The organism is Paenibacillus sp. PK3_47 (assembly GCF_023520895.1).
GTDB lineage: Bacteria > Bacillota > Bacilli > Paenibacillales > Paenibacillaceae > Paenibacillus_AQ.
On record NZ_CP026029.1, the window covers coordinates 6,226,078 to 6,283,748 of the forward strand.

Below are 57,671 nucleotides of genomic sequence, written 5' to 3' on the forward strand. Positions count from 1 at the left end.
ACCGATTCCTTGAAGTTATTGAAACCAACAGGAAAAATGCGCAGTGGTAATTCAGATGCAAAAAGGGCCGGCTCTTGTTCTGTAACGGAACAGGAGCCAGGCTCTTTTTTGATGCGGCGGTAAAAACAGCGCTCTACAAACTGCTGAACACGATATTACGGAGTTTGCGGGTAATTGGCAGGGTGCCGGCGTCTTTTTTCTGAATCATAAAGAGGATGGTCAGCCGGTCCTGCGGACTGTTTGTAAAATAAGCCCCGAGCCAGCCGTCCCAGCCGTATTCGCCGCTACTGCCGATCATTCCGGCTTCGCCGCTATCCGTCATGATCCGCATCTGGTTGCCGTAGCTGAAACCGCGTAACGTATGCCATGTATCAAAGCCTTTTTGCTGCCAATCCGTCAGAGCCGCAGATGTCATATACTGAACCGTTTTAGGCTTCAAAATTTGATTCCCGTTATAGCTGCCTTGGTTCATCAGCATGGTTGTGAATTTGGCGGCATCGTCAATAGTTGAAGACAGGCCGGCACCGCCCGATTCAAAAGCAGGATCACGGTCCATCTGATGAACAACGCCGAGATGACTGTCTGCATACAGCTTCAAGCCGCCTTGGCCGTCATCCTGATAGGTTTTGACCAGACGTTCTCGCTTAGAGTCAGGGACCCAGAACCCGGTATCGGCCATTCCCAGCGGCTCAAAGATCTCCTGCTTCAAAAACTCACCGAATCGGATACCGCTAACCGCTTCGACAACCGCTCCCAGAACGTCCGCCGAGGTGCCGTACTGCCAGTTGGATCCCGGCTCAAATGAGAGGGGGCCTTGGCCCAGCCTGTTAGCGAACTCCAGCGTACTCATCGCATTGTCACCATGCAGACGGCTGCCGAGCTCCTGGAATAAAGCCTCTGTGTGCTGCCCGGCCTTGTCGGTTCCCCCGTACACCAGTCCAGACGTCATGTTCAGCAGATCATGAATGTTAACCTCCCGTGCGGGAGGTACAAGCTCTCCGTTATTCTCGACCAGCTGATGATGAAAACCGGGAACATACCGGCTGACAGGGTCGAACAAATCGATTTGCCCGCGTTCCAGCAGCATCATCACGGCAGCAGCGGTAACAGGCTTGCTCATGGAATACAAACGGAAAATCGAATCCCTCGCAACCGCACGTCCCGATTCCAGATCGGCCAGGCCGTCTTCATGATAAAAAACTTCGCTGCCGTCCTTAAGCACCATAAAGTTGGCACCCGCGATTTCCTTATTGTCGATGCTTGCTTTCAATGTTGATTGTAAACGGTTACGTATGCTTTGCTCCAGCATGTCTTAAAAGTCGCCTTCTTTCGGATAAGTTCTTCAAACCTATAGAGATGTTGACTAATCACTATAGGAAAATAGTAATTGCTATCGGACAGGTTGTATAGTGCGGTTTACAGATTCTTTTGCCAATAGTAAATACGGCTGTGTTATATGTACTGAAACCGGCATAATTCTAGATTATAAAGGTCCTGTTAAGGGTAAACATTGTTAACCAAAAACCAAAATCCATTAACGGAGGCTGAATTGATGACAATACAGAACAGGAATAACGGGGCAGCGATTCTGGGAATGGGAACAGCCCTGCCGCTCTACTCAATCGCACAGTCAGACGTAGCAGAATTAATCGCTTCTTCGCTGCAGGACAAACCGGATCTGGCACGCTTCGCCAGAAGAGTCTTCAAATCCTGCGGAGTTGAAACCCGTTACACCTGTGATGACAGTTACCTGGGAACAGCTGAAACCTGCCGTTATTTGCCTTCCGGAGCTCAGGACAGCATTCCTACAACGGAAGAACGGATGAAGAAATATCAGCAGGAGGCACTGCCGCTGGCACTTGAGGCTGCGAAGAGAGCGCTTATTGATGCCGGGGATTCAGCCAAAGACATCACTCACCTCATTACCGTCAGCTGTACAGGACAGTATCTGCCGGGAGTGGATGTTATGCTCATGAGAGAGCTGGGCATGCTGCCGCGTGTGAACAGGCTTCCGCTGATTTTTCAGGGATGTGCGGCCGGTTTAAAAGCCATCCAGATGGCCCGCGATGTCGTCTTGGGGGCTCCCGGCTCCAGAGTGCTGGTAGTCTGTGTGGAGCTGTGTACACTTCATTTTCAGCCTGCGAAGGAAAGAGAAGCCTTGTTTGCAGCCTCCTTTTTTGGCGACGGGGCTTCAGCTTGTGTAATTGCTGCTCCTGAGGCAAGCCATAAGCATTATCTGAATCTCGGTACAGGTTATTCCGTGCTGCTGCCGGACACGACAGAGGATATGACATGGGAAGTGGGCAACATCGGATTTGACCTGTATCTGTCTCCTCGGATTCCAAACCTGCTCGGTACTCATCTGGAGGCAGAGCTGGAAATCCTGTTTGGAAAAGATGAGCTGCCGGAGCTGTGGGCGATACATCCGGGCGGACGCGGAATCGTTGATTCTGTGCAGGAAGTGATGCAGCTGAGCGATGAGCAGACGCATTACAGCAGGGAAATCCTGAGAACGGCCGGCAATCTCTCTTCCGTAACGATCATGTTCGTCCTTGAATCCATGCGCCAGGACATGATCGCCCAGGACAATGGAGCCAAGGAAGGAGTAGCCATGGCTTTCGGTCCGGGTCTGACCGCCGAGCTGATGCGCTTCAATTACGTTCCGGCCTATTCGCCGTCTGTTCAGGAGCAGGACCATGCCGTTCTTTAGATCCTTGTCGGTCCGGGCGAAGGAAGATGAGCTGATGGATGATTTCTCCATGGGCGGCGAAGAGCTCAGTGAAGCGCTGAAGCATCTGAGGCGCCTGAACCGGATCTTCGCTGCTCCCGGTCCGACCAAAGACGGCGTAGAAGAGCTGTGGCAAATCATCGGACGGCCTCAGACGCTCAGCATTCTGGATGTAGGCGCAGGCTCCGGTGATGTCAACCGCAAGCTGCTGCAGTGGGCCGATCAGAAGGGGATTCAGCTGGAGATTACGCTGGTCGATATGACAGAGGAAGCTTGTGAAGAGGCCCGGCAGCTGTTCCGCGGCGAGCCGAGGGTGAAGGTCATGCGTGCGGATCTTCAGGAGCTGAAGGACGGTTCAGCGGATATTGTTACCGGCTCCCAGTTCGTCCATCATTTTGACGGCCAGCAGCTTGTAGACATGGTTAGTCATATGCGGAGAGCCTCCAGATACGGCGTGGTGATCAATGATATCCACCGTCATCCGGTATCGTATACCGCGGTGTGGGTCGTTACAAGAATGATCTCGCGCAACCGGTATATCCGGCATGACGGGCCGCTGTCGGTAGCCAAAGGCTTTAAGGACAGGGATTGGCAGGAGCTGAAGGCTAAGCTGCAATCCGATACCATGACTTATAAATGGAAACCGCTGTTCCGTTATTCAGTGGTTATCCCGAAGCAGGTGAGTTCCTAATGCTGAAGCAAGTGGACGCTATTGTGATAGGCGCCGGGATTGCCGGCAGCAGCACGGCCATGCAGCTTGCACGCCAGGGTCACCGCACGGTTCTCCTGGACCGGCAGGAGTTTCCGCGTCATAAGACCTGCGGGGAGTTCATGTCCCCGGAGACGAAGGAAATGCTGGAGGTTCTGGGCATCAATCTGCTGGGGTCCAGGGTTAAGCCCGGGATTATGAATAAAGCGCGGATCATTTTGCCGCATGGAGGAGAGATTGAAGCTCCGCTTCCCGGGCATGCCGTCGGCATCAGCCGTTATGAGCTGGACCGGATCCTCCATCAGAAGGCACAGAACGCAGGAGTGGAGATCGTAACGAAAACCAGAGTGAAGGGTATCCGCAAGCTGGATAATCAGGTGTACGAAGTGGACACCAAAGAGGGAGACCGTGAAGTTATCTATCAGGCCCGTGCTGTGATTGGCGCATTTGGAACGAAGAAGCCCCGCGGGATTGCAACCGCTTCAGAGGAGACCAGAGATGAGACCGTCTACATTGGCATAAAATCTCACTTCAGCGGGATTGATGTCCCTGACCAGGTAGAGCTCTATTTCTGCAATGGAGGATACATCGGCATTTCTCCAATTGAAGAGGGGAAGACAAATGTGGCTGCTCTGCTGACACTGGATGCTGTGCAGGGAAGCGGGAAGTCCGTGGATGAGATATTGCGGAGTGCTGCCCAAAGTAACAGTACAGCCGCGGAAAGGCTGGCAGCGGGGACACCCGTGCCGGGTACGCAGGTATCCATTGCGCCGCTCCGTCTGTCCGACGTACCGGAGCCATGGTCTGAATTCCCCCATGTCGGTGATGCCATGCTGATGATTCCGCCGCTGTGCGGGGACGGTATGTCGATTGCGCTGCGCTCCTCGCTGCTGTGCGCCGGCTGGACCGATAAGTATCTCAAGGGAATCCTTAGCTATGACCAGTGGCAAAGAGGATATACGGATGCCGCCAATGCCGAATTCACCCGGCTGCTGAAGCGGGCTCGGCGCATCCAGAAGCTGGCTTTTGCCAAAACCAACCGGCTGTATCCCGGACTTGCGCGCATTTTCCCGGGCTTGGCCAAGTATGTCGTAAAAGCAACACGATTGTCGGAGACGGGGATGGCGCGGTGAGCAGGGTACGTAAAAAGTCGCCTTTGGGGCGGCTTTTTGTTGTTTCTGAACTTTTACTGGTCCGGCCGGGAGGATGAGCTTGTTGCATTTTCAGATGATCACACAGTTGAGCCGAATGAAGGGTATAAGTACCTTTGATTTCTAGGATAGCGTACAGTTGAGCCGAATGAAGGGTATAAGTACCTTTGATTTCTAGGAAATCGTTCAGATGAGCCGAATGAAGGGTATAAGTACCTTTGATTTCTAGGAAATCGTGCAGATGAGCCAAACGAAGGGTATAAGTACCTTTGATTTCTTGAAAATCACGCAGTTGAGCCGAATGAAGGGTATAAGTACCTTTGATTTCTTGAAAATCACTCGGTTGAGCCGAATGAAGGGTATAAATACCTTTGATTTCTTGAAAATCACTCAGTTGAGCCAATTGAAGGGTATAAGTACCTTTGATTATGTTAAAAACCGGCATGGGAATCATAATGTTGGTTAAGCAAGGCAAGGTTCAAACTCCATAATGTATCATATGCTTCTGTTCTTCCATTGCCTGATTAATTTTTGAAGCCAGCTCACCAAGCTCAGCAGAATTTTTGTAGCAAAGTGACGAAGTAACTGCATTATAGAATAAGGACAGAGATTCGGGCGGAATCAGAGTTATTCCATAGTAGGCCAAGCCATGTTCAGGACGATCAAATGAATGAAAGAATGTCCTCATGTTAGATAAATTTCCGGCAATGTTATTAATAATATCGTCATGAACAGCAACACAGTTGTATCTCTGAGGGTTATACTCGTTGTAATATCCTATACTGCCTAATACTCCTATAATCCCGAATTCATGTACGCAAGGCACTGTAATCACCTATCGCCTTTAAAGTGAAGTAACGATTATATATGTCCATATGATAATTATAATTATATAGATTGAACTAGTGATTTTTCTATTTGGAATTGTTCAGGACTACAGAGAATGTTTGGACTTCCGGCCACTGCCCGCCTGCAGATTTCTCTTGTTTATACCGCTGTTCGCGGTTGAAATGCGCAGACAAAGGCGGACGCTAGCGCTCCTACAGTTCCAAACTTCTCCTCCGCCTATCTTTCTTATAGGACTTTTTCATGTTCAATATATATAGAATCTCTTTAAAATATCAAAATCCCTTTAAACAGTCACTTGGATGCAGATCCTTCACTCCCCGACCCAAAATTTGTCCTGCTAATCCACAACAAATGTCCATGGAAGTTCAGTGGCGGGTGGAGCTACAATGATACCAGCAATTGAGAATGGTTATCAACAAAGGAGCGGGGACATGAAGAAAAAGAACATGTATAAAGGAAAAGTGATGATGACGCTAAGCCTGCTGCTTGCTGTTCTGCTGCTTCTGGGCGGATGCGGCAATGGACAAGCCGGGTCGTCAGCGGAGAGCGGAGTTGAAGCAGGTGCGGGAGCCGGGACTGCCCAGACGCCTTCGCCAGTGCCTGTTGCGGAAAATACGGAGGCTAAGGGAAGCGGCACAAGAGTATACACAGACGCCGTCTCCCGGGAAGTAGAGATTCCGGAACATCCGCAGCGGATTATCGCACATTATTTTGCACCGGAAATGCTCGCCATTAAGGCACCGATTATCGGTACCAACTATAATAATGCGAAGCTGTCGTTATCCGATGAGGAGCTCGCAGACATCGAAGATATTGGAGGAGACGGGATTAACCCGAATACCGAGAAGATGCTCTCACTGGAGCCGGATCTTATTTTGCTTCCGGATTTTTTGGAGGCGGAGACGATTGAGCAGGTGGCTCAAATCGCCCCTACCGTTGTAATGAGCTACAGTGAAGAGACCTTTGCAAGGCTCCAAAAGCTGGGCGATGTGGCCGGATTGCCCGGTGCAGCCGATGAATTTATCACTGAATATAACGCCAAAGTAGAGCAGAAACGGGAGGAACTTAAGCCCTTTATAAAAGATGGAGAGACTGCTTCGGCATTTATTCTCCATTCTGACAGAAAGCTGTATGTATATGGGCCGCAGCGTCTGGGGCCTACCATGTATGAAGCGTTTGGCTTCAAGCAGCCGGACAAGCTGGCAGAGCTGACAGCCTCAGCTCCCGATGCTTTATGGACTGAAATTTCATTGGAAGTGCTGCCCGAATATGCCGGTGACCACATTTTCCTGGTTAAACCTTCAGAAAGTGAAGAAGCGCTAAAAATGTCGGAAGAGCTGCAAAATAACCCTGTATGGAAGAACATGCCTGCCGTCAAAAATGGTCAAGCCTATGTGGTAGGTTCCCGTTGGGCGCTTAATGATCCGCTTACTCTGGATTGGCTGCTGGATGAGATGGCAGGTGTCCTGATGCCGTAATAATCAGAAAGGCGATGAATTATCAAGTTAAGTCGAGCATACGATGGAAAACAATGAAGTTCACTTGCCGTGTGTTTACGGTAGGGAGCTTCATTTTTGCGTCCATTTATCATATACTGAAAGCATCTAAATGAGATTCATTATCAATTACGGCAGGAGCGATGAGCGTGAAGCCTGTATCAAGCTGTTCCTTTGCGGCACCGCCTGCATTTCATTTAATGATGCTGGAGAAGTACCGTACTGGTCCTTCACAAAAATCAGCCTGGGAGCTTACAAAGCCAGATACAAGGCATGTATTGTACATAGTAACTCAAGGGACCGCTGTTTTGTACGCAGACAGTAACAGATTCCCCCTGTTTACCGGTTGCTGTCTCTTTTTGTCCCCTGACAACAACATACGGATTAGTGCCCAAGACACAGATATTGAAGCTGTTGAAATTTACAGGCTGCTCTATGAAGCCTCCCCATCTGACTTCATTAGACATGAGCAGATAGAGCTTGAATCCAGCAGTCTGCTAATTCTAAAAGGCCGATTGGAAAAGCTGCTAAGCTCCGGGACGAGTACAGAAAGTCTTTCGCTGCTGGATAACCATATACTGTTTCAACAGATCATGCTGCTTTTGCTGAAGGAGAGCGCCAATATGAAAGAGGAAGGAGACTTATGCAGCCGCGATGAACTCACGGTACAATGGGCTGAGGATGAGCAGTATGAGGCAGAAAAAGCAGTCGAACAATCTATAGCCTATCTTCACACGGCTTACAGTGAACAGATCCAGATCGGGAAGCTGGCTAGAGATGCTCATATGAGCCGCTGGCAATATGGTAATCTGTTCAAAACGTTGACCGGCCGGACACCGATAGAGTATCTTACCGTGCTGCGCATCGGAATATCCAAGCAAATGATGGCGGGAGAACCGGTGCCGCGCCTGCGCGAAATTGCGGGCAGGGTGGGTTTTCAGGATGAATATTATTTCAGCCGCCGGTTCAAACAAACCACTGGCTGTTCGCCAAGTGCTTACCGGGCTGCAGGTTCACTCCCGCCGCGGATGGTCTGTCTCCAGTATTTAGGCGAGTTGTTGGCGCTTGGCATACGTCCTGTTGCGGCAGAGCGGACCATGCTGAAGCTTCTAAGAAACCAGGCATACGGGATAAGCGCATTGGATGAATCCGGACTTACCGAAGCGCTGGTGAAGCTGCAGCCGGAGCTTATAATTTATCCTTCATTTACCTCTCCGCTGTTGGCGAGACAACTACGGCGCATTGCTCCTGCATTGGAGTTGCCCTGGCAGGAGGATGTCTATACCCGTTTGCGGCGGCTCGGCATAATGTTCGGCAGGGAGAAGGCTGCAGAGGATTGGATTAACCGTTACCTCAGCCGCGCTTTCTATTGGCGGAATCGGCTCCAGAACATCATCGGACCACAGGAGAGCGCTTCTGCGTTTGCAGTTCATCACGGGCTGTATGTCTATACAGGGCATCATTTCGGACATACCTTGTATCAGGGGATGCAATTCGCTGTACCGGAAGCTGTAAGAGCCTTGATTGAACGGGAACCGGGACGCAAGTGGAAACGTATTTCCCCGCAGCAGCTGCCTGAATTTGCCGGGGACCGCATATTTCTTGCCTATCCGACAGCCGGACAGGACGCATCCGAAGCCCTTCGTCTGATGAAGATCCCTGAATGGAATGATCTTGCCGCAGTCCGGGAGGCCCGCGCGCACACTATAGAACTGTCTTTGGCTAATTATAATCCGCTAACCTTAGACGCACATTTGGAAGCGGTGGGCGGAATAATTGCGGACAGCTAAAAGACTCCGAAGTATCTTTTGTATCAGCGTTACATAGGAGCTGCCAATCTACTATGAAATATCTTTAAACGGTCCGAGGACATTGTCAGGGAAGCCTTAATTTTGTGTAAGCGTATGGACATTAAAATAATGTAAGTGCTTGCAGAACGGCTGATTATGTGTTAAGTTTTAGATGTCACATGAATCTAAACGTTTAAACTGCTAATGGACAATGGTTCGTATGCTTAGACAGGAGAAGCCTATGAGTACAAGAAAAACCAGCATCAAAGACATTGCACAGAAGGCCAATGTTTCCATTGCTACCGTCTCCTATGTGCTTAATGGAACCCGTAACGTCCGTCCTGAAACGCATAAACGGGTCACAGATGCCATAGAAGAACTGAATTATAAGCCTAATGATATTGCCAAGAGCCTCAAGCGCAACCGGACGAATACGATAGGGGTAATTGCGGAAGATGTTACCGTATTCAACGCACCCGAAATTATTGACGGAATCAATGAATTCGGCGACCGGCATGACCAGCTGATCCTGCTGGTCAATCTGCGTCTGGACAAACGGATTGGCCGTGATTTCAGCAATACGGAGGCTTACCGCAAATATGCCGCTAACGCGGTATCCGAGCTGCTCAGAAAGCAAGTGGACGGAATTATCTATATCGGGGTGCACACCCGCGACTTGACCGGCCTTATTGATGTTGAAGACAAACCCATTGTCTATACATACGGCTATACACAAGATAATCTGTCCATACAATACAATGATGAGCAGGCTTCTTATGAAGCAATGGCATACCTGGTGCGTAAAGGACACAGCCGGATCGCCATCATCAGCGGTCTCATGGATTCCATCCCGTCCAGACAGCGGTTGAAGGGCTATTATAGAGCGGTTACTGAATTCGAACTCCCGTTTGATCCTAATCTCATTAAGATGGGGGATTGGGAGCGGGAATCCGGTTACCGTCTGACAGGGGAACTGCTTGATCTTCCCGAGCCTCCGACAGCCATACTGTCGATGAATGATGTCATGGTAGTCGGTGTACTGGAAATGGCAGGGGAACGCGGAGTCAGTATCCCTGAGCAGCTGTCCGTCATTGGCTTTGATAACCGGGAATTCAGTGATTATCTGCGGCCGAGCATTACTACCATGGACCTGCCGCTGCATGAAATGGGATATCAGGCTATGGAATCACTCTATCATATGATTAACGGGAAAAAGGTACAGGATCTAAAGATGCCGGAATGCCGGTTAATAGAACGGGACTCGGTAAAGCCCCTGCACACAGATGTGGAACAGCAGCAAAAATGATGTTTCACATCATTTTTTAAAATCAATTTAAACGTTTAGATTAATGTAAGGATAAGGAAAGAGGTGATGGCGTGACGGCAATTCTGACCAATGAGAGATATAGGATAGGTCTTAATGAAAGAGGCGCAGTGAATTCTCTTATCTTGCATAAGGATCCCTATGAGATGAACTGGGTTATTGATCCCGGCTACTTGCAGCAGGCAGGATACATACAGGACGAAGATAAGCTTTTCGGTGAGTGGGCCATTCAGCTGAATGGAGAGAGCCTCAGCAGCTGTGATTTTACACCGGTAATTACTCAGACAAATGCATCTAAAGTAGCAATAGAATTTAAGGCCTCCCCAGTTAAGCTGACCATGGTGTATACTTTGGTAGGTGAACAGCTGCGCTGGAAAATTATACTGTGCAATCCTTCAAATGAAGCAGTGAGTATAAAGGGACTGCATGTCTGGTTCTCGCTGGCCTATGTGATGTTCAGGGATAACCATGTGATCCGCAATATGCAGAAATCCTGTGCCGTGTTCCCGCATCTGGGCGGAGATTTCTCCAAATTTGCCGCTGTGCGGCGCAGCAATGAAGGACCGCATCTGGGGATATACGGCATAGAGGGCAGAACTGTGACGGCCGGTTCCTATTGCCGTTATAGTAACCGCTTTCTTGAGCAGATATCGCCATCGCTGGATGGCCTGCTCTTTCACCGGCTGTCTCTAATTGAAGACGGGAGTTCATTAGACCAATCAGCTGAAACTGACTGGATTTATGGAGAAGAATACAGCGCCCTCCAACTTACACCGGGACAGGAGGAAGTGTGGGAGTTTGCGTTTGTTCCTTTTGCAGACATGGATGACTTTTACCGCCGTGGAGCAGCCCTTGGACATCCGCGTTGGAGCTATACGCCTGTGCTGCCTGCAGGCGGGGTCTTTGAGGCAACCCTTCAGCTTCCCGAGGGGCAAAGGATTCGGGAACTGCGGCTGCATAGTGCACCGGGAGACAGCGAGGACATTATTTCCGAGGAGATTACCGGGGAGATTAAAGGACAGGAACTTCCGGTAACAGGTGGAGCCGGAGTCAGCGGCCGGCACCACGTATGCACACTCTCCCTTCAGCGGGAGCAGCCCGGAGAACACAAGCTGGAGCTTATTCTTGAGGATGGACGCCGCGATGTACTGGTCTGGAATGTGCTGGAGCCGGCCGGCAAGCTGCTGAGCAAACGGGCGGAATGGCTCGCCCTCAACAGCTATTCAGGCAATGAAGCGGTTGAACGTCCACATGCGTTCCGGCCGTTATCCAACCAGGGGGAATCACTGGGAAAGCTGGCTTTCCTGCTGATGAATAACAAGATGGCTTCCCCGGTACCCGGGCAGGTAGCCATGGCTGAAAGAGCTGCAGTGCTGGATATGAAGGTTCATTGGTTTACAGACGGTGATTTCCGAAAGCCGCGCCCTTTATACGGAACCTTTTACCGGATTTATGACTTCGACTATATCGGACATGTCTTTTACCTGCTGTCGCAGATGGACGAAAGGCTGCTGAAGCTGAACCCGTCCCGCGTATATTTGCAGTGGGCTGCTGAAGTGATGTGCATGCGGCTGGATCCGGATTGCCATCCCGGTCAACGCGAGAAGGACGAATCCCGGCTGAACGGTGTGTTTATACTCTACATTCAGGAGCTTCTGGCAGATTTAAGGGTGGCTGGATTAACGGATTTGCATGCAAGGCTGCTGCAGCTGTGGGAGGATTTCGGACGGGGCATGGAGATCGGCGTCCAGCAATATGGAGGAGCAGTAACCGAGCATTTTTATGATAACGCCGGCTTTGGCCCGACCTGCCAGGCACTGTGCCGTCTGGGCATTACCGGCGAAGCTGGGCGGTACGGACAGCTTATTCTGGCTAACATCGGCTTCAGCAATGATTACCGGCTGCAGAATCCGGACCGCTGGTGGGAAGCCTTATCCCCGATGATCCACTCATTATGGGGAGGGCTGGTAGCCGCATCTGCACTTGTTGCTTATGAGTACATAGGCGACCCCGCATATCTGGAAGCGGCCTACCGCTCCACGATGGCGGTGTTTAACTGCTATGACTGGAACGTACGCTCCACGCCGCGGCGCCTAGCACCCGGAGAAGGCGCTTCTACGTATAGCGTAGCCGCGCCGAATCTGAATATGCCGGAGCTGTCACGGAACCGTTTTGGACAGTCGGTTTTTGTAGGCTACAGCGATCCGCTCTTCGCCGCGTTGTTTGCGGATGTATCCGGCGATGACTGGGATATGGGCGAGGAGCTGGCTGCATATCTGCCGGGCTTTGGCACAACAGCCTATCTGTACCGTGACTCAAGGGGACAACTGAAATGTGTCAACGGGTTCATCACTGAAGAGCAGGATTCACTGCTGATCACAAGCTATGCTGCCTATCCGTCGAGATATCTGCTCCTTGAAGACAAGCTGGAATTTCGTGCTCCGGCTGGGATTTTGCAGCCCCGCATCCGGCTCCAGGGCGGACAGTTCATCAGCTGATCCTTAGTATTTCATCAACTTATACCGGAGGTCTCCGGCAGCGTTGCTTTCCTGTTTTTAAGTTAAACGATTAAACTCGTTTGGCTTGAAATATATAAGCTTTTATATAAAGGAGGAAAAGAAGATGAAGCATGGCAAGCGTACTCTGGTTCTGTCTCTTGCATTGACTATGGCAATCTCTGCGCTGGCAGGCTGTTCAGGCAATGCCAACAACTCGGGCACCACAAACGCGGCAGCAGAGGGTACGAAGGCACCAGGTAACACCGGAGAGGGCAATAATGCCGCTGCAAAAGACATTACACTTGAACTGCTCTATTGGGGGGATGATGTTCAGAAGAAGCTGGTCGAGGCCGCGACAGAGAAATATACAGCCGATACCGGAATCAAAATCAACGCGCAGGTGCTGCCGGCGGACGGAACGTTCGATACCTTTATCCAGACCCGGCTGCAATCCGGCGAGCTGCCAGACATCAGCTACATGGGCGAAGGGGATATTCAGAAATATAATGAAATGGGCATTCTGGAAGACATCTCGGATCTGCTCACAGACGGAAGCATTCCCGAGAAGCTGCCTGCCATCACTATTCATTCTCCTGAACAGAAAGTTATCGGTGTAGGCCTCTCCAACCAGATGGAGCTGCTGTTCTACAGCAAAGCCAAGTTCGACGAAGCCGGCCTGTCGTATCCCCCAACCAAAGTTGAAGAGGCGTGGGATTGGGATACTTTTGTGGCGAATGCCAAGAAGCTCACCAAAGATACGAAAGGAAAGACAGCGGCTGACGACGGCTTTGATGCGGCACTGACCGAGAATTACGGGCTGGGCTTTACAGCCGGACGTGAATTCCATCATTTCTGGGCAGCAAATGCGAATGGCGGCGGAATTGTTTCCCCTGACGGCAAAGCGTTTCAGTGGGATTCCCCGGAGAGTGTGGAAGGCATTCAACGGCTTGCCGATCTGGTCAACAAGGACAAGGTAGCATCCCCGTTCACCTATACCTGGAGCACAGGGATCGGTTCAGCTGTGGACGCACTCAGCGGCGGTTATGCCATGGCAATAAGCGGCTCATGGGATCTGGCGAACATCAAGGGCAATGAAGACATCGGAGTGGGTGTTTTGCCGAAAATGAAGAAAGCGGTAACAATGAACGCCGGCGCACCGCTCGTAGTTTATAACACCTCCAAACATATTGAAGAAGCCAAGAAATTCTACGCTTACATGGTTAACCCTGAGAACAGCCTGGAGCTGCTGAAGAGCGGGGCATGGCTTCCCAATCAGGCAGACTGGTATACCGATCCGGCTCTGGTTGAGAAGTGGAGTTCCGAGCTTCCTGAAAGTGCAAGGGAAACGATCCTCAGCTACAGCACTACCAAGGATTCCATCGTCCAGTGGCCGGCGTATTATGTTCCTGCATACCTGAAGATGAATACGGAATATGAAAAATCGATCGACCAGGCGTTATCCGGCAGCAAGAGCGTCAAAGAGATTTACGATTCCGTTATGCCTGTCATCAAGACGCTGTGGGAGAGCGGCACCGTATCCTAGCTGCTGATACACCCACCATTCTGCACCCGAAGTCTGAGCTTTATTTGAAAAGAGGGCTGACTTATGAACCCAGAGCGCAAGACCCGTGTGGCCCCCGTCCATGTCAAAAAGCATGCCAAAGGCGCCACCAAGGAGGCCGTTGCGGGATATTTGTTCGCTGCGCCTGCCATTATCGGATTTTTGGTACTGACGTTGTACCCGATGCTGGCCAGCTTAGTTTACAGTTTTCATAAAATTACGATTATGAGCGGAAAGCAGATTATGGATTGGATCGGGCTGGATAACTACATATATATTTTCACGAACCCCAGCTCGGAATTTAAAAAATCAATAACCGTAACCCTGGTCTATGCTTTTATCAATGTGGCGCTTGTTATCGTGTTCTGCCTGATCGTGGCCCTGCTGCTGAACCGCAAATTTACAGGCAGGAATATGCTGCGGGCGATATTTTTTCTGCCGTCCGTGGTGCCGATGCTGGCGACTACCATTGTGTGGCAGATGCTCCTGCAAAATCAGGCGAAGGGCGGACTTGTCAACTGGATGCTGCTGCAGCTGGGCATTGCACCTGTAGAGTTTCTGACCGATCCGGACCGGATCTTTTATACGCTGTTCATTATGAGCCTGTGGACCTGCGGGGGAACGATTGTCGTCTTCATCGCCACGCTGCAGGATGTGCCCGGAGAGTTGCTGGAGGCCATTGAAATGGACGGGGGAAATGCATGGCACAAATTCCTCAAGGTCACTTATCCGACGATAAAACCGGTACTGTTCTTCCAGCTGATCATGTGCATGATGACCTCCATCCAGATTTACACGCAAAGTGTGGTGCTGTCCAGAAACGGTGCACCTGACCGGATGACCTATTTTATTAATGTCATGATCTATGATCATTCCTTTGTCCAGGTGGGCATGAGGGGGCTGGCGTCTGCCGAAGCATGGATTGTATTCCTGATTACGCTAGCCATTACCGGCGTATTATTCTATTTCCAGGGTGCGCTGAAACGTGATGATTCCATGGGCAAAAGAAAGAGGGGGAGAGCATGAGCGCTACAGCAGCAGTGAAATATTCCAGCATCAAACGGGCCAAAAGCCGCAGCAGGATGATTCATCTGGCACTGATCGCGCTGTCCTGCCTTCTTGCCGTAATATTTGCCTTTCCGCTGTACTGGCTGCTGCGCGGCGCTTTTGTCAGCCATTCGGAAATTCTGGCGAGGCCGCCGGTGTTCTTCCCGGAGCAGCTGAGTGCAGATAACTTCAAGCTTGGGCTGGAGCGGATTCAATTTTTGCGGCAGCTCTGGAATTCGGTGTCCATCGTCGTTCCATATGTGATTGGCACCGTACTCACGACAAGCTTTGCCGGCTATGCCTTTGCCAAACTGAGATTTCCGCTGCGCGGGATGTGGTTTGTGCTGGTCATCAGCAGCATGATGCTGCCGAGTGCTGTGACGCTGCTGCCGCAGTTCTCGCTGTACACTTCGCTTGGGCTGGCCGGCAAGCCGGCGCTGATTATTCCCGCTTTCTTCTGTGCCGGCGGTAATGCTTACTTTGTTTTTCTGCTGAGGCAGTTCTTCATGACGATTCCCGGCGAGTTAAGCGAGGCGGCCAAAATTGACGGTGCAGGCCATTTCCGTATCTACGCAAGCATCATGCTGCCGCTGATCCGTCCGGCCATGATCGTTGTTGCCCTGTTCAGCTTCATCAACTGCTGGAACGAATTTTTCTATACGATGATTTATTTGAAGACAGAAGCCGACTATACGCTGCCGATGGGTCTCTATATCGTCAACGGAATGCGGATTCCGAATTACGAACAAGTCATGGCTCTTGCTCTCGTCGTTACGGCTCCATGCCTGGTATTTTTCCTGATTGGCAACAAATATTTTGTGGAAGGTATTACGTTGACAGGGATTAAAGGTTAGAGAGGAGACTGAGTAAAGATGGCAAATAAAAAGTGGGCCCGCAAACTGTGGGTGGCATCATTGTGTACAGCAGTGACACTGAATACCGGCATTGTACCGGCCTCGGCGAACTACACGACGGATTGGGAGCACATAGGCGTAGGGACGGATTACGGCACAGCGAAGTGGAAGGAGGGCAACACAATTGTTCCGCAGCCTATAGATTTCAGCCAGGAAACTGTAGGCCAGATGATGCAGAAGATTGAGGATTTTGATTTTGCCAAGTTTGCACAGGATAATGCCGATCTGCCGTGGATTGATTCCCTGCTCGTCAATAATGGTGTGATCCCGGACGATGCAGGTGACGAAGGCGGTGCCAATACTTTGTTCAGCCGCGGCAGCGCCCTGTACATGAAGACCCAGGATAATTCAAAGCTCGGATTTGTAGGCACAGTTCATTATGCAGATACACTTAACAAAGATACGATGTACAGCATCTCCCTGTCGACCGGCAGCGTAGCCGAGGACAAAAACAAACGCAAAAACTATCCCAGCCATGGAGACCAAACTTACAGCAGCGGCGGTCTGGAGATCAACCAGCGCAAATTCATCTCTGCGTATAACAGTGCAGTCACGCTGCTGAAGCTAACCAACAAGGGCAGCCAGCCGGTTACGGTAAAAATGACGGTTAAATCGCCATTCGTCTCACAGGTGCAGGGCAATGAATTAATCGGCAAACGGGTGGCCGCCCCGCTTATGGTTGGGCGTGCCGGTGAGAAATATGTGGAAGCGATGTCCTATGTGGATGTCCATTTGAGCGGTGACGGGATGACGCCGGCAGGCAGCGATCTCGTTAAAGAGGTTACCATTCCCGCCGGCGGATCGGTGGACGAGAAGGTGGTCATGGGCTGGCTGGCCGAGGAGATTCCTGCATCGAAGACCCAGTACGCCAGCTTCAAAGCAGCAAATAACGGACAAGCCTTCACGGACCAGGTTAAGCAGTACAATGAATGGTGGGCGCAAAATATTCCTTATATCGATGTCCCTGATGAGAATGTGAAAAAGGTGCTGTATTACCGCTGGTGGTGTAACCGCTTTAATCTGCTGGAGGCTAATATTCCCGGCAATGACTGGCAGTTCCCGATGAATATGGAAGGTGTGCTGGGCTATAACAACGGCATTACTGTCAGTGTTCCGTGGGCACTTCAGGATTTGAAATGGCTCCGTGACCCGTCTTATGCATATGGCACCTGGCTGGCCCAGGGTGAATATTCCGAGAATGCCAATTATAAGAACAATCCAGGGCGGCCCAACATCTGGACCTGGGATATGATGCAGAATTCATCGCAGGTCGGCTGGGAAGCTTACAAAATTTACGGCGGCGGGGATAAGGTGCTGAAGAAATTTGCTGATTTCTCGGCTAATGATGTGAAGGGTACGCTGGCCCATTTTAAAGGCAATGATCCTAATCTGGTCTACTACAACCACGGGCCTATGACAGGTAACGACGGCGATACAGTCTCCATGCACTGGAAAGGCGGGGGCAACTATGCCCGTCTGGACGGATCGGCCACGGCCTATGCCAATGCGGTAGCCGCACAGCAGATGTATGAGCAGTTAGGCGATACAGCCAAGGCTGCGGAGATGAAAGAGACTGCCGGAAGAATTCAGCAGGCTGTCCTGACCACAATGTGGTATGACAATAAGGATTTTGACGGGGATGGCGCAGCAGATACGAATGGTGAAGGCAGCTTTTTGCACAAAAGAGTGGAGGGCAGCAAAGATGTCTTCAATCCGTGGCGTGACAATAACATGTTCGTGTTCAACTTTGGTGTAGTACCCAAGGCAGGGGAGGAAGGATATGATTCCAAGTATCTGACCCAGCTGTACGATTACGCGGATCCGGATTATTATCCGATTTTCCCGTTCTTTACTGCGGATCAGCACAGCATTATGAAACGGGTGGAAGCATTTAAGAACGGCCAGACCAGCGCCTTCGGCACAGACCAGTTCGCCTGGTGCAACTTCGGCAATTATATTAATACTATCCGCTCTTCACTGCGCTATTATCCGGTGAACAACATTGACAGCACAACATATAAAACATTGTTCGACTGGGGGGCATGGCTGCATACCGTTGACCCCGGCGATACCGATCACTTGGATTCCAATGAGTTCTTTTGGCTGGAGGATTATTTTTTCGGCACGCCGTGGACCAAGGAAAACCCGCCGAACCCAAGCGGTAAAATGGTCCGGGCCTGGATTCACCATGATACGCTCGGTATGATGAATTACACGGTTCTGGAGGATATGGCCGGACTGCAGCCGAGAACGGACGATATCATCGAGCTGTGGCCCATCAATGTTGAATATGACCACTTTGCGGTAGACAATGTGCGCTACCATGATGCCAATCTGTCCATTGTATGGCAGGACCCGGCAAAATACAGCGACAGCAATCCATATTATGCAGGTATTCCAGTTGGTTACTCCCTATTTATTAACGGTGAACGCGTGCTGACAACAAATGAAATGTCGCATATCCTCTTCGATACAGCAACCGGGAAAGTATCCAAACCAACCGGGGATGTTCCAGGTGCTGTGGGCGACAATTCAAACACACAAATTCTTTTTGAAAAAGGAAGCAGTATCGGGCTGGCCTCCGCGGATGAGACCTCCCTGGCGGGCAACGAAAAAGCGGTTGATATGTTCAACAAAGCCGGCATTGACGTTGTTCATGACGGGGAGAACCTGGCAAATGCGGCGGGCACTACGATTGAAGCAAGCTACATTAACAGCGGTTCTGCCCTGGGCAGATTAACTGACGGCTCAACCATAGCATCGATCAATCATACATCCAATACAGCCTTATTCAGTGGTTCACCTAATCCTGCTGATTCAGTAACCTTCAAGTTTGACGGAAATAAAACAGTAGATAACGTAAAAGTCTACTTCTACAATGACCGGCGCCCGAACGGATATGACGCTCCGCAGACCTTCGGTGTAGAATATCTGGATGCCGACGGTACCACCTGGAGACCGGTAGAGGGACAATTCCGGTATCCGGAATATGCAGCCGCTAACTACAACAATGTAGAATTTCAGTCGGTGAATACGGAAGCGATCCGTGTCAGCTTCACGCATGCCCCGGAATATTCGACCGGCATCAAAGAAATTCAGATATACAACAATAATCTGCAGGTCACACCTGCTGCTAACCTTGCTGCCAAGGTTTTCCTGGAGACGCCTGTGAAGGTAGAGCAGGATGCTCCGCTGACCCTTGTCCCTGTGATTCAGGATGACGGACTGCCAAGCGGCAAGCTGACTTATGAGTGGAAGCTGGTCTCCGGTGAAGGTCAGGTCGAAGCGCCTGTACTCGATCAGGCGGTTCTAAAAGCGAAGTTCAAATCAACAGGTGAGTATAAGTATGAGCTGAGCGTAAGCGACGGAGATTTAGTCACCACTGTCGAAGTGCCGGTCACTGTATTCGTAGCGACCGCTGATCTGTCCGGAATGATAACTCAATTTGCACCCAAAAACTCTGCGTTCGGTCCGATTGTGCGGAATCAGGACGACTATACCTCTGAAACATGGCAGGGATTGCAGACTGTACTTACTGAAGCCAAAGCGCTGCTGGCAAAAGGTGAATATACTCTGCAGGAAGTGCAGGATATGACGCTCCGGCTGCGGACGGCCATAGACAGCCTGCGCTACAGAAACGCCGCGCTGCTGGCTGTACCCAGCGCATCCTACACTTCAGCATGGGAGTCTGTATATGCAGTAAATGACGGCTATATTCCGCTGAACTCAAACAACCTTAACGACAAAACCATAGAGACCCAATACGGGAACTGGGGCGGTCCCGGCAGCAGCCACTGGGTGCAGTACACCTGGCAGCGTCTGGTCACATTGTCCGGCAGCTCGCTCTATTTCTTCGACGATGGCGGCGGTGTCATGGTGCCTTCAAACTATAACTTCGAATACTGGGACAGTGCTGCAGGCCAATTCATGCCGGTCAGCGGCCTTAGTGAGAAGAAAATGTCCAAGAACACCTTTAACAATGTCACCTTCGATGAAATTACAACCGATAAGCTGAGGCTGACGATGGAAAAGCAGGGCGGCTCGTTCACTGGGCTCAAGGAATGGCGCGCGATTTCTGCGAAGGCCGGCGGGGAAGAGCCGCTTCCGGCTGATCACGGAGCCATAACAGGTATTGATCCGGTTTCTGTTAATACCACCGTAAATGTTATGCCGGTTCTCCCCTCTAAGGTAACCGTGACTTATGAGGATAACACTAAAGGCCAAGCAGACGTTATCTGGGATGAAGTTCCGCCGAACAAGTTAACGATTGCCACCGACTTTGTAATATTGGGTACCATAGCCGGAAGCGATCTGCGGGCAAGCTGCAGAATCTATGTTAAATATGATAAGTCCCGGCTAAAAACAGCAATAGATACGGCATCTGATCCGGCGGTCAATGAAGAGAATTACAGCGGTACGCCGGAACAATGGGAAGCTCTTGCAGCCGCTATTACGGCAGCGCAAGCAGTATATAATAATGACGCTTCTACTGAAGGCGATATTGATACTGCCTATAGAGCGCTTAAGATTGCCTTCGAAGCTCTCACAGCGGTCCAGGACCATGGAGCTTCCATTACCGGCATAACCATTCAAGGAGGCTCTATAGATCAGGTAGCCAGAGAAATTGTTGTACCTGAGACTACAACCCTGGAGCAGCTGAAAGAGGGATTAACGGTACGGGCTGGAGTTACGTTTGCCGTATATGAAAGTGATTCCCTTACGCTTGCCACAGAACTAAAGACAGGATACAAAGTTAAGGTGACTGCCGCTGACCAGATTACGAACAGCATCTATACCCTTACTCTTACATCCGTTCACCTTCCGGCCGACCGCAGTGTACTGGAAGATCAGCTAAGAGAAGCAAAAGCCTTGAAACAGGAGTTATACACTGAAGCGAGCTGGAAGGTCCTTTCGGATGCCGTCACCCATGCGGTACTGCTATTGGAGAACGGGAACCTGACGCAGGCTGAGGTAGATGAGGCTATAAGTAAACTAAAGTCAGCAATGGCCGGACTGAAGCTGCTGCCGGCAGGAACTCCGACACCGGCACCTAGCGCTCCTCCGACGCCAGTGCCTACGGCAACACCGGCTCCAACATCCGCGCCTTATGTTCCACCGGGCTCCGGCACAAATACACCTGCGCCGAAACCAAGTCCAATTCCAAGCTCAACTGCAGCTGCAGTAAGTAAAGGCAGCATCCGGATCCAGCCGGTTGTGCAGGCAGACGGTACAGTTAAAGCTAAGGTAACCGCCGGGGAGATTGAGACAGCAGTCAAGGAGATTCAAAACGGTATACTGACCGTCACTGTGTCAGCACCTGGAGACGCAAAGCAGATTGCATTAGAACTTCCGCTGCAGGCACTGTCCGCGGGAGCCATTAATACGGTGAAGCTTGAGGCAGGGGCAGTATCGCTGATTCTGCCGCAGAACTTCCTGAAATCCTTTGCAGGCAGCAGCCTGACGCTGCTCGTCAAAGCTGCCGAGAATAGGGGGCTAAACTTGGTGGGAGCCGATACGCTTGCCGGCATTACACTGAGTATCGACGAAACAGTAATTCCAGCCTCATCTATGCAGGGAAAAGGGGTGAAACTGGCGCTTCCATACACCTTGAAGACTGGCGGGAAAGCCCATCAGGTGGTGGCGTACACTTTGAAGGATAATGGAGCCGCTGTGGTTATTGCTGGCGGAAAGTACGATGCAGCTGGGGGAATGTTCGAATTCCATATGAAGCACAGCGGAACTTATGCCGTTCTAAGCCGGAATATTACTTTTAACGATATAGCGGAATTAAGCTGGGCTGCAGAGAGCATCGAAGCATTGGCAGCCAGAGGCGCGATTCAGGGAACGGAAGCAGGCATCTTTAAGCCTAACACTAATGTGACACGTGCAGAATTTATCAAAATACTCCTGAATACATTTGATCTGCTGGATGAAAGCGCAGTGTCTACATTCAGTGATGTAGAGCAGGAAGCTTGGTATTTCCCACCCGTTGCCAGCGCGCAAAAATTAGGGATCGTAAAAGGGAAATCGGTTGCACATTCGGGGCCAATGAGCAAATTACCCGCCAGGAAATGGCTGTTATGATCTACCGCTTGGCTGGTATTATGAATATTCCTTTACTGCATGAAACTGACGGGCTAAACGCACCGTTCACTGATCTTCAGCAATTACCGCAGGATGCTGCTGATGCAGTGGAAGCTGTGCGCAGCGGAGGCCTGATTAACGGAATGCCGGACGGCCGCTTTGATCCTGAAGGAAAAGCCACCCGTGCACAAGCAGCAGCTGTCATCTACCGTTTGCTTGGAAAGGCTGAATGAATGCAAATAAATGTCATATAGGTGTAAAAATCTGTTAATCACCATTTTTAGTGAGCACTTGCTCCTACGTTGAAGTTTAATCTTTAGTAAGAAACCGCGCCCAGCGCGGTTTTTTAGTGTTTGTTGCACACAATAAGCGACTTTGAGCATGGAGGAACAAAAGATATCAATAACTTTGTTATTCCGATATTCAGACGGTCAGGCGATCTACAAAGTCCTTCTAAAATGTGGCTAATTCTGCTTCAGTGAGAATGGAGCAAGAGATTAGTGGGAATTACTCCACCTAATCCGGTTCTTTTTTATCATTTACGAGCTTTAGTTGGAAATTCTCCCGCTATTCGTGCGATAAAGGCCTTTGCAGGCTAAACCAGTACATTTAAGTGGACTTTTTCCACTAGACATGCGGCAAAGCTAACATGAAAATTTATTTGAAATAGTTAGCTAATTATGGATAAAAAAGATGAGTTTACTCTGGTGAAAAAAGAAAAAAAGCCCTAATGTAGAGAGAGTAGGCAGGTTACCCACATCTCTCCACAAAAGGAGCTCAACCATGGGTAACATATCGCAAAATTCAGTTTTACGCAAGTACTTACAGCATTTAATGTTAAATTCTTTTCGTTGTCCGTTCGCAGATCATTATGCTAAAAAACTTACCGTCGGAGCCGCGATTACACTTTTTGTAGAAGCTCAGTTGCAGCAAAGGCGTACTCTCTCCGACATTGTGCTCAATTTGGAAACGAATGCGGAGCTTCAGGACATTACCGGACTCACGACCATTCACGAATCGACCTTGAACCGTAAGCTTGACACCATCCCTCTCGCTTATCTCGAGTGGTTGTTTGCCGAACTCGTTCAGGAGTTAAAAATGCGAAAAGCGAAAGCTAAGGGCATCAAGCACCTTGGAACGTTGGCACCTGTCGATTCAACCAGCCTTTCGCTACCCAAAATACTCGGCGACTGGGCGTTTTATCAAAACAAGACCAAGGGTGTCAAAATCCATACACGGCTGCTTTCGCTGGAAGCCGGGTGCCATTTTCCGGATGAGATTGTCCTTTCCACCATCGGTGTGTCGGATCAACAAGCGGTCAAATATCTCGTTGTCCCCGGAGAAATCACCTACATTTTCGACCGTGGCTACGTGCATTACGGAAACTTCAGAGAATGGTCGGAAGGAACGGTGCTGTTTGTTGCCCGGATCCGTGCAAAAACAAAGTACACCGTGCTGACCGAACATCCCGTTTCGGGTAGCAGCCATATGACTCGGGACGCTTACGTTGAGATTTTGGATAAAAATTCGGGCCAAACGTTTTGTGTCCGCCTTGTACAATTCCAAGATAAGCATGGAAAAATCTACGAGGTCATCACCAATCGCCAGGATCTTTCAGCCAAAGACATTAGTGAAATTTATCGCTGCCGCTGGCAAATTGAGCTGTTTTTTAAATGGATTAAGCAGCATCTGGCCACCGTAACTTTCCACAATCATCACCCGCATGCAGTGTGGGTCCAATGTTATATTGGAATCATTACGGCGTTGCTATGTCAGCTCATCCATTTAGAAGTACAGCCTACCCTAAGTGTGTGGAGCATGCTGCGAAAGATGAGATACTACGCCATGAAAGACTGGGATGTATTTGTTGAAGCGCTGAATCGCGAACCGACCCGTCGTTCTAAAGGGCGGCAAAAGATTCCTAGGCCCGCAGAAACTCCAGTACAAACGAAAGAAAAACGAGCGACGGTAAAAATAATTCTGGAATAACCAATAACATATACCTTTATTTGGTAACTAAACCTACGACTTAAGGAGCCACTGTTCTTTTTTCGTTGAGTCCACAAAGCTTACTGTAAAATTATTACTTTCGGTTTGGTTTAGCTCCCATGTAAGTTTGTATGCATGTCTAGTGGACTTTTTCCCACTAGTATTGTAATACCAGTTTTTATAGGAAGATTAGATGGAGTAAGTCCACTTAGCTTAAGTGGACTGATAAAGCCGCCACGAAAAAATATATTTGGTAAGAAGCCCACTCCCGTCCAGTCAAAATTTCTAAAAAAATGTCCGCAGCAGCATTGAACTGATATACCGATAAATGAATGAAAATGCATTTAAATTCCAGTCTTTAAATTCAAATAAAAACATCCGATAAAAAGTTTTTTCGAATATTAAATCTTTTAACAACTAATATTAATACTCTTTCCATTATGAAAAAAGTGGATTACATGCAAACAAAGAGAATTCCTCACAACTAATTTCAACTTTAAAATCAAAATAACAGTATTTTTATACATCGGTTTATAAGAATCTAAAATGGTTGAAACAGAGTTCAGCCTCCGTCACTCTCTATTGTCATTTGTCACATTGCTGTGTTATCTTAGGATATGTTTTTAAGCTGGCTTGATGGAGTCAATCAAAAAAGGGGAAGTCACAATGATCATCCGGCAAATCTTCAACAACAACGTTATTCGCGCTGAAGACCAGGTTGGCCATGAATATGTGGTAATCGGAAATGGGCTCGGTTTCAAGAAAAAGGCGGGGCTGCGGGTCGACGAGGATAAAATAGAAAAAACCTTTATGCTGAAACCGGACAAAGTGCCGCGCAAGTTAATTGATCTGATCGGGGAGACTTCTGCCGAGTATTTCTCGCTGGCCGATGAAATCATCGGGTTCGCCAAAGCGGATATGGGAAACATCTTCAACGATAATATTTATATCACACTGATTGACCACATTCATTTTGCCATTGCCCGTTACAAGAAGTCGATGAACATCAAGAACGCTTTGTACTGGCAGATCAAAAAATTTTATCCCCGAGAGTTTGCCATTGGTGTACATGCGCTTGGCCTGATCCGCAAACATTTTGATATTGAGATGGATCAGGATGAAGCCAGCTTTATCGCGATGCATTTTGTGAATGCCAGACAGGACGGGCAGGGAATGCAGCAGACGGTAGAGGTCACGAAGGCAATGAGTGATATTTTCAACATTGTCACTGGCGAGTTCCAGCTGCAGCTGGATGAAAACTCGTTCAATTACTCCCGTTTTATTACCCACCTGCAATATTTTTTGCAGAGAATGTTGAGCGGAGAACAGGAACGGTCTGCTGCAGGAGACAACTTCCTGTACGACCAGATCAAAGCGAAATTCCCGCAAGCTTTTCAGTGCACCAATCAGATTAACCGCTATCTGGAGCAGGAATACGGAAATGCCATGTCTATTGACGAAAAGGTCTATTTAACGATTCATATTCAGCGGGTCACATCAAGAGATAACGCTACGATGTAAGAAAAAGGAATTAAATTACGGGTTGCAAACGATTACCTAATCCATTATAGTGGAGTCACAACTTAAATCTAAGGATTGTTACTGCTGAAGCAGGCGATACCTAAACGAGAAGTGGATCACCCTTACGTGATCACGCTATCTTCGTTTAGGTTTTTTTTTGCCCAATTTAGCTGTAAGGCAAAGGAGAATCAGCATGGATAACAAAAAAATGTCTGAAGACATCATTCGGCTTGTCGGCGGGGAGGAGAACATCAACGATCTGGTCCATTGTGCCACCAGGCTGAGATTCAGTCTGAAGGACAACAAAAAGGCACAAAGGGAAACACTGGAGAAACACGAAGGTGTAATTACCGTGGTGGAAAGCGGCGGACAATTCCAGGTTGTCGTCGGAAGCAATGTAGCTAATGTGTATGCGGAAATTGTGAAAAGCACCAGCTTCCTGAACAACGCTTCCTCCGATAATAGCTCCACGCAGAAAACATCGGCAGTATCAAAGGTGTTTGAAATTATCTCGGGCAGCTTCTCGCCGCTGATTCCGGTCATGGCAGGTTCCGGGATGCTTAAGGCACTGCTGACTGTGCTTACACTGCTGGGCTGGATGTCCGATTCCGGCGACACTTATAAAATCCTGTCCGCCGCCGGGAATGCAGTATTTTACTTCCTGCCAATTTTCCTCGGAATCACGCTTGGGATCAAGCTGAAGGCTAACCCTTATGTGGCAGGGGCTATCGGCGCGGCACTGATGGAACCGAACTTTACAGCCATGCTGGAAGGGGACGGGGGGCACTCTTTCCTGGGAATTCCGGTGGTTATGGTCAGTTACGCATCCAGCGTGTTCCCGATCTTCATTGCTATCAGCATCTATGCACTGCTCGACAAGCTGCTGAAGAAGATTATTCTAAAGGATCTGCAGATTTTCCTGGTGCCGATGGTTTCCCTTATGATCATGGTTCCGTTGTCAGTGATTGCTTTTGGGCCATTCGGTACCAGTGTCGGTGACTGGATCGCATCAGGCGTTACCTGGCTGATCGGTGTCAGCGGTATACTTTCCGGTATTGTACTCGGCGGTGGAATGACCTTTATGGTAGTGCTTGGTCTTCACTGGGGCTTTACACCCATCACTCTCCAGAATATTGCTAACGGCGGTGATCCGATTGAAGCCATGGCAGCTGCGGCCGTATTTGCCCAGATCGGTGTCGCCTTCGGTATTTTCCTGAAAGCCAAAAAAGACAGATCCCTGCGAAGCATCGCTGCATCTTCCGGAATCACCGGACTTCTGGCCGGTGTCAGTGAACCGATTGTGTACGGTCTGATTCTCCGCTACAAGCGCGTGATTCCAATCGTCATTATCGCCGGGTCGCTCGGGGGAGCAATCAACGGTCATTTCGGTGTACTCTATACGGCCTATGTATTCCATAATATTTTTTCGATTCCGGTTGAACAGCCAATGTCGATCTTCATCATCTCTATGATTGCCTCAATGGGTACCGCTTTTCTGCTGACCGTCCTTTTCGGTTATGAGAGCAAAGTCAAATCAGCATCCGCAGCAGATGCCGCACCCGCACCTGAACAAGTACAGACGGTCAAGCCCGCAGCAAAGGCTATAGACCTTAAAAAGGAGCAGATTTTCAGCCCGCTTTCCGGATCTGTTGTTCCGCTCAGCACTGTTCCTGATGCCGCATTTTCTTCCGGGGCAATGGGCAGGGGGCTTGCCATCGAACCTGTAACCGGGGAAGTCGTCACGCCAATGGACGGAACGGTAACTTCCATATTTCCGACGGGACATGCCATAGGCATTACTTCTGCCGCCGGAACCGAGGTGTTAATCCATATTGGAATCAACACTGTCGGACTTAAGGGCAAACATTTCACTCCTGTGGTTAAAGAAGGCGATGCCGTCAGACAGGGAGATTTGTTAATCCGGTTTGACCTGGAGCAAATCAAGGCAGCCGGTTACCAGACCGTGACTCCGGTTATTGTGACTTTGACCCAGAAAGAAGTCGAGGTCTTTGAAACCGATCAGCAGCAAGTCGAAGTGAACGAAGTTCTTTTAACACTGGTGGACTAAAACAAACTAGGAGGAATGTAGTATGCTGCACAAACAATTAAACGCATTTCCGGAAAACTTCCTGTGGGGAGGATCAACCTCGGCTTATCAGCTGGAAGGAGCGTGGGATGAAGACGGTAAAGGTCCTTCGGTTATCGATCTGGCAAACCATGTGGAAGGTGTGACTGATTTTAAAGTCGCCAGTGACCATTATCATAAATATCAAGAGGACGTAGCATTAATGGCAGAAATGGGGTTCAAAGCCTACCGCTTCTCCATTGCCTGGACACGGATTTATCCGCAAGGAGACGGTGAGGTAAATCCGAAAGGCCTTGAATTCTACAGCCGGCTGATCGACGAGCTGCTTAAATACGGAATTGAGCCGATTGTAACCATGTACCACTTTGATCTTCCTTATGCGCTGGAGCAGCGGGGAGGCTGGTCTAACCGGGCAACGATTGATGCATTTGAACAGTATGCCAAAACGCTTTTTGAACATTACGGCAGCAGGGTGAAATGGTGGCTGACCATTAATGAGCAGAATATGCTGATTCTCCATCCGGGCTCCATCGGTACCTTGAATGAGAACATGGCAGACCCGCAAAAAGAGCTGTATCAGCAAAACCATCACATGCTTGTGGCCCAGGCGAAAGCTATGGTGTTGTGCCATCAGATGCTTCCGGATGCCAAAATCGGCCCGGCCCCAAATATCGGTGTGATCTATCCGGCCAGCTCCAAACCGGAAGATGTACTTGCAGCAGACAATTATGCGGCCATCCGCAACTGGCTGTACCTGGACATGGCTGTCTATGGCCGTTATAACCATATCGCCTGGAGCTATCTGCTGGAAAAAGGGTATGAGCCCCGCATTGAAGAAGGCGACATGGATATCCTGAGACAGGGGAACCCGGATTTTATTGCTTTCAATTATTACACTTCCCAGACAGTAGGTGAGAGTAAAAATGACGGCAATGACTTCTCGCACACCGGCGACCAGCATGAAATCGTCGGAGAACCGGGAGCCTACCGGGGTTCTGTGAATCCAAATCTGCAGACGACCGAATTCGGCTGGGAGATTGATCCTGTAGGCTTCAGAACTACGCTCCGCCAGATCTATTCCCGTTATCACCTGCCTTTGATTGTGACCGAAAACGGGTTAGGGGCATTTGACAAGCTGGAGGCAGACGGAACTGTTAACGATGCTTACCGGATTGACTTCTTCCGCCGGCATATTGAACAGATTCAGCTTGCGCTTACGGACGGGGTTGAGGTGTTCGGCTTCTGTCCATGGTCGGCAATCGATCTGGTCAGCACACACCAGGGCTCGAGCAAACGTTACGGATTCATCTACGTGGACCGTGAAGAATTTGATCTTAAGGAGCTGCGCCGCATCCGGAAGCAAAGCTTTTACTGGTATCAAAAGCTGATTGCTACACGCGGGGAGATCCGCTAAATCAATAGTCAAAATAGAAGCAGGCTTCCATCGTTCAGAATGGCGGCCTGCTTTTTGGTTGTAACCCGGACCTGCCCTTATAAAAAAGTTAACCGTTCAAGCGCCCAACTATGCTTTAATAATAATTACAAGAGCTGTAGTTCATAAAAAGCATCGAAAGTGGGATAAGATGAAGCGACTAACCATAGGCCTGTTTGCCCACGTGGACGCAGGGAAGACAACCTTTGCCGAGCAGCTGCTGTACCATACGAACAGTATCCGGTCACGCGGGCGGGTGGATCATCAGGATGCATACCTGGACAGCCATGAGATCGAGCGGGCCAGAGGAATAACAGTGTTCGCCGATCAGGCGGTGATGGAATATAAAGGGGACCCGTATTATTTGATTGATACCCCCGGGCACGTCGATTTTAGTCCGGAAATGGAGCGGGCACTGCAGATTATAGATTACGCGGTCCTGATTGTCAGCGCAGTAGAAGGGGTTCAGGGCCATACCGAAACGGTCTGGCAGCTGCTGCAAAAACACCGGATTCCTTCTTTTTTCTTCATTAATAAAACTGACCGGACCGGCGCAGATATCAGCAGGACCGAAGCGGACATCCGCCAGCAGCTGACAGGAGATCTATGCTCCATTACAAACCGTTTCGCTGATGGTAAAATGGACGCTTCACTCCGGGAAGCCCTGGCCGAGCGGGATGAGACTCTCCTGGAAGCTTTTCTGGAAGGGAGCGAAGATCACGCTTTCTGGCTGCAGGCCTTTCAAAAATTAGTGCGGGAGGGCTTAATTTACCCCTGTGCTCATGGCTCCGCCCTGCAGGATACGGGTGTAACTGAATTTTTAGAGCAGCTTCACGTATTGACGACAACCTCTTATGATGAAAATGCTCCATTCGGGGGACGGATTTATAAAATCCGGCACGACGCTGGCGGAGGAAGATTAACGTTCATCAAAGCGCTGAGCGGCAGCCTGAAGGTCCGGGAACCCTTGAGTTATGAGAGCGGCGGCATCCAATATGACGAGAAAGTAACGAGGATATTATTGTTCAACGGGACCAAATCACAGCCGGTGGAGCAGGTAGCGGCGGGTGATTTGTTTGCGGTAACCGGTTTGTCTGCGGCGTGTGCCGGGCAGGGCCTCGGAGTATTTACGGACAGGCTGGAATACGAATCAGAGCCGACTTTACAGTCCAAGGTGATATTCGATGATTCGCTTCACGTGCAGAAAGTGCTGGAAACATTCCGTATTCTTGAAGCGGAGGAGCCGTCCCTTAACGTCATTTGGGAGGAGAATCTGCAGGAAATCCACATCCGTGTCATGGGACTCATCCAACTGGAAGTGCTGGAGCAGCTGGTGCTGGAAAGGTTCGGTTTCGCCATTTCTTTTGGCCAGCCTGAAATCTTGTATAAGGAAACCATTCAGTCGGCGGTAACGGGCTATGGCCACTTTGAACCGCTCAGGCATTATGCAGAAGTTCATTTCCTTATGGAGCCGGGAGAACGCGGCAGCGGAATTATAACGGAAAGCCGGTGTCATCCCGATAATTTGAGCGTTAACTACCAGAATTTGATCCTGAGCCACCTCCATGAGCGGGAGCATCACGGATTGCTGACAGGCATGCCGGTTACCGATTTGAAAATCACGCTGATCAGAGGTGCTGCACATAAAGAACATACGCATGGCGGCGATTTCCGTGAGGCGGCTTTTCGTGCGCTGCGCCAAGGACTGGAGAAGGCAGACAACGTACTGCTCGAACCTTACTATGACTTTAAAATCAAAGTTGATGTAGATGAGATGGGAAGGGTGCTGTCTGATATTCAGCGTGCCTCAGGTACATTTGAGCCGCCGCAGATGAACGGGACGCAGTGTGTGATTACCGGAAGGGTACCCGTGGCTACCTTCATGAACTACAGTGCCGAGTTCGCTTCGCTCACCCATGGCCGCGGCAGTATCCGCTGTGTGTTCGGCGGTTACGACCGCTGCCATAACACGGATGAGGTCATTACGCGGATCGGTTACCGTAAAGAGGCTGACGCACTTTATACGTCTTCCTCCATATTCTGCGCCAAAGGAGCAGGTTATTCGGTACCTTGGAATGAAGCAGAGGCGAAGATGCATTTACTATAAGGAAGAGAGTCTCCGTGAGGAGGCTCTTTTTTTCAGGGATATGACTTGCTTAATATCTATATACATACACTTTGGTCCGCAGGCTGTCACTGCAGGTGATTATGCGGGCAGGCTGCATCCCGGGTATTGAAAAGCACACACTGATCACCACTGCACCCGGCAGTAATTCCCGCTTGAATTTTGCTGCCAGCCGTTCCATAGCCGCGGGGAAGAGGTAACAGAGTATAATGTCTGCATCCTGATAGGAGAAGGAATAAATATCCCCTCGTTTAAAGCGCAGCCGGCCAAGTGAGGGCTTCCCCCGGACTGCCGGGAAAAGCCGTGGGTACAGGAAAGCTAGCAATTGTGAGCACCACAAGGGAAGACTGGAGTTTTCGATTCCTGTCAGCCTTATACCAGGACAGCGGCGAATCACTGCAAGTCCAAGCGTCCCCCAGCCGGAACCCGGCTCGATGATATGGCCATAGCTTGTAATCCGCTGTACCTCAGCGGCAACGGCCTGCCGGACAGCGCTTGAAGAGGGCATTGGCGATATGCCATTTTTCCAGCTTACAACTACGATCGACAATACAGACAGCAATACCGCAAGTACGGCGATCCATGCAACTATTTCTATAACGGGCATAATGATCTCCTCAGCACTTCTAATGAACAAACATCCATATGCTTTGTACGGAAAAGTATAACATTTGATAATCCTGAAATAACAGTGCCCAGATGAGGTAAACGTTATGGAGCGCGAATTTGGCGAAACCAATTAGGGGTTTCATCCTCTCAGGTGACTCGGATAAGCGGGGGATTGATGGGGAATGGCGGGGAATGGACGATAAAGCTATGCTTCTTAAAACAATAAATGCTGCTTGCCCACTTACCGCAGCAGCAGCCGTTTATGTTCGGTTTTTCGCATACAAAGCTCTCTTCCCATAACAGCACATTAATGCACAAACAGCGGCAGAATCCCGGGATTTTGCCGCTGTTTTGCTATGGATTTAACCTTTAATGGCGAAAAAAGTCGAAATACAGAATACCTAAAATTAAAACATGGTGTTATAATCATTAGCATGATTATGGTACTTTTAAAAAAGAGCAGCAATGTAAGCGTGATGCATTTTTGTGAATGTTATATTACATAACACATACTGTTTTTATTAAAGGGGGAACAGCGATGCGGTTATTGAAATGGCCAGGCCAGCAGCATTTGTTTCTGCGTTTGATGATTCCTTATATTTTATTCATGATTGTTGCGTTAAGCCTCGGAGGCCTGTTCTATAAACTGACGTATGACGTGGTCAAGGATGAAGTGACCGGCAGCAATATGGAACTGCTCGAACAGGTTAAAGAAACGATGGACATCCGGTTATCCGAGATCAACACGATTGCCCTTCAGCTCCTGAATGATCCTATGGTGAAAAGCTTCTCGCGCGTGCAGGATCCGTTCAGCAATACGACCACCTACAAGGTACTTGAAACGCAGAAAAATCTCTACAGTTATAACACCTCTAACAATTTCGTGCTGGACTACTATTTGATTTTTAAAAACAGCAATCTGGCCTTATCCTCAAATTCGATTTATGAGCTTCCCGCGTTCTATAAGCATGTATTGTCCAGCAGCGGAGTGGATTATGATACCTGGCGGAGTGATTTGTTCGGCAGTTACCGCAACCGTGAGGTGATGGCATCGGGGTCAACGCTCTACCAGGGGAGCACCTACGACATGCTGACCTATGTCCAATCCCTGGGTTATCCCGGTTATATTCAGGGGGCTCTCGTCATCCTGGTTGATAATCACAAGCTGAAATCACTGCTCGGAGGGATTAATGTCTCTGATGGCGGCTGGGTGTCCATTATTGATAATGAAGGCAGGGTAGTCAGCTCGCTGTCCGGTGACGGAAAGGTGCCCGATCTTGATCCGACAAGCTATACAGCATCCTCCGGAATTATTGAAGCCAGCAGTGCAACGAACGATATGATGGTGACTTACACCAAATCAGCATACAACAACTGGTCCTATATTGTAGCGCAGCCTCCCCACGTAGTATTAAGCAAAGTAATGTCTATTAAAAAGATGACTACTACCGTCGCAGCCGCTTTTCTGCTGATCGGCATTGTGCTGGCGTATCTGTTCGCTACCCGCAGCGGCAAGCCGCTGGTACGGATTTTCTCGACGCTTAGTGACCGAAACGGCGGACTCCAGCAGCGTCCCAAGGATATGTACGGCTTCATCCAAAATTCCTTATCTGCACTTATTGATAACAACACCGCTCTGCAGAGCGAGATTGAACGCCAGGCACCGCTGCTGTGGGAGAGCTTTTATGAACGGCTGCTCAAGGGTGAGTTTGTCAGCTTGAACGAAATCAACAGCCTGCTGGAGCATCAGCATATAGAAATTGACGGCAGCTCTTATGCCATCGGTATCCTTCATTTCCGCGGAGGCCAAAGGGGAATCAGCACCGATGATTTGCGCAAGCTGGACATTGAGCGGGTGCTGATTAAAGAGGCCCTGCGGTCGGTTCCTGCCGGAAATCTCTATGTACATGATGTTACCGAGGACAAAATCGCCATTCTGTTCGTTGATACAACCGGAGACAGTATTTTGTTCAGAGAGGCGATTGAGCGGAATATTCAGCATATCGCTACAGAGATCGCCGGCCAGCTGCCGCTTGGACTTTATTTTGCCATCGGGGGATTCCGCTCTACTCTTCTTGATGTATCCGGATCGTATGAAGAAGCCCGCCAATCCCTGTCCTCGCTCACTTATGAGGAGATGGTCCAGACGGCCTGGTTCTATGATTTGCCGAGCGAGAATTCGCTGTTCTATTTCCCCGGAGAAGTCGAGAACCGGCTCAGCAATTATACGAAGGCGGGGGAGACAGAGGAGCTTAGGCGCCTGCTGGACTCGCTGTACCGGGAGAATTTCCAGGAGCGGCATTTGCCGCTGGCCATGCAGCAGCTCTTTTGCTATGAAATCGTGAGCTGCCTGGTCAAGCTGCAGGAGCAGCTGATGCTGCAGTACCCGGAAGAGGTGCAGGAGCTGCTTCATCTGCTGGGGGTAACGGAGAATCTTAGGGAAGCTTACGGCAGTGCGGCCAACCTGCTGATGATGATGAGCTCGGAAGCCGATCACCGGAAGAAGAGCCGGAATGTGCACTTGATTGACTCGATTGTATCTTATATTGAAGAGCATTTCGGACAAGCCAATCTCAGCCTGGATGCTGTCGCCGACCATATGAATATCTCCAAAGGGTACATGTCGCAGTTCTTCAAAGAGCAGACAGGAACCAATTTCTCGGAATATCTGGAGAATCTGCGGATGAACGAAGCCAAAGCACTGCTCGCCAATACAGGCCTTCCGATCCGGGACATCGCCGAGCAGGTGGGATACCATTCCACCAACACCTTCTGCCGGGCGTTCAAACGGGGAAATGGTCTCAGTGCTACAGCCTTCCGCGATTCAGCGGCTGGTTAACAGCGGCAGTACAGCACAATCTTCACTTTGAGTTAACATGCCGGGACAAGTTCCCGGCTTTTTTTAATCTATGAAATGTAATCTATATTTACATGTAAGCAAGCATTTATTTTCATATAAAACGATTACATGGATATTATTAGGCGAATTCTTATCAAATGCACATGAATATTTCAATTGCAAAGACAGTTTTCTTAACAAAATCCAACAAAACGGAGCATTTACAATTTACCGTTCCAGGGTGGCGGCCTATGCTGTGGTTACACGGAAGACACATGGACAGACCGGTCAGGGATGCCCTCAGGTGTCAGCCGAAATACATAGCATACGAGGAGGTGAGAACTGAATTGAGCACAAATCCCTTCGTCAAAAAGCTGATAAACAGCTGGCAATTGTACGTGCTGATGGCACTGCCTTTCCTCTATTTGATTATTTTCAAATACGTGCCGATGTACGGAGCGCAGATTGCGTTCAAGGATTTCTCCGTCGTAAAAGGAATTTGGGGCAGCGACTGGGTAGGGATGAAGCATTTCAGCCGGTTCGTCAATTCGTATGATTTCTGGCGCATTCTGAAGAACACGCTGGTGCTGAGTTTTTACAATCTGATTGCCGGGTTCCCGATCCCGATCCTGTTGGCCCTGGGGCTGAATTATCTGCGCAATATCAGATTCCGCAAAGCCGTACAGATGGTAACCTATGCGCCGCATTTTATCTCCATTGTGGTCGTGGTCGGAATTGTGAAGGAGCTGCTTGATCCGCGTATCGGGATTATCAACAAGCTCCTCGGCTTCTTCGGTATAGGCCCTATTAATTTTATGGGTGAAATCTCGATGTTCTCTTCCATCTATGTCTGGTCGGATGTATGGCAGCATATGGGCTTCAACTGCATCATCTTTATTGCGGCGCTGGCCAGCATCGATCCTTCGCTTCATGAAGCGGCCGTGATTGACGGAGCAAGCAAATTCCGCCGGATGTGGCACATCGATCTTCCCGGCATTATGCCGATGGCGATCATCGTGCTGATCCTTAACACCGGGCATATCCTCGACGTCGGCTTCGAAAAGGTGCTGCTGATGCAGAACCCGATCAATCTGAAGGCTTCAGAAATTATCGATACGTATGTGTATAAGGTGGGCTTGACTTCGCAGGTTGCCAACTATTCGTATTCGACGGCGATTGGGTTGTTCAAATCCATTATCAATCTGATTCTGCTGCTGACGGTGAATAAAATCGCCCAGAAGACCAAGCATGGCAGCTTGTGGTAGAAGGAAGGAGGTCTGAGCATGAACACAAGTTTCCGGAATGAGTCCATAACCGACAAGCTGTTTGTTATCGTAAATATCTTTTTTATGAGCGTTATCTTTATTGCAGTGCTGTATCCGATCATTTATATTGTCAGCGCCTCTTTCAGTGATTCGCAGGCCGTGGTGTCGGGCGAGGTGTGGCTGTGGCCGGTGAGGCCGAGCCTTGAAGGGTATAAGGCGGTTTTTGAATATAAACAGGTCTGGGTCGGCTTCGGCAACTCTATCCTCTACACCGTTACAGGTACGCTGGTCAACATTGTCATGACGGTGCTGGCTGCCTATCCGCTGTCCCGCAGGGATTTTTACGGTAAAAATGTCCTGATGATTCTGTTCATGTTCACCACAATGTTCACCGGCGGCCTGATTCCCGGCTATCTGCTGGTCCGCGATCTGGGGATGCTTGATACAATCTGGTCGATGATTCTTCCCGGAGCGCTGACCGTGTGGAATGTTATCATCACCCGCACCTATTTCCAGATGTCGATCCCCCATGAACTGCTGGAAGCGGCACAGCTGGACGGCTGCAATGACTTTCAATTCGTCTGGAAAATTGTCGTCCGGCTCTCGGGGCCCATCCTGGCGGTAATCACGCTCTATTATGCGGCCGGGAACTGGAACCAGTATTTTAACGCCATGCTGTATCTGAAAAGCCAGGATCATTATCCGCTGCAGCTGGTGCTGAAGGACATTCTCGTCAAAAATGATGTCGATGTCGGCATGCTGTCAGGAGATCCGCAGGATGCAGCCCGCCGCGAGGCGCTGAAAACGCTGCTGAAGTACTCGCTGATTGTTATTTCAACTTTTCCGCTGCTTGTATTCTATCCGTTCGTACAGAAGTATCTGGTTAAGGGCGTTATGGTAGGTTCACTTAAAGGATAACTAAAGGGGGACAAGAAGAGATGAAATTTAAGGGAGTCTTATCGTTACTGGTTGGAGTAAGCATGCTGGGCAGTATTCTGAGTGCGTGCAGCAGCGGAGGCAATAATACGGAAACCTCTGCCTCAGGCAGCGGCAATGCAGTTGCTGTATCAGAAGCAGGAGAGTTCCCGATCGTGGATGAAAAGATTACGCTGCGGGTGATGACGGGTGCGAATCCGGCGGTGGAGGATTTTGATACGAATGAATTCACTAAATATTTCGAGGAATTGACCAACATTCATGTGGAGTGGGAGATTGTCCCTACTAGCACGGTTACCGAGAAACTAAATCTGGCGCTGGCCAGCGGCGATCTGCCGGATGTCATTATGACGATGAATGTGACGCCTGAGCAGCAGGCGCTATATGGAGAACAAGGCGTTCTGCTTCCACTGAACGATTATATCGAGAAATACGGAGTCAATACGAAAAAAATGTTCGAGGAAAGTCCGCTCGTAGAATCGACCATCACCTCTGCGGACGGCAACATCTATGCTCTGCCTGCGCCGAATGAATGTTACCACTGTTCCATGCGCCAGAAGCTGTGGATCTATGAGCCTTGGCTGGAGAAGCTGAATCTAAAAATGCCGACAACGACGGAGGAGTTCTATGAAGTGCTGAAAGCCTTTAAAACCCAGGACCCGAACGGTAACGGTATCGCCGATGAAATTCCTTTCTCCGGCGCACCACAGGTGAATCAGTCTTCCACGCTGACAACCAGCGTAGAGAACTTTCTGATGAACTCGTTCACTTATGCGCCTTACACCAGACTGTATGTCAATGATGAAGGTAAAGTCGATATTCCGTTCAATAAAGAAGGCTGGAAAGAAGGGCTTACTTATCTGAACCGCCTCTACAGCGAAGGCCTCATGGACCCGCAGGCGGTAACACGCGATGCCGCCCAACTCGTACAGCTGGGAGAAAATCCGGATGTGCCAATTCTTGGTGCAGCCTCGGGACCGAACCAAAGCGCCTTGACCCAGCTTAACGGATCAAGCGGACGCTGGCTGGAATATGTAGCGGTTGCGCCGCTCAAAGGACCGGAAGGAGTACAAGTTACCCAGTATGATCCGTATCAGGTGGCACCGGGACAATTCGTCATCACGAACAAGGCGACGAACCCTGAAGCGGCATTCCGCTTCGCAGATGCCCTGTATGACCGTGAAATCACGCTGCGCTCGACTATTGGTGAACCCGATGTAGAGTGGAGATGGGCTACAGACGGTGAAGTCGGACTTAACGGAGAGCAGGCGGTCTACATGGATATGTCCAAATTCGGCGTCACCCAGAACAAGCACTGGTCGCAGACCGGCATCGCTTACCGTCCGAACTCCCTGCGCCTGGGGCTTGTAGCCAACCCTGACAACCCGCTCGACAGCATTCTGTACAACGAGACGAAGGAGAAATACGAGCCGTTCCGCGTAGATGTGGAAACCGTACTGCCGCCGATCAGCTTCACGGTCGACCAGTCCGCCGAAATTGCCGATCTCTCTAAAACCATCTATGACTATACCAATGAGATGATGGCCCGCTTCATTATTGGCGACGCCGACATTAACGCTGAATGGGATCAGTACCTGTCCACGCTGGACAGCATGAACCTCAGCCGCTACCTGGAAATCTACCAGGAGGCTTACGATACGTACAAAGCTGCGGCGGCAAAATAGGAAGGGGGAGCGAGATAATAGAAAGGCCGATAGTGCGGTGTTAAGGAGACTATAGTGAGATCATAGTGAGACTATAGTGCGACGATGGCGAGACGTTAGTGAGAACTTGCGAGATCATAGAGAGACATTTGCGGGTGATCGTACCCTGGTGAGATGCGGCAGCTGCCTGGAATTCAGGCAGCTGTAGATTTAAGAGTGGCACGGGTGTTTAAGCGAATCGGCGGACCAGGACACATTTTCAGCAACACAAGACGACACCCGAGAACTAATCCGAATGATTTTACCTTGGAGGGAAATAGGCGATGACGACACAAGGATTCACTGTTCCAGACCGCTGGAAATGGTTCACCGAAAGCCGGTACGGCATGTTTATCCACTGGGGGCCCTATGCACAGCTGGCCCGGGGAGAGCAGGTGCTGTTCCGCGAACATCTGGATCAGCAGGAGTATGCTGCGCAGGCGGCAGCGTGGAATCCGCAGCATTTTGACCCGGAGCTGTGGGCGGCGACGGCCAAGAAAGCAGGCTTCAAATACGCCTGCTTCACTACCCGGCATCATGACGGCTACTGCATGTGGGACAGCGCCTACACGGATTATTCCAGCGCGAAGCAGGCGCCGCAGCGCGATTTCGTTCGCGAATATATCGATGCCTTCCGCAAGGCCGGACTAAGAATCGGACTCTATTATTCCTGGATTGACTGGCGGCTTCCGGCTTATTTTGAAGGGCCTGAGAAGAATCCGGAAGGCTGGGCGAAGGTACGCAAGTACCTGCACAACCAGGTCAAGGAGCTGCTGACGAACTACGGGCAGATTGATCACTTCTTCTTCGATGGCGTGTGGCCGCGCAACGCTGATGATCTTGGCAGTGTAGAGCTGGTGGAGGAAATGCGCAGGCTGCAGCCGGGCATTCTGATCAACAACCGGCTGGGCTACTCCAGCGCCCACGACGAATACCGTGCAGATGGCGGCATCGGAGCAGGGGATTCTGACACGTTGGGCGATTTCGGTACACCGGAGCATCTGATCGTCGTGGACCGGAAGCGCCTCTGGGAGTCCTGCCAGGTTACCACCTGGCGGCTGTGGAGCCATGTGACCGGCGAACGCTGGCGACCGGCAGATGTGCTGCTTGATATGCTCTGCGAATGTGCCGAGAAGGGCGGGGAGCATGGCGGCAATCTGCTGCTGAACTGCGGGCCGACCGCAGACGGGGAGCTGCCGCCGGAATTCGTGGAACGGGCGCTTGAGATCGGCCGCTGGCTGGAGGTACACGGGGAAGCGATCTATGGTTCGGATGGGGGTGCCATCACCGAATTCATTACGCGCGGACGTCAGACGACCCGGGACAATAATCTGTACCTGATTATCCGGTTCTGGGATGGGCGTCCGGAAATACGGCTGTCTGACCTCAGCAGCAAGGTAACTGGCGTTACCCTGCTGACGACAGGCCAGAAGCTTCAGTTCGAGCAGAAGGACGGCGAACTGTTCATCCAGGGCCTGCCGAGGGAAGCGCCGTCACGCCTGTTCCCGGTCATCCGTGTGGAATGCGACGGCAAGCCTGAGGCAAACGACTGGGGCCGGCAGCGTCTGTGGGAAGGCGACCCGCAGCGTGTGGCAGACTGGGCGCGCAGCCAGCGCGGAACTTCGGTCTTCATGGATGGTGTGGAGCGGTAACTTGTTGTTGCAGTATATAAATGGAAGAAGGCCTCACGTGGGCAACCATCTCGAGTCTGATGTAAAAGTACCTCTTGATTCAGTTCAGGTGGGCAAATCGCCCGAACCGGAGGTAAAATGCCTTTGATTTCGGCTAACGTTGGCTAACCGCCCGAACCTGGGGTAAAAGTGCCTTTGATTTAAGCTCACGCCGGCAAATCGTTCGAATCAGAGGTAAAAGTGCCTTTGATTTCGGCTAACGCTGGCAAATCGTTCGAATCAGAGGTAAAAGTGCCTTTGAATTCGGCTAACGTTGGCAAATCGTTCGAATCAGAGGTATAAGTACCTTTGATTTCGGCTAACGCTGGCAAATCGTTCGAATCAGAGGTAATAGTGCCTTTGATTTCGGCTAACGCTGGCAAATCGTTCGAATCAGAGGTAATAGTGCCTTTGATTTAAGCTCACGCCGGCTAATTGCTCGAATCAGAGGTAAAAGTGCCTTTGATTTCGGCTAACGTAATCAAAGCCCACAAAAAGTGGAGCCTTGGTGGAAATGAACGGGACTTTTCCCGTTGATTCTACGAAAAGCAGCCACCTGACGAAATTCAACGGGATTTTTCCCGTTGATCCCACGAAAAACAGGCGCCTGGCGAAATTCAACGGGATTTTTCCCGTTGATTCCACGAAAAACAGGCGCCTGGCGAAATTCAACGGGACTTTTCCCGTTGATTCCACGAAAAACATGCGCCTGACGAAATTCAACGGGACTTTTCCCGTTGATTCCACGAAAAACAGGCGCCTGGCGAAATTCAACGGGATTTTTCCCGTTGTTTTCGGCTCACGTGGCAAATGACGCGGAGGTCGTCAGCCAATCATATCGCCAAAGGAGTGATTAAGCATGGGAAAGGTAGAAAAACTGCTGCAGGAAAAGGGAATTGAGCTGGGAAAAGTTCCGCCGTCGGTAGCTACATACGTTCCGGCCAAGCAGGTAGGCAATGTGGTATATACCTCAGGAAATGACTGCCGGATTAACGGAACGTTGCTCCTAACCGGCAAAGTCGGCTCGGATCTGACCGTGGAGCAGGGTTACGCGGCAGCCCGCCAAGTAGCCATCAATCTGCTGGCTGTACTGAAGGAGCACCTGGGAGAGCTGGACCGGATCAGGCAGGTGGTCAAAATGCTCGCTTTTGTCAACTCGGCCCCCGGTTTTGTGGAGCAGCCATACGTAATTAACGGTGCTTCGGATTTGCTGGTGGAGGTGCTGGGCGACAAAGGCAAACATGCCCGCTCAGCGATTTCAGCCAATGAGCTGCCGTTCGATACGCCGGTGGAGATTGAGCTGATCGTCGAGGTTGAGGAATCATGAAGAATTTATATCCAGAGCTGCAGACACCAGCTCCCATTATAGACCTGGATATTCTGGAGAAGAACATTAACCGGATGGCCGGGCGTTTGCAGGCCGCAGGCATCAGCCACCGTCCGCATATCAAATCGCATAAGTCGGCCCAGATTGCCCGGATGCAGCTGGATGCCGGGGCTGCAGGAATTACTGTGGCAAAGTTGGCGGAGGCGGAGGTTTTCGCCGCAGCCGGGGTTGAGCCTATCCTCATAGCTTATCCCGTTATCGGCGCAGACAAGCTGGAACGCTATGCGAGGCTTCATTTGGAACACAAGCTGTTGACCACTGTGGATAGTCTTACTTGTGCTGCCGGATTATCTGAAATTGGAATGCGCACCGGCAAGCCGGTAGAAGTCCTGATTGAGATTGACGGCGGACTGCACCGCGGGGGCCGGCAGGCGGGGGAGGACACACTCCATTTTGCTTTGGAGTTATTAAAGCTCCCTGGTATCCGCATCGCCGGAGTAATGGGATACTTCGGGACAATCTACAACAACTGCGGTGCAGAAGCGTTCAGGCAGGCGGCCGGAGAAGAGGCCGTGCTAATGCGTAACACAGCAGAACTCCTCCGGTCAACGGGCGTGCCTGTTGACATCATTAGTACAGGCTCCTCTCCGGCGGCGCTGATGAGCGGTGAGCTTGAAGGCGTTACAGAAGTAAGGGCCGGCAATTATGTATTTTTTGATGCTTCAGGCATAGGCATGGGGCTTGCCGGAGAAGAGGAATGCGCACTGCGCGTAATTGCAACCGTAGTCAGTACTCCGCTTCCCGGCAGGGCAACCATCGACGCAGGAACCAAAACCCTGACCAGTGATAAAGCGCACGGCAGAGAAGGCTTCGGAATAGTAGTCGGCTACCCTGAGGTGACACTGTCTGCACTGAATGAAGAGCACGGATTTCTCCAGTACGATCCGGAGGAGGTCTCTCTCAAAATCGGCGACAGGATTGAGATCATCCCCAATCATTCCTGTGTCATTCCCAATCTGCATCAGCAGGTAGCGGGAGTCCGGGGAGGGCGGCGCACAACCTGGATACAGATAGATGCACGGGGCTGCAGCTATTAAAGAAGCAGCCGCATGCCAATAAGGAGGCTGCCAAATGGGCGGACTGAAGATTGATTCTGCTGAAATCGCAAGAGTACTGCAGGAACTGGTGGCCATCCCCAGTGTGAATCCAGCCTTTGGCGGCAGCGGTGAAGCGGGGGTGGCTGCTTTTGTAAAAAACTACCTGATAAAACTGGACATCCCTTACATCGAGCAGCAAGTGGAACCCGGCCGTTCTAATGTTATCGGCATGCTGCAAGGTGAGTCATCAGGTCCAGCGCTGCTGCTCGAAGCGCATATGGATACTGTGCAGACTACCGGCATGACTATTCCTCCATTCAGCGGGACCATTTCCGAAGGACGCCTTTACGGCCGGGGGGCCTGTGATACCAAAGGTTCTCTGGCGGCCATGCTGGTCGCGATCGGCACACTGAAACGAAGCGGCCTGAAGCTGCCGACAGGTGTGCATTTAGCTGCAGTTGTAGATGAGGAATTCCGTTATGCCGGAGTCAGCGCACTGGCCACTGCCATATCCGCGGGAGAACTGCAGTACAGCGGAGCTATTGTCGGAGAGCCGACAAACCTCCACCAGGTTATCGCCCATAAAGGCTGCGTCCGCTTCTATATTACTGCCCACGGGAAGCCGGGGCACAGCTCAGAACCGGCTAAGGGCATCAACGCGATTGAGCAAATGATGGAGGTTATCCGCTGTCTGAAGGAGGAAATTGAACCTTCTTTTGAGTTAAAAAGACATCCGCTGCTCGGTCCGCCTACCCACTGCATCAGTGAAATTACTGGCGGACTTGCGCCGAACACGATTCCCGGCAGCTGCCGGATTACGCTGGACCGCCGCACGCTTCCCGGAGAAGAGCCGCTTGAGGTCTGGGCGGGGTACAGGGAGCATCTCAGCCATTTAAAAGAAGTAACTCCCGGCTTAAGCCTTACGATCGAGGAGCCGTTCATTATCGATTATGCATTGGAAACCGCCGCATCACATCCTTTGCCGCAAAAGCTGGGCACAGCGGTTGCCGGTTATGCCGGGGAACGGCGCATACTTGGTGCGACGTATGGAACGGATGCCAGCAAGTTGGCCCGCGCCGGGGTACCGGCAGTAGTGTTCGGTCCCGGCGATATCGCACAGGCACATACGGATGATGAATGGATAGAGCTGCGGGAAGTGGAGGCTGCTGCTGCAGCGCTTGTAGATCTGATAGTACATTTCGAGAGAGAAGGGCAGTGATTAGCCATGATTAAAATCGGCATTGTCGGGGTGGGCACGATATCAGAGCTTCACTTGAACGCATATCAAAAAAATCCGCAGGTGCAGATCTATGCCATCTGTGACTTGAATGAGGCCCGGGCCAAGGCGGCTGCAGACAAATATGGGGCCGTAAAAGTATACACGGATTACCAGCAGATGTTCAACGCAGGCGAAATAGATGCGGTCAGCATCTGTACCTGGAATAACACGCATGAACCGATTTCCGTTGCCGCAGTTCGTGCCGGCGTTGATGTACTGCTCGAAAAACCGCTGACCACCACCGTAGAATCGGCGCTGCGGATTGAGGAAGCGGTAAAGGCGTCGGGGCAGATTCTGCAGATCGGCTATGTCCGGCGTTACGACAACAATGCCCAGCTCGTGAAGCAATTTTCTGATCTTGGCGAATTCGGCGACTTCTATTATGCCCGTGTCTCCAGCATCCGCCGGATCGGCAACCCTGGGGGCTGGTTCGCTGACTTAAGCCGTTCCGGCGGCGGTCCTGTCATTGACATAGGCGTCCACGTCGTTGACTTATGCTGGTACCTGATGGGCCGGCCCAAGGTAAAGTCGGTTTCCGCCAACACCTATTACAAGCTGGGGAACCGGTCGAATATCAAGCACCTGTCTGCTTACCGGGCTGCTGATTACAACGCTGCTGCTAACACTGTAGAAGATATGGCCAATGCGCTGATCCGCTTTGAGAATGGCGCTTCCTTACTGCTGGAAGCCAGCTTTACGCTGCATGCGAAGGAGAACAAGACGACCATTAATCTATTCGGGGACAAGGGCGGGGTGGAGGTAGACCCGGCGCTGTCTTTTACAACCGAAAAAAATGACACCATCCTCAATATTACACCGCAGACCACCAATACCGGATTCGACCTGGATACCGCTTTCCAGAATGAAATCGACCATTTCATCGAGTGCGTGCAGACACGGCAGCAGCCGCTGAGTCCGGTATCCGACGGGGTGGAGATGATGCGCATCCTGTGCGGGATTTATGAGTCGGCAGAGCAGGGCCGGGAGATTGAATTATAGATCCGGTGTGTTCATGATTCCGGGACGAATTTTGCAATATCAATCGATAAATTTAAACTTCAGGAGTGAAAAAAATGAAGCTGGGCGTAAGCACCTACAGTTTATATAAAGCGATCCAGGCCGGGGAAATGAGTGTGCTGGATGTAATCGAATGGACGGCCTCCGCGGGCGGTGAGCATGTGGAAATCGTACCGGTCGGCTACAACCTGTATGAGCAGGAAGGATTGGCAGAGCAGATCCGCAGTAAGGCGGAGGCATACGGAATTGAACTGTCCAATTATGCGGTCCGGGGCAACCTGATCACAGACAGCGAAGAGAGCTTCCGGGCGGAGATTGAGCGGCTGAAGCGCGAGGTGGATATGGCGGTCCGGCTGGGCGTTAAGCTGGTGCGCCATGATGCCGCTACGCATCCGGATATTTCGGTACAACATTATCTGGCGCAGCTCCCAAGGCTCGCAGACGGCTGCCGGGAAATCGCTGATTATGCAGCAGGCTTCGGAATTACCACAAGCATTGAAAATCACGGGACTTTTCTGCAATCCAGCGACAGGGTGCTGGGACTGGTTACAACGGTTGGCCGGGACAACTTTCGCACAACGCTCGATGTGGGCAATTTTGTCTGTGTGGATGAAGATCCGCTGGCTGCGGTGAAAAAGAATGCGCCTTATGCTTCCATGGTACATTACAAGGATTTCTACATACGGCCGGAAGGACGGGGGCTTGGGGGCTCCTGGTTCCGAAGCACTGCCGGACGGTATTTGCTCGGTGCTGTTGCCGGCTACGGGGATCTGGAGCTCGAAGAGATTACTGGGGTTATCAAAAATTCAGGATATAACGGATACGTCTCCATAGAATTCGAGGGGCTGGAGGAATGCCGGTCGGCAACCAGGCTGGCTATGGACAATGTCCGCCGTTTGTGGGAGCAAGCTTAATCCGATTGCCAGAAAGAATACATTCATGAACAGGAGATGAACGCATGAATTTATTGATATTTTATGATGACACCTTTCCTTATCAGGGTAGCAGGCCTTCTTCAGAAAAGCTTGAAGCACTGGTAGCCGGGGCAACCATCACAAATGCCTGGGACCTCGCTGAATACCTGCGGTCAGGGGAATGGGATGCCTTCCTGTCCCTGCACGGCTCCTATTTCCCCAAGGATGCCTGGAGTGACATTCATTCGTATCTGAAAAAAGGCGGCGGACTGCTCAACACGGGCGGTGTTCCCTTCCGTATTCCGGTCGTCCGTACGGACGCAGGCTGGCGTGCCGAGCGTGAACAGGTTGCTTACCATCAACTGCTCAATATTCATGATGCGCTGCCAGTCCAGCCAACTTCAGTTACAGGGTATAAAGCTGACGATGAATTCCGACTTCTCCAGGGGTATGAGGAGCTGTTCACTGTCCGCAGCACCTGGGGCCTGACCCTGCATCCTTCCAAAAAAAGCGATATTCCCGAAGAGATGGGCGCCTCCGGACCCATGGATCTGTTCATTTATCCGCTGCTGACGGGTGTGGATCCAAAAGGACGGGAGCGCTCTGCACCCGTAGTGCTGCTGGAACTGTACAAAGGAGACTACGCCGGAAGCCGCTGGATTCTGATTAACCAGGAGCTGGATGAGGTGTTCTGGAACGGGGGAGGGGCTGTTCTGCTGCGTGATCTCGCCTGGTATACGGCACAAGGAGCGACAGAGCTGTGGCTGAAAAGCAGCTTTGCCGCTTACGAGCCAGGCGAACAGCCGGCTTTGACCGTGCAGCTGCAGCCGCTCTCGCGCACTTCAGCTACTGACCGTACCTGGAGCTTTCATCTGGAAGTAAGCCGCGCGGATAGTCAAGAACCGCTCTGGAGCGGTTCCGCCTCCTTGAACGCGGGACCTGACCATCCCGACCTGCAGTTCGTCCGTCTTGCCGTCCCGCTGCAGGTGGAGCCCGGACTGTACCATGTGGTCTGCAGGGCAGAGTCCTCTGTAGGAGAGCAGCGGATCCTTACACAGGCGTTCTGGGGCATCGACCGGGAACTGCTCCGCAGCGGAGAACCGCTGACAGCGGGAAGGGATTATTTCATGCGCGGCGGCAAGCCGCTCCCGGTTGTAGGGATGACCTACATGACCTCGGATGTCTCACGCAAATTTCTGCATCTGCCGAATGTTGCCCGCTGGGACCGTGACATGGCAGAGATGGCCCGGGCCGGCATCAATCTGATCCGTACGGGAATCTGGACCGGATACCGGATGATTATGTTCGCCGACGGCCATGCTGCCGAAGACGTGCTGCGGGCAGTGGACGCCTTTGTACTTACGGCAAAAAAGTATGACCTTGAAGTAACCTTCACGTTCTTCTCCTTTGCACCGGAAGCCTGGGAAGGGGAGAACCCTTATTTAGACCCCAGGTCTGTTGAAGCCCAAAAGCGTTTTATCGCTTCGATTGTTTCCAGACATCAAGGTACAACTAATCTTCATTGGGATCTCATTAACGAGCCTTCGCTGTTTCACCCGCGGCGCGTGTTCCAAGGTCCGTACACAGCAGCCGACCGCTTTGAACAGGCTGCGTGGAGCGGGTGGCTGAGCCGCAAATACGAAGGGGATATTGCGCGGCTGCAGGAATGCTGGAATATGACGCCGGACCAGCTGCCGTCATTCGAAGCAGCACAGGCACCGGACCCGGAAGATACGTATTTTCAGAGTGTTGTTCAGCCGAAGAAATGGCTGCGCTGGACAGACTTTGCCTTATTCAGTATGGATATGCATAACCGCTGGGCGGCCGAGCTCTCCGGAACGATCCGCAGGTCCGACCCCGCCCAGATGATCACAGTGGGACAGGATGAAGGCATCTGCTCACAGCGCCCCTCCCCCTTTTTCTATGCTGAAGCGGTGGATTATACGACGGTCCATTCCTGGTGGCAGATGGATCATCTCGGCTGGGACGGGATATTCACCAAAACACCGGGTAAGCCGAACCTCACCCAGGAGACCGGTATCATGCATGTACAGCGTCCGGACGGTATCGCCAAAAGAACAGAAGAGGAGCTGCGCAACATTCTGGAGCGCAAATACGCTTATGCCTTCTCAACCGGCGGGGCGGGTGCCGTACAGTGGATATGGAACACGAATTACTTCATGAACAATGCCAACGAGTCGAATATCGGAGCCCTGCGTGCAGATGGCACACAGAAGCCTGAAGCAGATGTAACTTACGATTTCGGCAGCTTTGTGAATCAGATCAGCGGGTTGTTCACGGACCGGGAAATTGAGGGTGTTGCAGTTGTCTATCCGTTCTCCAATGATTTCTCGAACCGCAAGCTGGCCTTTGAAGCGACAACCCAATCCGTCCGGGTGCTGGCATACGGCATGAATGTCCATCCCCGCGGTATCGGGGAATATCATCTGCAGCAGCTTGAACAGTATCCGGCGAAGCTGATCATCGTACCGAGCGCGCATAATTTTGCGGATGAAGCATTTGAGCAGCTGCTGGAATTGGCACGTCAGGGCAGCACTGTTTTGTGGAGCGGTCCGTTGCGTCTGGATGAGCACTGGGGACCGGCGGAACACCGTCTGCTGGAAGAGCTTGGCGAGCTTATGCAAGGCAACATTTTACGGGAAGAAATGCTTGTCGTTGAAGGAGCACAATACCCGGCAGCGTTCGGGCAGAAGAAAATCGGCGCACTAGCGATTGAACGTCTGCAGAGCAGGAGGGAACTGGAGCCAGCTGTTCTTGACATTGGAGCCGGAAGGTTCATCTATTCGCCATTGCCGGTTGAATTAAATGAACGCTGGGAGCCTGTCCAGGCGCTCTATACAATGGCCATGCAGCTAAGCGGAATCACTAGTGAACTGGAGTGGCTTCAAGGCGGGGAACTGCCAGGTGTCTACGGGCGCAAGCTTGCTTTTGCGGCTGGAAGCCTGTATATCTTTGTCTCTGAGTTTGGCCGGGATGCTGAGGTTGCAGTACGCGATCCGCAGAGTGGGGTACAGTACAGTTTTACACTTGAGCAGGAACGGACAGTAATGTTCGCGGCAGATTCAAGCGGAAAGCTGCTGGCCGTGTACCGCCCGCAGGAAGTGCAGATTCATGTCCTGCAGCTGCAGGGAACTGAAACAAAGGGGTGAAGAGACGAATGGCTATATCGAATAGAATCGGTGTTATTGCTGACAGCCTCGGCTATGATCTGCGCGGAAATCTTCAGGCGGCCAAACAGCTTGGCGCAGAAGGTGTGCAATTATGGGCCATAGAAGGTGAGATGGATCCTGCCCGCCTTACTAAGGAAGACCGGGCAGCGCTGAAAGCCTTTCTGGAAGAGCTGGGCCTGAAGCTGTCGGCGCTGTGTGCGGATTACGGAGGCCGTGGCTTCAAAGACCCTGCCGAAAATGAATGGAAGCTGGAGCGTTCGAAGCGCGCCCTGGATCTAGCCCTGGATCTGGGCTGCAATATCGTCACAACCCATATCGGAATCGTGCCGGAGAGTCCGGAAGACCCGGACTATAAGGTGTTACAATCCGCATGCAGCGAGCTTGCCGCATATGCTTCCAGGCATCAGGGCTATTTTGCAGTTGAGACCGGTCCGGAGCCTGCGGCGAGACTGAAATCCTTTCTGGATTCACTGGATTCCAAGGGAATGGCCGTTAATTTCGATCCGGCCAATATGGTGATGGTGACCGGAGATGATCCGGTACAGGGTGTGTACACTCTGCGGGATTATATTGTCCATACGCATGTGAAGGACGGTATCCGGCTGCGCGAAGTGGACCCGCATGAGGTCTACGGACTGCTGGACCATGAAGTGATCGCGGAGATGGGCGAAGGGGGAGCAGGATTCCGCGAAGTCCCGCCAGGAGAAGGATCCGTTGATTACCCGGCCTATTTTGCCGCGCTGCAGGATATAGGGTATACAGGTTATCTGACGGTTGAACGGGAGGTTGGGGATACGCCTGAGGCTGATATTGCAGGAGCAGTTTCGTTTATCCGGAGTTTCCGCGAACCTGCGCCGGAGAGGAGCTGAAGATCATCCATGGATTATAAGAACGCGTCTCTTCCGATAGCCAACCGCGTCCGTGACCTGCTTGACCGTATGACGGAAGCGGAGAAAATCGGCCAGCTCATTCAGCCGTTCGGCTGGAAGAGCTATATCAAGCAGGCAGATGGAACAGTCATTCTGACGGAGGAGTTCAAGTTACTGGCCGCAAGCGGAGGGGTCGGGTCACTGTACGGAACACTGCGAGCCGATCCCTGGACCGAAGTTACCCTGGAGAACGGCCTTTCCCCCGAAGATGGGGCTGCGGCGGTCAATATGATTCAGCAATATGCCATACAAGAGTCCCGGCTGGGCATTCCGATTCTGTTCGGGGAAGAATGCTCGCACGGGCATATGGCAATCGGCGCTACAGTATTTCCTGTGCCGCTTAACGTGGGCAGCACCTGGAACCCGGAGCTGTATCAGGAGATGTGCCGGGCTGTCGCGGCCGAGACCCGGGCGCAGGGAGGAGCGGCTACTTACTCTCCGGTGCTTGACATTACCCGCGATCCCCGCTGGGGCCGGACGGAGGAGACCTTCGGTGAAGATCCCTATCTGACTGGCGAGCTTGCTGTTGCTGCCATGAAGGGTCTCCAGGGTGAATCACTGGATTCACCGGACAGCATCATGGCTACACTTAAGCATTTTGCCGGGTATGGCGCTTCCGAAGGCGGACGGAATGGAGCGCCGGCCCACATCGGACTGCGCGAACTGCATGAGGTCGATCTTTATCCTTTCCGCAAAGCCGTAGAAGCCGGAGCCTGCTCAATCATGCCTGCCTATAATGAGATTGACGGTGTACCCTGCACCTCTAACCGCTATTTGCTTGAGGAAGTGCTGCGGGGAGAATGGGGTTTTGACGGGTTTGTAATTACCGATTGCGGTGCTATTGATATGCTGGAGAACGGGCATAACACGGCCGCGACCGGTGAAGAAGCGGCAGCAGCTGCGGTTCAGGCCGGGGTCGATATGGAAATGTCCGGGGGCATGTTCCGCAAACACCTGGCTGAAGCGCTGAACCAAGGAATCGTCTCTACCGAAGAGCTGGATCTTGCAGTCAGCCGGGTGCTGGCAATGAAGTTCCGCTTAGGCCTGTTTGAACGTCCTTTCGCCGATCCCAAGCGGGCTAAGGAAGTCATAGGCAAAACCGAACATAAGAATCTTGCCCGCCGGGTAGCCGAGGAAAGCATAATTCTGCTTAAGAATGAAGGGGGTACACTGCCGCTGAGCGCTAACACCGGAACCGTTGCTGTCATCGGGCCAAATGCTGACGCGCCGTATAATCAGCTCGGTGATTATACCTCCCCGCAGCCGGAGGGCAAGGTGGTTACAGTCCTTGAGGGTATCCGCAATTCGATTGGAACAGAGCGGAAGCGGGTAATGTATGCGCCCGGCAGCCGGATCAGGGAGGATTCACGCGAGGGATTTGCGCTTGCACTGGAGACGGCGGCCGCAGCCGACGTTACAGTGCTCGTGCTTGGCGGATCAAGTGCCCGCGATTTCGGCGGCGGTGCCATAGATCTGCGCACAGGTGCCTCACTGGTAACGGATCATGTCTGGAGCGATATGGAATGCGGGGAAGGGATTGACCGGTCTTCACTTCATCTGCTCGGTGCCCAGACGGAGCTGTTCCGGGAAATCCGCAAGCTCGGCAAACCGCTTGTAGTCGTCTATATCAATGGCAGACCGGTTACCGAGCCGGAAATAGATCAGCAAGCCGATGCTATTCTCGAAGCATGGTATCCAGGCCAGGAAGGCGGAAATGCGGTTGCCGCCATTCTATTCGGAGAGGTAAATCCCTCCGGCCGGTTGCCGCTGACACTGCCGAAGGATGTCGGGCAGCTTCCGCTCAATTACCATTCCCGCAGGACCCGGGGCAAACGTTATCTGGAAGGTGATTTATCTCCACAATATCCCTTTGGCTTTGGACTAAGCTATACACAATTCGAGTACAGCAGCCTGCGGATTGAGCCTGAAGTCATCGGACCGGATGAAGAGGCGCTGGTATATATCACCGTGACCAACAGCGGCCGTGTGCCCGGAATGGAAGTGGCCCAGCTCTATCTCACGGATCTCGCTGCCTCCGTGACCCGGCCCGAAAAGTCGCTGCGCGGCTTCCGCAAGGTGCATCTGCAGCCTGGCGAAAGCCGTGAGCTGACCTTTCCGCTGAACCGGGAGCATCTGGAGCTGGTTGGCCTGGATCTGCGGCGGGTCGTAGAGGATGGAGAATTCGTCGTCAGTGTCGGCTCCCATTCGGCCAAGACGATCAGCGGGCGGCTGGCTGTCCGTACGAAAGAGGTGCAGTAACTTTGGAGCAATTCAGACTTCCTTCTATTGAAATACCTGCTCTACCGCTTCCCGCTGCGGTCCGGAACATCCTGGAGGAAGCGAAGGACAAGCTTGCAGAGCGTCCCGGGCTGCTCCGGCAGTTCCTGAATTGTTTTCCGAATACTCTGGAAACTTTGGAGCAATTCAGACTTCCTTCTATTGAAATACCTGCTCTACCGCTTCCCGCTGCGGTCCGGAACATCCTGGAGGAAGCGAAGGACAAGCTTGCAGAGCGTCCCGGGCTGCTCCGGCAGTTCCTGAATTGTTTTCCGAATACTCTGGAAACCACAACCAAACTGCTGGATGACGGGACCACATTCGTGATCACCGGTGACATTCCTGCCATGTGGCTGCGTGACTCGGTGGAGCAAGTGATGCATTATGTGCCGCTCGCGAAGGAGGATCCGGAGCTGCAGCGGATCATATCCGGTCTGATCCGGCGCCATGTAAAATACATCTCCTGCGATCCCTATGCCAATGCGTTCAATGCAACGGCAAATCATTGGCATTGGAACGCCAGCGATGAGACAGAGATGTCTCCATGGGTGTGGGAACGCAAATTCGAGCTGGATTCACTGTGCTTTACGGTCCGCCTGTCTTACGCTTATTGGCAGGAGACGGGCCGGCATGATATTTTTGACGGGGAATTCAAGCAGGTATTGGAAGCAATCGTTAAGGTATGGAGAACAGAGCAGCGCCATGCTGAGGATTCCGGCTATACTTTTCACCGCCGGAACTGCCCGGCGAATGATACACTGCGTAATGGCGGCAAGGGAATGCCGGTCAATTATACGGGGATGATATGGTCAGGCTTCCGGCCGAGCGACGATGCCTGCGATTATCATTACAACATTCCCTCCAATATGTTCGCAGCGGTCAGCTTAAGCCAGATGGGAGAGATTGCTACATGGATCTTCCGGGATAAGGCGCTGGCGGCGGATATAGCTCTACTTGAAGAAGAGGTCCGGCATGGCATTGAGCTGTACGGCAAGTTCCGCCATCCCGAGTACGGCCTTATTTATGCTTATGAAACCGACGGCTTCGGCAACTACAGCCTGATGGATGACGCCGGCACGCCGGGGCTCCTGTCCATTCCTTATCTCGGCTTTGCAGAGGCAGAGGATGAAGTATACCTCAACACCAGGCGCTTCATTCTGAGTAAAGAGAATCCCTATTATTATGAAGGAACAGCAGCCAAAGGCATCGGCAGTCCGCACACGCCTCCAGGCTATATCTGGCCGATGGCGCTGTCCATGCAGGGACTTACCGCAGCCTCGGATGCGGAGATGCTGGAGATGATCGCACTGCTGGAAGCCACAGATGCCGGTACCGGGTATATGCACGAGGGATTTCATGCCGATGATCCGCAGCGGTTCACCCGTCCCTGGTTCGCCTGGTCCAACAGCCTGTTTGCTGCGCTGGTCTATAAGGCGATGAAGCGGGATTTGTTGTAAAGCAAAGCAGTAATTCCGGCCTTCTGGAATTGCTGCTTTTTTACTTTATTGTGGTAAAATAAGTAAATAGTTATAGGAGGTGAGGGATTGCTTTGAAAAATAATAATACATATGTTTATCATCTTGTCACCGGCAGAAAGATGCACCCTGGACAAGTAATAAGCTTTAACGACAACATAAAAAACAATCTATATCACTTCTTTTATGAAAAGGAACGGTTAAATTCCAAGGGTGAAGACTTTATTCAAATTCTGCAAAGTAACTGTACGGAAGAAGGTTTACGGCTTAACAGAGAAAATACCGATGTAGCTCTTGCATACACCGGGCAGACCATCAGAGCCATTAGAGAAACGATCGTTGAAATGGTCAGGCTGCAAGAGTATCCTGAATACCCTTCCAGATTGTCTTGTTTATACGCTGCCAAAAGTTATGAAGACGCCTCGAAGTGGAAGGAAATATTTGATTCCTATGACCGGAAGGTTTTGCAGCTTGTTAAACTGCAGGTAACAGGGGGACTCTTCGAGGGTGATGCTAATCTGTTACCCAAAGAGAATGCCGTTTCTTTTTCGCAAAAAATTGAACAGGCCAGAGCCTATTGGAAAGGTAACAGCCGTCATGAGCTTTCTGAACTTTTAATTAATGGGGAAATTGAGGTAATAGAAGTTATCGAAGATTATGGAGTCGAATGAGGCGCCAATCATTTTTTCAAATATGGATTCATAATGGATCTGGTCAGTACAGCCATCTTAATTTTCTGTGGAATACCTTCTCTGGTGTTTATAATGGGATCCATCTATCTTTTTAAATTCTACTGGATTCCCAAGAGCTGGTTAGGTTACACCGGCATTTCCATGATCATGATTGTGCTTTTCTGGATTGCGGGATATTTATTTTCTTTTGCCTGGCGTGTGTAACGCACACTAATAATGCGGAAATTGCGAATATTTAGTGAAAAGCACTGCCGGTTTTTGTAAATTTAAAGATCATTAATGTAATCATGGATGACGTTTTTTCATCGCGAACGCAGTAATCAAATAAGTCTGTGATAAGCCGCATGGGAGATAATGACCCATGTGGTTTTTTTGTGAATTTTGCCCTCACCTTACAAACAGGAGGCCGATTCCTGGTCCGTGATTTATCAGTAATTTATCATTGGACAGGGCTAAACTGGACATATCCTTTCAAATGAAATCACATAACAACTGCTCTGCATCCATTTGATAGGCAAAGCTAACGAAAGAAGGTAGCAAATGAGTGATTTAGGCAAAACATCAAGCGAAGACCTGCATGTTCTTCAGCCAGAGACAAAGTCATTTATAGTGAAGCGGTGGTTCTTGTTCATGTACAACGTTTGGCTTGACCTGTCGGTCCGGTTAAAGCTGTATTTAATGATCTCCATCTGTCTCGTATCTTTTGCTGTAGCAATGATTTACATGGTTGAGACCGGTAAGCGGGACATCAATAATCTATCAACTGTGCTCTACAGTGTAACGATCCGCTCATCTTCGGATTTGTTAAATGCAGATAAAGACCTGCAGCATATGATGTTTGAGCATCAAAAATTTGTCTACACGGGTGGAACTGCCGGGTCTGAGGCATCCACTGCTTCCATAGAAGCAGTCATCCAAAAGACAGAAACGGCAAGGGCAGAGCTGGAAAAGTTGGGGGTAATGGATAATATCTATTATAAAGATACCGGTAAAACACTGGGCTTATTATTCACTGAATTAAATACTTTGCTAAGTGAATGGTCACAGGAAATCACTAAGCCCGCCGGTTCCAGACCATCTGAAGAAATATTGGACGGTCAGTTCGCAGATATAGGTGCAGCTATATTCAAACTCACCTCTTCATTGGAAAGCTACTCTAAAGTCCATATAATGGCGGCCGAACAGGAAGCTCTGCGTAAAGAGCGGTTTGGGTTCATCATGCTGTTTCTGGTTGTGGCGGCTACATTAATTTTAGCGGCGATGACCATCCGGCATATTGTAATAACAATACATAATGCAAATGTAAAACTGACCCGTGTCACAAAAGGGGATTTGACGGCAGCACCCGATATTATATATCCCAAAGACGATCTTGGACAATTATCCAGATCCGTAGATACTACAATCAGTGATTTAAGAAAAATCATTAACCTTATTTCAGCAAATGCTTCCATTACAGAGCAGGCTATGCAGAATGTAGTGTCGGGTTCACAAGGTGCATCAGGGAAGGCAGACAATGTAGTAGGCAGCATGGAGAGCATGTCCCTAAGTGTCAAAAGCCAATTTACTGGAATCACGGAAACCAGCCGGTCGGTCGAAGAAATGGCTCTGGGAGTTAACCGGATTGCCGCCAGTACTGCCCAGATTGCCGATCACTCTTCTACCATGCATGCATCGGCAGCTCTCGGAGTAGAGTCTATCTCATCTTTAATGTCGCAAATGGCCGGAATGTTAAAAGTAATTACTACTTTGGAGACAGTCATCTTGTCCCTCAGCAGCAAATCAGAGCATATGAATCAGATTGTATCCAGCATTACCGGCTTTGCAGAGGACTCTAACCTGCTCTCCTTAAATGCATCACTGGAGGCAGCACGGGCAGGAGAGCAAGGCAGGGGATTCCTGGTTGTCACAGCTGAAATGAGACGGTTATCCGACCACTCCAGACAAGCGGCCCGGGAAGTAAGCTCTATTCTGAATGATACTGTTGGTGATATCACTGAGGCTTCTGCTTTGATGCACGAGAGTATTGAAGAAACGAAGCGGAGTAACATGTCCGCACATGAAGTCAACACTGTTTTCCGGGAGATCATTGATTCTGTCACCTCTATAATGAACCAGCTGCTGGAAGCCTCGGCTGTTACGGAGCAAATGTCCGCATCCTCAGAAGAGGTTGCCGCAACCATGAATGAGTTATCTTCTGCTGCCGAATCCGTCTCCATGATGGTAAACTCCGTGAATTCCGCAGCGTCGGAACAGAAGGGGATCCTGTCAGAAGTGGTGCAGTCTTCGCACAATTTGAAGCAGGTCGTAGCAGAGTTAAGAGAGTCTGTTGACTCGTTCAGTCTATAAACCTGTCATAAGGACTGTCTCTTAGCCATGATAAGGCTGCTTAAGGCAGTCTTATTTTTGTACTGGTGTTATCTGCGGAGTCTCATTATAATTGTCCTATTATAAAAGGAGGTATGTTAATGAACAAGCCAATGATTGGTGTTTTGCCTTTGTACGACGATGAAAAAGACAGCTACTGGATGCTCCCTGGTTATATGAAAGCCATTGAGCATGAAGGCGGAATTCCGGTCATGCTGCCTCTGACCACCGATGCAGATACGATTGCTGCCCTGGCCGGCACTTTTGACGGATTCCTATTTACAGGCGGACACGATATTAATCCTGAGCTGTATGATGAGCAAGCAGAGGCGTTCTGCGGAAAGTTATGCGGGGAACGGGATATCATGGAAGTACAGCTGTTCAATCTGGCAGTGGAATTAGATAAGCCGGCTTTCGGTATATGCCGCGGACTGCAGCTGTTCAACGTTGCGGCGGGCGGGTCTCTGTATCAGGACATACCGGCCCAGATGGACTCTTTACATAAGATAAACCATAAGCAGAAGCCCCCGTACTCCCGGCCGGAACATAGCGTACATATACAAGAGAACAGCCTGCTCCACAACATTGTCGGGACAGAGGTGCTGCAGGTGAACAGCTATCATCATCAGGGAATCAAAAAACTTCCGGATTCATTAACTGCAGCGGCCACAGCTGAGGACGGACTTATTGAAGCAGTCGTTATGGAAAACAAAACATTCATTTTGGCTGTACAATGGCACCCGGAATTCAGTTACGAATCAGACACTAACAGTCAAAAAT

The 57,671-nt window shown here is 50.7% G+C and carries 38 protein-coding genes (2 of these 38 only partly in view); 36 read left to right on the forward strand and 2 right to left on the reverse strand.

Annotated features, from left to right (window positions below; all coding sequences use genetic code 11):
* A protein-coding gene (locus C2I18_RS27120) for a glycerophosphodiester phosphodiesterase (protein ID WP_249898805.1) crosses the window boundary here: on the forward strand, positions 1 to 50 show its 3' end. It extends 862 nt beyond the left edge of the window; 50 of the gene's 912 nt are visible here — the last part of the coding sequence; its start codon lies beyond the left edge, outside the window; it ends in the stop codon at positions 48 to 50.
* 83 nt (positions 51 to 133) lie between these two features.
* Here C2I18_RS27120 and C2I18_RS27125 read toward each other — a convergent pair whose 3' ends face one another.
* Entirely contained in the window at positions 134 to 1,270 is a 1,137-nt protein-coding gene (locus tag C2I18_RS27125; RefSeq protein ID WP_249898806.1) for a serine hydrolase domain-containing protein, read from the reverse strand.
* A 282-nt stretch (positions 1,271 to 1,552) separates the two neighbouring features.
* Between C2I18_RS27125 and C2I18_RS27130 the strand changes: the two genes are divergently transcribed.
* From C2I18_RS27130 to C2I18_RS27215, 17 genes are all read left to right on the forward strand, one after another.
* The gene (locus C2I18_RS27130; RefSeq protein ID WP_249898807.1) at positions 1,553 to 2,710 is read left to right on the forward strand and encodes a type III polyketide synthase; all 1,158 of its coding nucleotides are present in this window, start codon (positions 1,553 to 1,555) and stop codon (positions 2,708 to 2,710) included.
* Positions 2,697 to 3,419, forward strand: coding sequence for an SAM-dependent methyltransferase (locus C2I18_RS27135; RefSeq protein ID WP_249898808.1), 723 nt, complete (start codon positions 2,697 to 2,699; stop codon positions 3,417 to 3,419). Before C2I18_RS27130 ends, C2I18_RS27135 begins: the two co-directional genes overlap by 14 nt.
* On the forward strand, positions 3,419 to 4,570 hold the full coding sequence (locus C2I18_RS27140) for an NAD(P)/FAD-dependent oxidoreductase (protein WP_249898809.1): 1,152 nt from the start codon (positions 3,419 to 3,421) through the stop codon (positions 4,568 to 4,570). Before C2I18_RS27135 ends, C2I18_RS27140 begins: the two co-directional genes overlap by 1 nt.
* A gap of 1,298 nt (positions 4,571 to 5,868) precedes the next feature.
* Entirely contained in the window at positions 5,869 to 6,915 is a 1,047-nt protein-coding gene (locus C2I18_RS27150) for an ABC transporter substrate-binding protein (protein ID WP_249898810.1), read from the forward strand.
* A 533-nt stretch (positions 6,916 to 7,448) separates the two neighbouring features.
* Complete coding sequence (locus tag C2I18_RS27155) at positions 7,449 to 8,723, forward strand: AraC family transcriptional regulator (RefSeq protein ID WP_249898811.1); 1,275 nt, start codon at positions 7,449 to 7,451, stop codon at positions 8,721 to 8,723.
* Positions 8,724 to 8,964: 241 nt separating this feature from the next.
* Entirely contained in the window at positions 8,965 to 10,029 is a 1,065-nt protein-coding gene (locus tag C2I18_RS27160; RefSeq protein ID WP_249898812.1) for a LacI family DNA-binding transcriptional regulator, read from the forward strand.
* 164 nt (positions 10,030 to 10,193) lie between these two features.
* Positions 10,194 to 12,545 (forward strand): hypothetical protein, encoded by a 2,352-nt coding sequence (locus C2I18_RS27165; RefSeq protein ID WP_249898813.1) that lies wholly within the window; start codon positions 10,194 to 10,196, stop codon positions 12,543 to 12,545.
* 124 nt (positions 12,546 to 12,669) lie between these two features.
* Complete coding sequence (locus tag C2I18_RS27170; protein ID WP_249898814.1) at positions 12,670 to 14,088, forward strand: ABC transporter substrate-binding protein; 1,419 nt, start codon at positions 12,670 to 12,672, stop codon at positions 14,086 to 14,088.
* Between the two features lie 63 nt (positions 14,089 to 14,151).
* A complete protein-coding gene (locus C2I18_RS27175; RefSeq protein WP_249898815.1) occupies positions 14,152 to 15,132 on the forward strand; it encodes a carbohydrate ABC transporter permease in 981 nt (326 codons plus the stop codon).
* Positions 15,129 to 16,007, forward strand: coding sequence for a carbohydrate ABC transporter permease (locus C2I18_RS27180; RefSeq protein ID WP_249898816.1), 879 nt, complete (start codon positions 15,129 to 15,131; stop codon positions 16,005 to 16,007). Before C2I18_RS27175 ends, C2I18_RS27180 begins: the two co-directional genes overlap by 4 nt.
* Before the next feature lie 18 nt (positions 16,008 to 16,025).
* Positions 16,026 to 22,151, forward strand: a complete 6,126-nt coding sequence (locus C2I18_RS27185) for an S-layer homology domain-containing protein (RefSeq protein WP_249898817.1) — start codon at positions 16,026 to 16,028, stop codon at positions 22,149 to 22,151.
* Positions 22,152 to 22,171: 20 nt separating this feature from the next.
* A complete protein-coding gene (locus C2I18_RS27190) occupies positions 22,172 to 22,384 on the forward strand; it encodes an S-layer homology domain-containing protein (protein ID WP_249898818.1) in 213 nt (70 codons plus the stop codon).
* Between the two features lie 550 nt (positions 22,385 to 22,934).
* Positions 22,935 to 24,140 (forward strand): IS4 family transposase, encoded by a 1,206-nt coding sequence (locus tag C2I18_RS27195; protein WP_249898578.1) that lies wholly within the window; start codon positions 22,935 to 22,937, stop codon positions 24,138 to 24,140.
* Positions 24,141 to 24,806: 666 nt separating this feature from the next.
* Positions 24,807 to 25,661, forward strand: a complete 855-nt coding sequence (gene licT, locus C2I18_RS27200; RefSeq protein WP_249898819.1) for a BglG family transcription antiterminator LicT — start codon at positions 24,807 to 24,809, stop codon at positions 25,659 to 25,661.
* A 193-nt stretch (positions 25,662 to 25,854) separates the two neighbouring features.
* Complete coding sequence (locus C2I18_RS27205; RefSeq protein WP_249898820.1) at positions 25,855 to 27,729, forward strand: beta-glucoside-specific PTS transporter subunit IIABC; 1,875 nt, start codon at positions 25,855 to 25,857, stop codon at positions 27,727 to 27,729.
* A 22-nt stretch (positions 27,730 to 27,751) separates the two neighbouring features.
* Entirely contained in the window at positions 27,752 to 29,161 is a 1,410-nt protein-coding gene (locus C2I18_RS27210) for a glycoside hydrolase family 1 protein (protein WP_249898821.1), read from the forward strand.
* Positions 29,162 to 29,330: 169 nt separating this feature from the next.
* Positions 29,331 to 31,286: a GTP-binding protein gene (locus C2I18_RS27215; RefSeq protein ID WP_249898822.1), complete on the forward strand. Its 1,956-nt coding sequence runs from the start codon at positions 29,331 to 29,333 to the stop codon at positions 31,284 to 31,286.
* A 49-nt stretch (positions 31,287 to 31,335) separates the two neighbouring features.
* On the opposite strand, the gene C2I18_RS27220 is transcribed toward C2I18_RS27215, so the two are convergent.
* Positions 31,336 to 31,911 carry a class I SAM-dependent methyltransferase gene (locus C2I18_RS27220; RefSeq protein ID WP_249898823.1) on the reverse strand — a complete coding sequence of 192 codons (576 nt, stop codon included), beginning with the start codon at positions 31,909 to 31,911 and terminating at the stop codon, positions 31,336 to 31,338.
* Between the two features lie 540 nt (positions 31,912 to 32,451).
* On the opposite strand from C2I18_RS27220, the gene C2I18_RS27225 reads away from it, so the two are divergent.
* From C2I18_RS27225 to C2I18_RS27310, 18 genes are all read left to right on the forward strand, one after another.
* Positions 32,452 to 34,752, forward strand: a complete 2,301-nt coding sequence (locus tag C2I18_RS27225; protein ID WP_249898824.1) for a helix-turn-helix domain-containing protein — start codon at positions 32,452 to 32,454, stop codon at positions 34,750 to 34,752.
* A gap of 347 nt (positions 34,753 to 35,099) precedes the next feature.
* Positions 35,100 to 36,017, forward strand: coding sequence for an ABC transporter permease (locus C2I18_RS27230; protein ID WP_342760323.1), 918 nt, complete (start codon positions 35,100 to 35,102; stop codon positions 36,015 to 36,017).
* Between the two features lie 18 nt (positions 36,018 to 36,035).
* Positions 36,036 to 36,935, forward strand: coding sequence for a carbohydrate ABC transporter permease (locus C2I18_RS27235; RefSeq protein WP_249898825.1), 900 nt, complete (start codon positions 36,036 to 36,038; stop codon positions 36,933 to 36,935).
* Between the two features lie 20 nt (positions 36,936 to 36,955).
* Positions 36,956 to 38,638 carry an ABC transporter substrate-binding protein gene (locus C2I18_RS27240; protein ID WP_249898826.1) on the forward strand — a complete coding sequence of 561 codons (1,683 nt, stop codon included), beginning with the start codon at positions 36,956 to 36,958 and terminating at the stop codon, positions 38,636 to 38,638.
* 302 nt (positions 38,639 to 38,940) lie between these two features.
* Entirely contained in the window at positions 38,941 to 40,308 is a 1,368-nt protein-coding gene (locus C2I18_RS27245) for an alpha-L-fucosidase (protein WP_249898827.1), read from the forward strand.
* Between the two features lie 532 nt (positions 40,309 to 40,840).
* Positions 40,841 to 41,140: a hypothetical protein gene (locus C2I18_RS27250; RefSeq protein WP_249898828.1), complete on the forward strand. Its 300-nt coding sequence runs from the start codon at positions 40,841 to 40,843 to the stop codon at positions 41,138 to 41,140.
* A 45-nt stretch (positions 41,141 to 41,185) separates the two neighbouring features.
* Positions 41,186 to 41,653: a RidA family protein gene (locus C2I18_RS27255; protein WP_249898829.1), complete on the forward strand. Its 468-nt coding sequence runs from the start codon at positions 41,186 to 41,188 to the stop codon at positions 41,651 to 41,653.
* On the forward strand, positions 41,650 to 42,750 hold the full coding sequence (locus tag C2I18_RS27260; RefSeq protein ID WP_249898830.1) for an alanine racemase: 1,101 nt from the start codon (positions 41,650 to 41,652) through the stop codon (positions 42,748 to 42,750). Before C2I18_RS27255 ends, C2I18_RS27260 begins: the two co-directional genes overlap by 4 nt.
* A gap of 34 nt (positions 42,751 to 42,784) precedes the next feature.
* Positions 42,785 to 43,969, forward strand: coding sequence for a M20 family metallopeptidase (locus C2I18_RS27265; protein WP_249898831.1), 1,185 nt, complete (start codon positions 42,785 to 42,787; stop codon positions 43,967 to 43,969).
* 6 nt (positions 43,970 to 43,975) lie between these two features.
* Entirely contained in the window at positions 43,976 to 45,028 is a 1,053-nt protein-coding gene (locus tag C2I18_RS27270; protein WP_249898832.1) for a Gfo/Idh/MocA family protein, read from the forward strand.
* 74 nt (positions 45,029 to 45,102) lie between these two features.
* Positions 45,103 to 45,960, forward strand: a complete 858-nt coding sequence (locus tag C2I18_RS27275) for a sugar phosphate isomerase/epimerase family protein (RefSeq protein WP_249898833.1) — start codon at positions 45,103 to 45,105, stop codon at positions 45,958 to 45,960.
* Positions 45,961 to 46,004: 44 nt separating this feature from the next.
* The gene (locus C2I18_RS27280; protein WP_249898834.1) at positions 46,005 to 49,130 is read left to right on the forward strand and encodes a glycoside hydrolase 5 family protein; all 3,126 of its coding nucleotides are present in this window, start codon (positions 46,005 to 46,007) and stop codon (positions 49,128 to 49,130) included.
* A gap of 8 nt (positions 49,131 to 49,138) precedes the next feature.
* Positions 49,139 to 50,020: a sugar phosphate isomerase/epimerase family protein gene (locus C2I18_RS27285; protein ID WP_249898835.1), complete on the forward strand. Its 882-nt coding sequence runs from the start codon at positions 49,139 to 49,141 to the stop codon at positions 50,018 to 50,020.
* Positions 50,021 to 50,029: 9 nt separating this feature from the next.
* Positions 50,030 to 52,339: a glycoside hydrolase family 3 N-terminal domain-containing protein gene (locus C2I18_RS27290; RefSeq protein ID WP_249898836.1), complete on the forward strand. Its 2,310-nt coding sequence runs from the start codon at positions 50,030 to 50,032 to the stop codon at positions 52,337 to 52,339.
* Positions 52,340 to 52,494: 155 nt separating this feature from the next.
* The gene (locus tag C2I18_RS27295; protein WP_249902267.1) at positions 52,495 to 53,814 is read left to right on the forward strand and encodes a glycoside hydrolase family 125 protein; all 1,320 of its coding nucleotides are present in this window, start codon (positions 52,495 to 52,497) and stop codon (positions 53,812 to 53,814) included.
* 140 nt (positions 53,815 to 53,954) lie between these two features.
* Entirely contained in the window at positions 53,955 to 54,503 is a 549-nt protein-coding gene (locus tag C2I18_RS27300; RefSeq protein ID WP_249902268.1) for a DUF2441 domain-containing protein, read from the forward strand.
* A 561-nt stretch (positions 54,504 to 55,064) separates the two neighbouring features.
* Positions 55,065 to 56,873 (forward strand): methyl-accepting chemotaxis protein, encoded by a 1,809-nt coding sequence (locus tag C2I18_RS27305; protein WP_249898837.1) that lies wholly within the window; start codon positions 55,065 to 55,067, stop codon positions 56,871 to 56,873.
* Between the two features lie 119 nt (positions 56,874 to 56,992).
* Positions 56,993 to 57,671 carry the 5' portion of a gamma-glutamyl-gamma-aminobutyrate hydrolase family protein gene (locus C2I18_RS27310; RefSeq protein WP_249898838.1) on the forward strand. It continues 35 nt past the right edge of the window, so the window shows 679 of its 714 coding nt (coding positions 1-679); its start codon is at positions 56,993 to 56,995; its stop codon lies off the right edge, out of view.

Bases quoted from the DNA above. Each gene is read 5' to 3' on its own strand.
- C2I18_RS27130 (WP_249898807.1), top strand. From the start codon at position 1,553: ATGACAATACAGAACAGGAATAACGGGGCAGCGATTCTGGGAATGGGA.
- C2I18_RS27135 (WP_249898808.1), top strand. From the start codon at position 2,697: ATGCCGTTCTTTAGATCCTTGTCGGTCCGGGCGAAGGAAGATGAGCTG.
- C2I18_RS27140 (WP_249898809.1), top strand. From the start codon at position 3,419: ATGCTGAAGCAAGTGGACGCTATTGTGATAGGCGCCGGGATTGCCGGC.
- C2I18_RS27150 (WP_249898810.1), top strand. From the start codon at position 5,869: ATGAAGAAAAAGAACATGTATAAAGGAAAAGTGATGATGACGCTAAGC.
- C2I18_RS27160 (WP_249898812.1), top strand. From the start codon at position 8,965: ATGAGTACAAGAAAAACCAGCATCAAAGACATTGCACAGAAGGCCAAT.
- C2I18_RS27165 (WP_249898813.1), top strand. From the start codon at position 10,194: ATGAACTGGGTTATTGATCCCGGCTACTTGCAGCAGGCAGGATACATA.
- C2I18_RS27170 (WP_249898814.1), top strand. From the start codon at position 12,670: ATGAAGCATGGCAAGCGTACTCTGGTTCTGTCTCTTGCATTGACTATG.
- C2I18_RS27175 (WP_249898815.1), top strand. From the start codon at position 14,152: ATGAACCCAGAGCGCAAGACCCGTGTGGCCCCCGTCCATGTCAAAAAG.
- C2I18_RS27180 (WP_249898816.1), top strand. From the start codon at position 15,129: ATGAGCGCTACAGCAGCAGTGAAATATTCCAGCATCAAACGGGCCAAA.
- C2I18_RS27185 (WP_249898817.1), top strand. From the start codon at position 16,026: ATGGCAAATAAAAAGTGGGCCCGCAAACTGTGGGTGGCATCATTGTGT.
- C2I18_RS27190 (WP_249898818.1), top strand. From the start codon at position 22,172: ATGAATATTCCTTTACTGCATGAAACTGACGGGCTAAACGCACCGTTC.
- C2I18_RS27195 (WP_249898578.1), top strand. From the start codon at position 22,935: ATGGGTAACATATCGCAAAATTCAGTTTTACGCAAGTACTTACAGCAT.
- licT (WP_249898819.1), top strand. From the start codon at position 24,807: ATGATCATCCGGCAAATCTTCAACAACAACGTTATTCGCGCTGAAGAC.
- C2I18_RS27205 (WP_249898820.1), top strand. From the start codon at position 25,855: ATGGATAACAAAAAAATGTCTGAAGACATCATTCGGCTTGTCGGCGGG.
- C2I18_RS27210 (WP_249898821.1), top strand. From the start codon at position 27,752: ATGCTGCACAAACAATTAAACGCATTTCCGGAAAACTTCCTGTGGGGA.
- C2I18_RS27215 (WP_249898822.1), top strand. From the start codon at position 29,331: ATGAAGCGACTAACCATAGGCCTGTTTGCCCACGTGGACGCAGGGAAG.
- C2I18_RS27220 (WP_249898823.1), bottom strand. From the start codon at position 31,911: ATGCCCGTTATAGAAATAGTTGCATGGATCGCCGTACTTGCGGTATTG.
- C2I18_RS27225 (WP_249898824.1), top strand. From the start codon at position 32,452: ATGCGGTTATTGAAATGGCCAGGCCAGCAGCATTTGTTTCTGCGTTTG.
- C2I18_RS27235 (WP_249898825.1), top strand. From the start codon at position 36,036: ATGAACACAAGTTTCCGGAATGAGTCCATAACCGACAAGCTGTTTGTT.
- C2I18_RS27240 (WP_249898826.1), top strand. From the start codon at position 36,956: ATGAAATTTAAGGGAGTCTTATCGTTACTGGTTGGAGTAAGCATGCTG.
- C2I18_RS27245 (WP_249898827.1), top strand. From the start codon at position 38,941: ATGACGACACAAGGATTCACTGTTCCAGACCGCTGGAAATGGTTCACC.
- C2I18_RS27250 (WP_249898828.1), top strand. From the start codon at position 40,841: ATGAACGGGACTTTTCCCGTTGATTCTACGAAAAGCAGCCACCTGACG.
- C2I18_RS27255 (WP_249898829.1), top strand. From the start codon at position 41,186: ATGGGAAAGGTAGAAAAACTGCTGCAGGAAAAGGGAATTGAGCTGGGA.
- C2I18_RS27260 (WP_249898830.1), top strand. From the start codon at position 41,650: ATGAAGAATTTATATCCAGAGCTGCAGACACCAGCTCCCATTATAGAC.
- C2I18_RS27265 (WP_249898831.1), top strand. From the start codon at position 42,785: ATGGGCGGACTGAAGATTGATTCTGCTGAAATCGCAAGAGTACTGCAG.
- C2I18_RS27270 (WP_249898832.1), top strand. From the start codon at position 43,976: ATGATTAAAATCGGCATTGTCGGGGTGGGCACGATATCAGAGCTTCAC.
- C2I18_RS27275 (WP_249898833.1), top strand. From the start codon at position 45,103: ATGAAGCTGGGCGTAAGCACCTACAGTTTATATAAAGCGATCCAGGCC.
- C2I18_RS27280 (WP_249898834.1), top strand. From the start codon at position 46,005: ATGAATTTATTGATATTTTATGATGACACCTTTCCTTATCAGGGTAGC.
- C2I18_RS27285 (WP_249898835.1), top strand. From the start codon at position 49,139: ATGGCTATATCGAATAGAATCGGTGTTATTGCTGACAGCCTCGGCTAT.
- C2I18_RS27290 (WP_249898836.1), top strand. From the start codon at position 50,030: ATGGATTATAAGAACGCGTCTCTTCCGATAGCCAACCGCGTCCGTGAC.
- C2I18_RS27300 (WP_249902268.1), top strand. From the start codon at position 53,955: ATGCACCCTGGACAAGTAATAAGCTTTAACGACAACATAAAAAACAAT.
- C2I18_RS27305 (WP_249898837.1), top strand. From the start codon at position 55,065: ATGAGTGATTTAGGCAAAACATCAAGCGAAGACCTGCATGTTCTTCAG.